General features: G+C 41.7%; 43 protein-coding genes, 2 tRNA genes and 4 pseudogenes (1 of these 49 cut by a window edge). 30 read left to right on the top strand and 19 right to left on the bottom strand.

Translation table 11 applies throughout. The annotated features are described in order from the left end of the window. Window positions 1-535: the 3' end of a type VI secretion system ATPase TssH gene (gene tssH, locus Xets_RS11100; protein ID WP_099132281.1), read on the top strand. The gene continues 2102 nt to the left of window position 1, outside the view; only the last 535 of its 2637 coding nucleotides appear in the window; the start codon falls outside the window, past its left edge; the stop codon is at window positions 533-535. Between the two features lie 23 nt (window positions 536-558). Continuing rightward, window positions 559-1473, top strand: a complete 915-nt coding sequence (locus Xets_RS11105; protein WP_187651668.1) for a protein kinase — start codon at window positions 559-561, stop codon at window positions 1471-1473. Here the strand turns inward: Xets_RS11105 and rimJ are convergent. Next, window positions 1468-2055 carry a ribosomal protein S5-alanine N-acetyltransferase gene (gene rimJ, locus Xets_RS11110; RefSeq protein ID WP_187651669.1) on the bottom strand — a complete coding sequence of 196 codons (588 nt, stop codon included), beginning with the start codon at window positions 2053-2055 and terminating at the stop codon, window positions 1468-1470. The genes Xets_RS11105 and rimJ overlap by 6 nt on opposite strands. 175 nt (window positions 2056-2230) lie before the next feature. On the opposite strand from rimJ, the pseudogene Xets_RS11115 reads away from it, so the two are divergent. Continuing rightward, a pseudogene (locus tag Xets_RS11115) lies at window positions 2231-2949 on the top strand (MFS transporter); the annotation flags it as partial. Between the two features lie 34 nt (window positions 2950-2983). On the opposite strand, the gene Xets_RS11120 reads toward Xets_RS11115, so the two are convergent. After that, window positions 2984-3313 carry a type II toxin-antitoxin system RelE/ParE family toxin gene (locus Xets_RS11120; RefSeq protein WP_099132284.1) on the bottom strand — a complete coding sequence of 110 codons (330 nt, stop codon included), beginning with the start codon at window positions 3311-3313 and terminating at the stop codon, window positions 2984-2986. Next, complete coding sequence (locus Xets_RS11125) at window positions 3288-3518, bottom strand: hypothetical protein (RefSeq protein WP_099132285.1); 231 nt, start codon at window positions 3516-3518, stop codon at window positions 3288-3290. Before Xets_RS11125 ends, Xets_RS11120 begins: the two co-directional genes overlap by 26 nt. A 244-nt stretch (window positions 3519-3762) precedes the next feature. Here Xets_RS11125 and Xets_RS11130 point away from each other — a divergent pair. Both Xets_RS11130 and Xets_RS11135 read left to right on the top strand, forming a co-directional pair. After that, window positions 3763-4149 (top strand): annotated as a pseudogene (locus Xets_RS11130) (MFS transporter); the annotation flags it as partial. Between the two features lie 68 nt (window positions 4150-4217). Then, window positions 4218-4781 carry a lipoprotein gene (locus Xets_RS11135; protein ID WP_187651670.1) on the top strand — a complete coding sequence of 188 codons (564 nt, stop codon included), beginning with the start codon at window positions 4218-4220 and terminating at the stop codon, window positions 4779-4781. Between the two features lie 94 nt (window positions 4782-4875). Here Xets_RS11135 and Xets_RS11140 read toward each other — a convergent pair whose 3' ends face one another. Beyond that, a complete protein-coding gene (locus tag Xets_RS11140) occupies window positions 4876-5418 on the bottom strand; it encodes a molecular chaperone (protein WP_187651671.1) in 543 nt (180 codons plus the stop codon). A gap of 84 nt (window positions 5419-5502) precedes the next feature. Continuing rightward, the gene (gene ghrA, locus Xets_RS11145; protein ID WP_187651672.1) at window positions 5503-6450 is read right to left on the bottom strand and encodes a glyoxylate/hydroxypyruvate reductase GhrA; all 948 of its coding nucleotides are present in this window, start codon (window positions 6448-6450) and stop codon (window positions 5503-5505) included. 317 nt (window positions 6451-6767) lie between these two features. Here ghrA and Xets_RS11150 point away from each other — a divergent pair. Both Xets_RS11150 and Xets_RS11155 read left to right on the top strand, forming a co-directional pair. Next, a tRNA-Ser gene (locus Xets_RS11150) sits at window positions 6768-6857 on the top strand. Window positions 6858-6986: 129 nt separating this feature from the next. Next, a tRNA-Ser gene (locus Xets_RS11155) sits at window positions 6987-7076 on the top strand. Between the two features lie 88 nt (window positions 7077-7164). Here the strand turns inward: Xets_RS11155 and Xets_RS11160 are convergent. After that, window positions 7165-7293: pseudogene (locus Xets_RS11160) on the bottom strand (NAD(P)H-quinone oxidoreductase); the annotation flags it as partial. A gap of 292 nt (window positions 7294-7585) precedes the next feature. On the opposite strand from Xets_RS11160, the gene Xets_RS11165 reads away from it, so the two are divergent. Then, the gene (locus Xets_RS11165) at window positions 7586-7765 is read left to right on the top strand and encodes a hypothetical protein (RefSeq protein WP_143707519.1); all 180 of its coding nucleotides are present in this window, start codon (window positions 7586-7588) and stop codon (window positions 7763-7765) included. A gap of 348 nt (window positions 7766-8113) precedes the next feature. On the opposite strand, the gene Xets_RS11170 is transcribed toward Xets_RS11165, so the two are convergent. Beyond that, the gene (locus tag Xets_RS11170) at window positions 8114-8617 is read right to left on the bottom strand and encodes a DUF6622 family protein (protein WP_099132290.1); all 504 of its coding nucleotides are present in this window, start codon (window positions 8615-8617) and stop codon (window positions 8114-8116) included. Between the two features lie 285 nt (window positions 8618-8902). Between Xets_RS11170 and Xets_RS11175 the strand changes: the two genes are divergently transcribed. Next, complete coding sequence (locus tag Xets_RS11175) at window positions 8903-9499, top strand: hypothetical protein (RefSeq protein WP_187651673.1); 597 nt, start codon at window positions 8903-8905, stop codon at window positions 9497-9499. A 71-nt stretch (window positions 9500-9570) separates the two neighbouring features. Here the strand turns inward: Xets_RS11175 and Xets_RS11180 are convergent, their stop codons facing one another. After that, window positions 9571-10344, bottom strand: coding sequence for an alpha/beta fold hydrolase (locus tag Xets_RS11180; protein ID WP_099132292.1), 774 nt, complete (start codon window positions 10342-10344; stop codon window positions 9571-9573). A 259-nt stretch (window positions 10345-10603) separates the two neighbouring features. Next, window positions 10604-11281 (bottom strand): YafY family protein, encoded by a 678-nt coding sequence (locus Xets_RS11185; protein WP_099132294.1) that lies wholly within the window; start codon window positions 11279-11281, stop codon window positions 10604-10606. Between the two features lie 260 nt (window positions 11282-11541). Between Xets_RS11185 and dauA the strand changes: the two genes are divergently transcribed. Further along, window positions 11542-13230 carry a C4-dicarboxylic acid transporter DauA gene (dauA, locus tag Xets_RS11190; RefSeq protein ID WP_187651674.1) on the top strand — a complete coding sequence of 563 codons (1689 nt, stop codon included), beginning with the start codon at window positions 11542-11544 and terminating at the stop codon, window positions 13228-13230. Window positions 13231-13363: 133 nt separating this feature from the next. After that, window positions 13364-14275 (top strand): aspartyl protease family protein, encoded by a 912-nt coding sequence (locus Xets_RS11195; protein WP_244208719.1) that lies wholly within the window; start codon window positions 13364-13366, stop codon window positions 14273-14275. 66 nt (window positions 14276-14341) lie between these two features. Here Xets_RS11195 and kdsA read toward each other — a convergent pair whose 3' ends face one another. From kdsA to hemA, 5 genes are all read right to left on the bottom strand, one after another. Beyond that, window positions 14342-15196 carry a 3-deoxy-8-phosphooctulonate synthase gene (kdsA, locus tag Xets_RS11200; RefSeq protein WP_187651675.1) on the bottom strand — a complete coding sequence of 285 codons (855 nt, stop codon included), beginning with the start codon at window positions 15194-15196 and terminating at the stop codon, window positions 14342-14344. 87 nt (window positions 15197-15283) lie between these two features. Further along, window positions 15284-16093: an invasion regulator SirB1 gene (gene sirB1 / locus Xets_RS11205; RefSeq protein ID WP_099132297.1), complete on the bottom strand. Its 810-nt coding sequence runs from the start codon at window positions 16091-16093 to the stop codon at window positions 15284-15286. Then, complete coding sequence (prmC, locus tag Xets_RS11210; RefSeq protein WP_099132298.1) at window positions 16077-16937, bottom strand: peptide chain release factor N(5)-glutamine methyltransferase; 861 nt, start codon at window positions 16935-16937, stop codon at window positions 16077-16079. Before prmC ends, sirB1 begins: the two co-directional genes overlap by 17 nt. Further along, complete coding sequence (gene prfA / locus Xets_RS11215) at window positions 16937-18019, bottom strand: peptide chain release factor 1 (protein WP_099132299.1); 1083 nt, start codon at window positions 18017-18019, stop codon at window positions 16937-16939. Before prfA ends, prmC begins: the two co-directional genes overlap by 1 nt. A gap of 35 nt (window positions 18020-18054) precedes the next feature. Continuing rightward, window positions 18055-19317 (bottom strand): glutamyl-tRNA reductase, encoded by a 1263-nt coding sequence (hemA, locus tag Xets_RS11220; RefSeq protein ID WP_099132300.1) that lies wholly within the window; start codon window positions 19315-19317, stop codon window positions 18055-18057. 314 nt (window positions 19318-19631) lie between these two features. Here hemA and lolB point away from each other — a divergent pair, with 314 nt between their 5' ends. The 5 genes from lolB to Xets_RS11245 all read left to right on the top strand — a co-directional run bounded on the left by lolB (window position 19632) and on the right by Xets_RS11245 (window position 27230). Then, complete coding sequence (gene lolB / locus Xets_RS11225) at window positions 19632-20249, top strand: lipoprotein insertase outer membrane protein LolB (protein WP_099132301.1); 618 nt, start codon at window positions 19632-19634, stop codon at window positions 20247-20249. Continuing rightward, window positions 20249-21151 (top strand): 4-(cytidine 5'-diphospho)-2-C-methyl-D-erythritol kinase, encoded by a 903-nt coding sequence (gene ispE / locus Xets_RS11230; protein ID WP_099132302.1) that lies wholly within the window; start codon window positions 20249-20251, stop codon window positions 21149-21151. The genes lolB and ispE overlap by 1 nt, the downstream gene beginning before the upstream one ends. A 59-nt stretch (window positions 21152-21210) precedes the next feature. Next, entirely contained in the window at window positions 21211-22158 is a 948-nt protein-coding gene (gene prs / locus Xets_RS11235; RefSeq protein ID WP_187651682.1) for a ribose-phosphate diphosphokinase, read from the top strand. A gap of 773 nt (window positions 22159-22931) precedes the next feature. Continuing rightward, on the top strand, window positions 22932-24989 hold the full coding sequence (locus Xets_RS11240; protein ID WP_187651676.1) for an autotransporter outer membrane beta-barrel domain-containing protein: 2058 nt from the start codon (window positions 22932-22934) through the stop codon (window positions 24987-24989). 258 nt (window positions 24990-25247) lie between these two features. Then, window positions 25248-27230 carry an autotransporter outer membrane beta-barrel domain-containing protein gene (locus Xets_RS11245; protein WP_187651677.1) on the top strand — a complete coding sequence of 661 codons (1983 nt, stop codon included), beginning with the start codon at window positions 25248-25250 and terminating at the stop codon, window positions 27228-27230. 62 nt (window positions 27231-27292) lie between these two features. Here the strand turns inward: Xets_RS11245 and ychH are convergent, their stop codons facing one another. After that, window positions 27293-27568, bottom strand: a complete 276-nt coding sequence (gene ychH, locus Xets_RS11250; protein ID WP_099132305.1) for a stress-induced protein YchH — start codon at window positions 27566-27568, stop codon at window positions 27293-27295. Window positions 27569-27830: 262 nt separating this feature from the next. Between ychH and pth the strand changes: the two genes are divergently transcribed. From pth to Xets_RS11275, 5 genes are all read left to right on the top strand, one after another. After that, the gene (pth, locus tag Xets_RS11255) at window positions 27831-28421 is read left to right on the top strand and encodes an aminoacyl-tRNA hydrolase (RefSeq protein WP_099132306.1); all 591 of its coding nucleotides are present in this window, start codon (window positions 27831-27833) and stop codon (window positions 28419-28421) included. A 110-nt stretch (window positions 28422-28531) separates the two neighbouring features. Then, window positions 28532-29623: a redox-regulated ATPase YchF gene (gene ychF / locus Xets_RS11260; protein ID WP_099132307.1), complete on the top strand. Its 1092-nt coding sequence runs from the start codon at window positions 28532-28534 to the stop codon at window positions 29621-29623. A gap of 268 nt (window positions 29624-29891) precedes the next feature. Continuing rightward, on the top strand, window positions 29892-30866 hold the full coding sequence (locus Xets_RS11265; protein WP_099132308.1) for an AraC family transcriptional regulator: 975 nt from the start codon (window positions 29892-29894) through the stop codon (window positions 30864-30866). Window positions 30867-30940: 74 nt separating this feature from the next. Next, window positions 30941-31519: an NAD(P)H-dependent oxidoreductase gene (locus Xets_RS11270; RefSeq protein ID WP_099132309.1), complete on the top strand. Its 579-nt coding sequence runs from the start codon at window positions 30941-30943 to the stop codon at window positions 31517-31519. Window positions 31520-32015: 496 nt separating this feature from the next. Next, window positions 32016-32198, top strand: coding sequence for a hypothetical protein (locus tag Xets_RS11275; protein WP_143707520.1), 183 nt, complete (start codon window positions 32016-32018; stop codon window positions 32196-32198). A 232-nt stretch (window positions 32199-32430) separates the two neighbouring features. On the opposite strand, the gene Xets_RS11280 is transcribed toward Xets_RS11275, so the two are convergent. Beyond that, window positions 32431-33261, bottom strand: a complete 831-nt coding sequence (locus Xets_RS11280; protein WP_099132310.1) for an alpha/beta fold hydrolase — start codon at window positions 33259-33261, stop codon at window positions 32431-32433. A gap of 377 nt (window positions 33262-33638) precedes the next feature. On the opposite strand from Xets_RS11280, the gene Xets_RS11285 reads away from it, so the two are divergent. Genes Xets_RS11285 through lhgO form a run of 3 tightly spaced genes read left to right on the top strand, consistent with a single transcriptional unit; the run spans window position 33639 to window position 37885 of the window. Next, window positions 33639-34673 carry a TAXI family TRAP transporter solute-binding subunit gene (locus tag Xets_RS11285; RefSeq protein WP_099132321.1) on the top strand — a complete coding sequence of 345 codons (1035 nt, stop codon included), beginning with the start codon at window positions 33639-33641 and terminating at the stop codon, window positions 34671-34673. Window positions 34674-34731: 58 nt separating this feature from the next. After that, window positions 34732-36702 (top strand): TRAP transporter permease, encoded by a 1971-nt coding sequence (locus Xets_RS11290; RefSeq protein WP_187651678.1) that lies wholly within the window; start codon window positions 34732-34734, stop codon window positions 36700-36702. Beyond that, window positions 36695-37885, top strand: a complete 1191-nt coding sequence (lhgO, locus tag Xets_RS11295) for an L-2-hydroxyglutarate oxidase (RefSeq protein WP_187651679.1) — start codon at window positions 36695-36697, stop codon at window positions 37883-37885. Before Xets_RS11290 ends, lhgO begins: the two co-directional genes overlap by 8 nt. A gap of 70 nt (window positions 37886-37955) precedes the next feature. Here lhgO and Xets_RS11300 read toward each other — a convergent pair whose 3' ends face one another. After that, window positions 37956-38897 carry an omptin family outer membrane protease gene (locus tag Xets_RS11300; protein ID WP_099133751.1) on the bottom strand — a complete coding sequence of 314 codons (942 nt, stop codon included), beginning with the start codon at window positions 38895-38897 and terminating at the stop codon, window positions 37956-37958. A gap of 302 nt (window positions 38898-39199) precedes the next feature. After that, window positions 39200-39769 (bottom strand): HutD family protein, encoded by a 570-nt coding sequence (locus Xets_RS11305; protein ID WP_099133736.1) that lies wholly within the window; start codon window positions 39767-39769, stop codon window positions 39200-39202. A 291-nt stretch (window positions 39770-40060) separates the two neighbouring features. Here Xets_RS11305 and Xets_RS24665 point away from each other — a divergent pair. The 6 genes and pseudogenes from Xets_RS24665 to efeB form a co-directional block, all read left to right on the top strand. Continuing rightward, window positions 40061-40217, top strand: a pseudogene (locus Xets_RS24665) (IS630 family transposase); the annotation flags it as partial. A gap of 124 nt (window positions 40218-40341) precedes the next feature. Beyond that, on the top strand, window positions 40342-40896 hold the full coding sequence (locus tag Xets_RS11310; RefSeq protein WP_099133737.1) for an iron transporter: 555 nt from the start codon (window positions 40342-40344) through the stop codon (window positions 40894-40896). 90 nt (window positions 40897-40986) lie between these two features. Next, complete coding sequence (locus Xets_RS11315) at window positions 40987-41313, top strand: cupredoxin domain-containing protein (protein ID WP_274540010.1); 327 nt, start codon at window positions 40987-40989, stop codon at window positions 41311-41313. Window positions 41314-41335: 22 nt separating this feature from the next. After that, the gene (locus tag Xets_RS11320) at window positions 41336-42175 is read left to right on the top strand and encodes an FTR1 family protein (protein ID WP_187651680.1); all 840 of its coding nucleotides are present in this window, start codon (window positions 41336-41338) and stop codon (window positions 42173-42175) included. Next, window positions 42165-43064: an EfeM/EfeO family lipoprotein gene (locus tag Xets_RS11325; RefSeq protein ID WP_099133740.1), complete on the top strand. Its 900-nt coding sequence runs from the start codon at window positions 42165-42167 to the stop codon at window positions 43062-43064. The genes Xets_RS11320 and Xets_RS11325 overlap by 11 nt, the downstream gene beginning before the upstream one ends. After that, on the top strand, window positions 43061-44353 hold the full coding sequence (gene efeB / locus Xets_RS11330) for an iron uptake transporter deferrochelatase/peroxidase subunit (RefSeq protein WP_099133741.1): 1293 nt from the start codon (window positions 43061-43063) through the stop codon (window positions 44351-44353). The genes Xets_RS11325 and efeB overlap by 4 nt, the downstream gene beginning before the upstream one ends. A 55-nt stretch (window positions 44354-44408) precedes the next feature. On the opposite strand, the gene Xets_RS11335 is transcribed toward efeB, so the two are convergent. Then, the gene (locus tag Xets_RS11335) at window positions 44409-45818 is read right to left on the bottom strand and encodes a PLP-dependent aminotransferase family protein (RefSeq protein WP_099133742.1); all 1410 of its coding nucleotides are present in this window, start codon (window positions 45816-45818) and stop codon (window positions 44409-44411) included. Window positions 45819-45969: the final 151 nt, after the last annotated feature.

A 45969-nucleotide genomic window follows, 5' to 3' on the forward strand; every position in this document is an offset into this window, starting at 1 on the left:
AATTTTCTTCCAGGTCTTCGACAAGGGTTGGATGGAAGATGGCGAAGGGCGCCACATCGACTTTCGGAATACTATTATTATCCTGACATCCAATGTCGGGGCTGATTTGATCAGTTCATTGTGCATCCAACAGGACACCTTACCGGAACCAGAAAAACTCAGTACGGCATTGCGTAAGCCATTATTAAATGTGTTTCCTGCCGCCCTGTTGGGGCGATTACTGGTGATTCCTTACTCCCCATTAAGTAATGAAGTGATGATAAATATTGTGCACTTACAATTGGAGAGGATTAAAAAACGTCTGTTGGAAAATCACGGAATTACAGCAACATTCGATGATGTCATGGTCGAGCATATCGTCAGTAGGTGTACAGAAATTGAGTCAGGTGGACGCATGGTTGATGCTATTCTGACAAATACCCTGCTACCGCAAATCAGCCAGCAACTGCTTTCCGCCAGTGCGCATGATGAACAATATCATCAGCTTCGGGTTTCTCTTGAGCAAGGTGAATTTCAATGTCAATTCATGGATTAAGCAGATAACAAGGGATTACCCATTTGCAGAATTTTCACAGGACACATATCGGTGGTAACATTGGCTTTACACCCCCTCTTCCAATCGGATACTGCCTCAATGAATTTGAAATCGAAGAAGTCATTGGCAAAAGCCGCGGCAGTATTGTGTATCGTGTTTGGGATCACCATCTCAAGCAATCTATTGCTATCAAAGAATATACCCCTCACTCTTTTGCTATACGCCGGCAAGATATGAAACTCAACTTACGAGGAAAAAAGTTAGAAAAACGATTTTATGCTGGGTTGCAAAATTTTATCCGTGAAGCCCACTTGATGTCCTGTTTCGAACATCCCTGTCTCCCCCGCTTTCTGCGCTTTTGGCAACAAAACTGTACCGCATATATAGCCGCTTCCTTTTACAAGGGAATGACATTAAATAAATTGAGGATAAAACACCCACATTTCATCAATGAAAATTGGCTTGGCCAGATACTGTTTCCCTTGTTGAATGCACTTGATTCTCTCCATCAAAGAAATTATTTACATTACGATATTTCCTTGGACAATATTTTGATCCAAGAGAGTCAATCACCGATATTGCTGGATTTAGGATCTACCCGCCAAACAACAACATGCTTGTCTGATGATACAGAGATAACCATTCGATCCGGCTTTACTCCCATTGAGCAATACACTAGCAATGAAGAAAACCAACATGGACCTTGGACAGATCTCTATGCGTTGGGGGCAGTACTCTATACTTTGATTGTGGGTAACCCCCCTCCGGTCAGCATCGTGCGCAATCTTGAAGATAATTATCAGCCTCTGGTCAAGCTGCGTCCAGCGGGATATTCCTTACCGTTTCTGCATGCCATTGACTCTGTCCTGACAATAAAACCCTCAAGACGGCCACTGTCTATATCCGAATTCATTGCTATTTTTTCAACAAGTTTATAAATTCAAATTACCCCAAGAATCATCAATCAGTGATGTCAGCACATGATCCTGCCAAACTCCGTCAATCATTAAATAGTTCCTGGCATAACCTTCTCGTTCAAAACCTAACTTCTTAAGTAAATTTCCACTGCGATGATTATGTGGCATGTAATTAGCCATAATGCGGTGCATTTTTTGGTGGCGTTGCATATAACGGATTGTCGGTTGCAAGGCTTCATACATTAACCCTTGACCTTGCCATTTTTCGCCCAAAGAATAACCAAGGTAACAGGAATAAAACGCTCCCCGTACAACATTAGTGAAATTAGCAATCCCCATCACTTCATTTTCATTAGGATCTAATAACAAGAAATTAAATGCCGATCCCTGCCGCTGTAATTCCGCAATATAATTCAGCCTATTTGTCCATCCAGAAGGTTGATAAAAACTACCATCTCTTGTCGGTTCCCATGGCTTAAGAAAATCTATATTTTCTGCATAATATTCAGCTAGTCTATAGGTATCCCGTTCATACACCACACGAACAACCATTCTATTCGTAATAAAGCGAATCTTGGGAGATGTAGAACGATAACCAAACATGTTTTCTCCTGATATTTACCTTGGAAAATTTATTAAGTAATTTAGCGTTTACGGCATTTTTAATCACCATCTGACGATAAAAAAATATCATCTATATCCCTCTACCTTAATACTCAAATTAAGTCCAAAATAACAAAGTATTCACATTTATCTTTTCATATTTCAATGGTGCAAAATGTCATTAGTTTCACAAGCGCGTAGCTTGGGTAAATATTTTCTTTTATTTGATAATCTGTTAGATGTTTTAGGATTTTTTGTTGTTTTTCCCCTAATTTCTATTCGTTTCGTCGAACAACTTGGCTGGGCTGCCGTTATTGTTGGTTTTGCACTCGGTCTGCGTCAACTGGTACAACAAGGGCTGGGTATCTTTGGTGGTGCTATAGCGGATAGGTTCGGTGCCAAGCCCATGATACGGGTATGTTACTTCGGGCTATGGGTTTTGCCTTGATGGTCATGGCATTTGAGCCTTGGATCTTACTCCTTTCCTGCATCTTATCTGGATTGGGCGGGACATTGTTCGATCCTCCAAGGGCTGCATTGGTCATAAAATTAACCCGCCCTCATGAACGTAACCGTTTCTATTCGCTTTTATTGATGCAAGATAGTGCAGGTGCCGTCATTGGTGCACTGATAGGAAGCTGGTTGCTGCAATATAATTTCAATATTGTCTGCTGGATTGGTGCAACAATTTTTGTACTGGCCGCTCACTTTAACGCTTTGTTTCTGCCGGCATACCGTATCTCAACAATTCGTACACCAATCAAGGAAGGTATGGGGCGTGTGATTAGAGATCGGCGGTTTTTTTTTTACGTACTGACATTAACCGGTTATTTTGTCCTATCAGTACAAGTTATGTTGATGTTTCCGATCATAATCCATGAAATTTCCGGTACAGCTACCTAATACCGCGAGTGCGAGGCCTTATGTGTTATTTAATAAACTTTAAATCGTCTTTCCTGTGTCGCTTTTGTTCCTGATAGAAATTTTTATGAGAACCAAAATTCAACAGGTATAGTTCTATTTTTTCTTCAACCCAATGATATCCCAACAATGTTAGCTGGTTATTTAACTGAAATTTGTGAACACGAAGAAAACTTAAATCGCCTTTCTTCTGTTCGCCAATCTCGGGGTCGTCGATAATTTTCTCTATCTCATCTTCCACTACTGCAAGAAGATTTTCAGGTAATTTAGATAACGCTTTAGAGAAACGCCTTGTTTCATAAACATCAATCTTAGGACTTTTTTGTCCTTCTGACATAACGCGACACCTTACTATTGTCGACTTCGCTTTTCGCTAGTAACGAATCAAGGATAAAGGAGTATGGCAAATCTGGGTTATCTTCGGCGATGCGACCTATTTTTGCCCAATGCTCGATTTGCTTTGGCACACTCCTGCTTGACGCTTCTGCGTGGATTTTTACATCACTCACGAAGTCATCATCTAAACGGATACTAATAGCCATCTGCGTATTCTCTCTGCGGGATTTGTATTACATGCGATGTGAGACGCATACGCCTTCGGAAGCGCACTTATAATATGCGCCATTTTGTCAAATAATGCAATCTTTTGTCGCGTTAAATGATTGTATGGTTGCGCGATATGCCAGAACCACTTGAATTTGTTCCGTTATGGGAATTCCCATATCGAATGAATATCAATTAGTTAGGATTGCAGATACGAAAAAGGCCAAGATTTACTTAGCTTAGGAACAACGCCTAATGGCAGGTCTGTTTTTAATGAGTCTTTGCATGTTCCCAATAGGTTGGGTCAATCAACTGCACCTCATATTTGGCCTGATTTGTCTGTTCTATCTGGGCATGGTAACAGCAGAGCCGGCACGTGAAACCCTGAGTGCTTCACTGGCTGATCCACGGGCACGCGGTAGTTACATGGGATTCAGCCGACTGGGGCTGGCATTAGGAGGCGCGTTGGGCTATACCGGCGGAGAGTGGCTCTATGATGCAGGCCACGCCTTGAATATACCGCAATTACCGTGGCTCCTGCTGGGATTGGTGGGCTTAGTTACCATTTATGCCCTGCACCATCAGTTCAACCAGAAGAAAATTGAACCTATCATTATTAGCAAGCATTAATCATATGATGAGCTAATTAAGTAATAATTAGTGTAAGATCTGCTCATTGAAAACAAAAGGAGACAACAATGAGAAGATTTTTCTTAGGGGTAATCTTGCTACTGGCAGGATTAATCAGCGGCTGTGATCAATTCAAGGAAGTCAGTATTAACGAAGGTTTGCTGAATGATTATTTATTAAAAAGAGTTCATTATCAAAAGCAAATTAGCCTGCCCGCGGCGACCAAAGCCAATATCACACTAGGAGATTTGACCAGTCAGATCGGCCGCCAAGATCTAGAAAAAATTGAATTATCGACTCTGGCAAAAGTTCAATTAGTGACCTTACTGGGAACGGTTCATGCTGATATGAAACTGACTATTAGGGCTAAGCCGATATTTGATGCGGAAAAAGGCGCTATTTTCATTAAGGGATTGGAAATCGTAGACTACCAAACCACACCAGAAAAAGTCGCCACGCCAATTAAAACGTTACTCCCTTATTTGAATGTGTCTTTAAGTGAGTTTTTTGATGCACACCCGGTTTATGTTTTAAATCCAGAAAAAAGCAAGTCTGAAGCTGCTGCTTTAAAATTAGCCAAAGGCTTGGAAATTCAACCCGGTAAATTGGTTATTGATTTGGTTGATAAATAATTTTCATTATCGATAAAATAGTAAGGGCGGGTTATTTAATAACCCGCCCTTACTTATTATCGCTATTTACCGATTGGCTTATCTATATGAGTTGTCACTCTACTTCCAGCTCTTCACGTAACGCTTGCAATGCCTCTCGAGTAATAATCACCAACGTCCGATAAAAACCGCTGGTCGCATGGGCTTCAACTTTACCAAGAAATTGCCCACACCAAGGCAACAAATATTCATCAAACAACTTAATCTGGGCCTGGACTTCATCCTCTGCGGCCTGATCTTCCAGCCATGATGCAGCCAACAATAAGGAGCCAAATTGATCAGCAGGGATATCAGTCAAAGGCATGCCTCGCTCCACCAAAAACTGGCGTACTTCACTTTCATCTTTATCAGTATAATCAGAGCGGCAGACTGCAACACCCGCAGACGCTCCAGTAAACAAGGCATGATAATCGGCTTCAACCACCGATAACTCACTGTTTTTCTGTAACCTATCCAATAACTCATCCTGATCCAAAGGCCACAATGGTTTCAATTTTCCCTCAGCAATCATGGTGATTACAGGTTGCAAAACAGGATCTTTTGGTGCCCGGTTAAACAATGTTCCCAATATGCGGCAGACAACAGAAAATTCGTTCATGGTTTAATTCACCCCCAATAACTTACCTAAATAATAAATATTTGTTATTGTCCCTAATCGTCTGCCTTGCTGTAAAGCGACTTATTAATAACCAAGGGTCATATCAACAAGGCCAATGGGTGATTCACCTTTTTCCATTCGTCGAATATTGTCACAAATCATATCCATAGCTTCATCAGGAATAGTCTTAGCCGCGATATGTGGAGTGATATTAATGCGTGGATGAGTCCAGAAAGGATGCAAATTTGATAGTGGTTCTTCAACAAATACATCAAGGGTCGCACCAGCCACATAACCTTTATCAATGGCTGTCAGCAAATCTTGCTCTACCAATTGAGCGCCTCGTGCAATATTGATCACATATGAGCCAGATTTTAACTGCCTGAATAATGAAAGATTTAAGAGACCACGAGTCTCTGGCGTATCCGGCAGGATATTAATCAATACCTTACATTCAGAAAGAAAGTCATCTAATTGTGCTGTCCCATAAAAATTCTCAACCTGATCAATTTGTTTTGGCGTTCGGCTCCAACAACGAACGTTGAAATCAAATTCTTTCAATTTTTCAATAACGCTACGCCCCAAAACGCCTGCCCCCAAGACACCAATAACAAACTCTTTTCGATTATGGGAAGGCATGGGATTCCAAAGACGCTGTGCTTGATATTGTTTATATTCATCCATGCGGCGGAAATAATATAAAACTGAGGAAACCGCATATTCCTGCATTTGCTGTGCCATGCCCGTATCTTCAAGACGTATTAGCGGTATTCCCTTAGGCAATGTCCCCGGATTTTCTAATTCTTGTTGAAGAATGGCATCCACTCCAGCCCCAAGTGAAAATATCCCTTTGATATCCTGGCGGTTAGCTAACATTTCATAGGGAGATAACCAAACTAAAGCATAATCAGCAGGGGCGTTATCACCACTAATCCATTGCCGGACGTTAGCCTCAGGTAATCTAGCGTGTATTCCCTGAATCCATTTATCGCAATTAAAATTGGGGGAAGAGTGAAAGAAAATGATGTTCATAAAATCTCATTCCTTTTTGTTTTTCTAATAGGGTTAACTTATTGCCGAAAAGGTTGCAAGCCTCCAATTAGGAAGGTGGGAATGAAAATATTGATAATGTTATCTGGTTAACAAATTTGCCATGATTCGTTGCAACAAAAAAAGCACTTTTATTCCCGTAATTGACTACCAGCCACACAAATTGTTTTTTATTTGTCTAATCGGTCAAAAAGCCTGAAAAAATCGCCATAAGCCTGTTGACGCCTGCCCTGCTTTTCCCTATAGTAGCGCCCCGTTGCAGCGACGAACTCAAGAGAAATCACTGCAATATAAAATATGGTGAGGTGTCCGAGAGGCTGAAGGAGCACGCCTGGAAAGTGTGTATACGTGAAAACGTATCGAGGGTTCGAATCCCTCCCTCACCGCCATATTCTATGAAAGAGTCTGAACAGAATGGTCAGGCTTTTTTAATGCCCGACAAATTAACCATAAATAGTTGGGTTCATTAGTAATACGATTACAATAGTGCATTCTTATTGAATGCAACAAAAAAATTCGGTGAGGTGTCCGAGAGGCTGAAGGAGCACGCCTGGAAAGTGTGTATACGTGAAAACGTATCGAGGGTTCGAATCCCTCCCTCACCGCCATATTCTATGAAATAGCCTGAATATCAATTCAGGCTATTTTTCATCCAAAATACCCAATAAAACCGCCTATACCACCAGCATAGTGTAGAATCACATAAGCACCAAATGCTTTTGCCAGTAAAGTGGCAACAGTGCCAATACCCGAAGTGCCACCGTGGACTAAAACCGTTTCACCCGCTTTCAACTTGCCACGTTGGAATAGATTCACCCATACCGAATCTGCCGGAATCTGGATACGGACATCCAAACGACAGCGTTCGGGCAGATGGGTGTGCTGACGGTGGAACATGCGAATCGTGATGCCACCATCCCGTGGGCGTTAGGTACGTGATGGGAACGAGGTAAGAGCATGGGTTATTCCTTTAACCACTCAAGGGAATTGGTAAAAAATATTCACTTTAATTTCAGATGTTAATTAATTGTTAAGCATTATTCGCTTGTTATTGGGTGAAAATGGGTTTACTAGGTTAATTGGTCTTTGTTGTAGTCAACAAAATAAGGTGAATAAAATGAAAAAATACGCGCTTCTTTGCCTGTTGGCGGGTTCGGCTATTCTACCACTGCAAACTTATGCCGACACTCCCGTTATTTCCCCGAGTGATCCTTTATATCTTATTTGCGTACTAATACCTACGTTGCCGTGGTGCGATGTTGTGCCCATTATTCCTCCGGCAACCCTGCCAAATTAACTAATGTAACATACTAAAATAAATCGAGTAGGACGGTAAAATTCTCGCCGTCCTCACGTAATGACACTGCATTTAGTCCTGCCACCCCAGTATCATTTGCTCTGGGGTGGCAATGTGTTGTTCTCCATCCAAATAACCCCCTCTGGCTTTTGGTCATGCCTCCAATAGTTAGATAGTTATGATATACCTCCTCTTGATTTTTTTCTTGGGGATTGCCATTAATTGTGAGATCGCAGCCATGAATCAGTAATTGCCATATCATCTTCCTCAAAAATAATACAGCTTTTAATGTAGTTTATGTACGCACTCGTGTACATCTTTTTCATAACTGCATATAGCTGTTAATGACTAATTAATATTAGTCTTATAGTGAATAAATAAATTAAGCGTTCCTCCCCAAAAGACACCGCCCGATAGACCACAGATAAAACCAAACAGTAAATTAAAACTGAAAGAATATAACAAATTAGAGTTAATACTCATCATGGCAGAAATAATAAATTTTACTATAAAAACAGTAAGAATCAGACTCAAAGTCAAAGGAGTTCCTGAACGAATGATTGAGCCATCTTCATGACCCTTTCTTAATCTTGGTTGACTACGCCATAAGCCCCATCCGATACCCCCACCCACCAAAATACCTACAATAAGCGCCAGGAATGCCGAATCTGGAAATGTCGTTTCATTTAATACACTATAAACAGCCCATATTAAAAACAAAACTGGCATAAAAAACAGTCGATCAATACGCATTTCTCTGTCATATAATGCATTGATACCCCGTTTAATCAGAAAAATAAATAAAATCCAAACCCAGATAGGAGTACCTTTAATAATGGCTAAAATTGACATATTACTCACCCTTCTTACATTGAGCATTAAGCCCTTTACATTTTAAATAAAATAGTCCATCCTTCATATTTATTCATCATTAAGCTGTCAATTCTTAATATGATATGGACAGAGTCGTTATGTCAGTATCAGTTACTGATAACATGCAGGGATAAAAGTAACAAATCAAAATAATACCAAAAGTAAACAAATTGCACTTTAATTTACATTCTCAGTAACCTTATGAAAAACAAAAATCACTCAATAACAACCTCCCATTTTTAACCACAATATAGGGGATAAGCGGTGACATTTTTAGGAATAGTCAATAGTAAAGAATATAAGGAATGGAAGCACCCAACACCTTTTCTCCCTTACTTTCATTTTCATGAAATCCATGAATCAGAATCTATAAAGATACCAGCGAAAGAAATAATCCAAGCTGTAAAAGACTTTGAAATGACCGATGATTTATTTATTAAAACTTTGTCCAAAATCAGAAATATGCCAACTTATTTAATTAATAAATTAGGAAGAAAAAACAATAACCAAGAATTTGGCTTAAAAACCTTTACCCCACTTAATGAAAATAGCCATGAAATATCAATGGGATTAACTGGCAGGTTTTGGCAAATGGATTTAGGTATCATACACCAAGCTGATCTGGAATCATTTATTAACTTTGATGATCATAAATCAGCCAAATTGGTGCTGCGCTTTTTAGTCAGGGAACATCTTAATGACTATCATTCACTAGTGACCGAAACATTCATTTTTTGCCCCAATGATAATGTCAAGAAAAAATTTACTTTTTACTGGTTTATAATTAGGCCAGCCAGTGGGTTTATCCGAAAAAGAGCGCTATCTGTAATAATTAAAAAGTTAAAAAATAAACATACCTGAGACACAATTAATTTTCTTATTAAGGAAATGTAATCACAGTTCTCAGGCATGATAAATTTACACATCTGATATTAATGCGACAAAAATTCCTTCAAAAATGGCATCAATAACTCAGGCTTTTCTTCATGAGGAGAATGACCAGTAAAAGGAATATTTAATAAGTAAGAATGGGTGACTTGATCAACTAACTCAGTTAAGTAAGTGCGTGACACTAAGCTATCCTTATCCCCCCGCACTGCCATTAATTCACAAGTGATCTTACGGATAGATTGATTTGGATAGCCGTCGTCACTAGCATCAAGCCACATAGTAACAACACTGCTTATCAGTTTGTTGAAATCTGCTTTCGGATTCAATCTATAGTAGTTATCATAGCTGCCCGGCAACATCGCCTTCCAGCTTTCCGCTGTAATTTGTTTAAATATATCTCGTGCCGGATCATTTCCTTTTAAGATCCAATGAGCACCTATCGCCACCATTTTATCAATTGAAACGATCCCAGCAGCAGCCAATCGTAACGCAACAATACCTCCGTCACTATGACCAATAATACTGCATTTCTCTAACCTTAAATGGTTGGCTATCGCTTCTACATCTTGTTGGAGACGTTTATACGATAGGCTTTTTTGTCCCAAAGTCGATTTTCCCTGCCCTCGGCTATCTATGCCAATCAGTTGATAAGACTTTCCAAGATCGCCTACCAATCGATTAAACGTTTCAATGGTACTTAAACCACCATGTAAAAAAATGAGTGGGTAACCATTGGCATTACCTTGGATCTCATAATAGATATGGGCACCGTCAACTTCTAAATAACTACCATCTTGATGATTAAAACCAAACATAGAACATTATCTCCTTTATGCTTCTTTACCTGCAGTAAATGCTATAGGTTTAACAACAGAAACGAGTTTTGCTGTCTCGGTTTTTTCAACCACAGCTTTTAGTCTTGAGGAACCAAATATGAGATGGCTTTGCATTTACCGATGTAGAAAAGGTTAGGGTTAACATAAAAAGACTCCAACAGCCAGATAGCGGGTTCAGTACATTAAGAGCCCTCAAGATAACAAACCCGTGTGACAGTTTTTGTCAGTAGTTAATGCACTATTTTTCCATTTCCCGCCATTCTTTAAGTAAAGACTGTCTTGAACGGGGATAACACTGTTGTTCTATCTTCAAATGGCTCATTCTATCCGATCTGAAATGGCGAAATGTTTTTCTTAATTCACACCAACCAATAACAATACTGATATTCTCAAAATATCCCAATGCAAATGGCCATATTGTTCTTGTCGATTGATTGTTTTTGAGATCTAAATAAGTGAAAGTGATTTTATGCCGATGACTGATCGCTTGCCGTATTTGCGGGATATCAATGGAAGGTTCAATTTTCGTAGTAGCTGGCCCAATTAATAATGAATTTGTCTCAAGATATTGTTTGAGTTCTGTTGGGATAACCGCTGCAATTTTATTGATCGCACTGTTTGCAGATGTTTTTAATTGTGAATCAGCGCGTTTTGCCACCCAACTAGCCCCTAATACCAAGGCTTCCATCTCATTTTGCGTTAACATCAACGGTGGTAAAACAAATCCCGGCTGTAAGACATAGCCTATACCCGCTTCTCCCTCGATACTTGCACCTTGAGCCTGTAAGGTCGCAATATCCCGATAGAGAGTCCTTAAGCTAATGTTCAACTTCTGCGCCAATACCTTGCCCTGCACGGGAAAATGATAACTGCGTAATATTTCCATCAAAGTTAACAAACGTTGTGTCCTAGACAATTTATCATATCCTTAATGTTAACCAATTGATTCATCCAAACTGCATTATCATTATTCCATAATTGCTTTTAAACTGTATAACAGCAGCAAATCTGTTACTAGCACCAATTCTGGGCATTGCGATGACTCACTCAAGGTAAAATTAGACGAGTTGGTTAACTTTTTGACATGTAACACTTTTCTGATCTGACAAAAGCGATATGCTGGTATTACTTCTTTCAGTTCATCATCTGCTATCTTATTTTTTGGTTCTTAATTAAATGAATACTCGTAAAGTTAGGGGAATACGTCCATTTAGTGCGCTTATTGACGCTTGTTGGAAAGAAACTTACTCTTTTCACCGTTTTATCAAAGACATGATTGCTGGGATCACCGTGGGAATAATTGCTATCCCACTGGCAATGGCTCTGGCAATCGGCAGTGGTGTTGCACCACAATACGGCCTGTATACTGCGGCCATTGCCGGTATTATTATTGCTGTGACCGGAGGATCACGTTATAGCGTTTCCGGCCCAACAGCAGCTTTTGTGGTGATACTCTATCCTGTATCACAGCAATTTGGCCTCAGTGGCTTGCTTATCGCCACGCTTATGTCAGGCATTATTTTGCTTATCATGGGATTAGCGCGATTTGGCCGACTGATTGAGTACATTCCACTGTCTGTTACGCTTGGGTTCACTTCTGGTATTGCTATTACTATCGCTACCATGCAAGTGCAAAATTTTTTCGGCCTGAAACTAGACCATGTGCCGGAAAATTATATTAATAAGGTAATTGCCCTCTCCCAAGCGTTTCCTTCATTACAACTCAGCGATACCCTCATCGGTTTAACAACCTTGCTGGTATTGATTTTCTGGCCAAAACTAGGGTTAAAGTTACCCGGTCACTTACCGGCGTTAATGGCAGGTACGGGTATCATGGGGATCATGCATTTGTTAGGCCATGATGTGGCAACAATTGGTTCATCATTTAGCTATACGCTGGAAGATGGTACACAGGGCCAAGGTATTCCCCCTATTCTTCCCCAATTTATCCTGCCGTGGCAATTGCCTGATACTCACTCTCTTGATATTAGCTGGAATACAGTATCAGCATTACTGCCCGCAGCATTTTCTATGGCAATGTTAGGGGCAATTGAATCCCTGTTATGTGCCGTTATTCTGGATGGTATGACCGGAAAAAAACATCATTCCAACAGTGAATTGATCGGCCAAGGAATGGGTAATATTGTCGCCCCCTTCTTTGGTGGGATCACGGCAACTGCGGCTATCGCCCGTTCAGCCGCCAATGTGCGGGCAGGTGCAACCTCACCAATTTCTGCTATCGTTCACTCCCTGCTGGTATTATTGGCACTGCTGGTTCTTGCCCCAATGCTTTCTTATTTACCGCTGGCCGCTATGTCAGCCATTTTGCTGATTGTAGCTTGGAATATGAGCGAAGCCCATAAGGTCATAGACCTCATTCGCCGTGCCCCCAAAGACGATATCATTGTCATGTTGCTGTGTATGTTATTAACCGTTCTGTTTGATATGGTGGTGGCAATCACAATAGGCATTGTGTTGGCTTCACTACTGTTTATGCGCAAAATTGCCAATATGACCCGAATCAGCATTTCTTCTGCAACAAATCATGATACAGGTTTGTTGGTTGTGCGAATTAATGGTCCTCTGTTTTTTGCAGCTGCGGAGCGCATTTTTACTGAACTGAAAAAACAAGGAACCGATTATCACACCATTATTATGCAGTGGGATGCTGTTCCGGTTCTGGATGCAGGTGGGCTACATGCTTTTCAAGGATTTGTTCGGGAGATGGGAAAAGAGAAACATCTCGTTGTGTGCGATATATCCTTCCAGCCCTTGAAAACGTTGGCACGAGCCAAAGTCGAACCAATTAAAGGGCAATTGAGCTTTTATGCCACTTTATCCAAAGCACTGAAAGAAATAGATTAACCTAAATCTCCAAATAAGAATATTAGGTGCATTTTTTGGTCTAATATTCTTATCGTTATTGCAAAATTCACAATAAGCTTATTTTTCCCCCTAAAATTTGACTTAAATATGAACGCAGATATGGAGAATTTTCATGCTTTTTTCACTCAATAAACATCTTATGGCAACAGCATTTATCGTTTTTTCTTCCGTTACGTCATTGTTTGTCACAGATTCCATGGCTGCTGAAGAAGTCATACATATAGATTTTCAATTTGATAAATTCTCTCTGCCGGTAGCAACTCTCGAAATTGATGGAAAAAAGCAAAATTTAATGCTCGATACAGGTGCATCTCAAGCCCTCCATTTAACTAAAGAGTTTATGTCGGAAATCTCAGGCTTAGTGATAGATCCTGAAAAAGCACGCTCTACTGACATTACAGGCAAAGTTTTTTTTAATGATAAATTTCACATTCCACAACTTTCGATAAACGGAATGATATTTAAGGATATTACCGGAGTTTCGCTAACACCATGGGGAGTGACCTTGTTAGGTCAAGAAAAAAAGCTTCCTACTTCGATGGTAATGGGCCCTAACTTATTCAAAGATAAAGTTGTTCTTATCGATTACAAAAACCAGAAATTGTCAGTTTCTGATCATTTGCAAGCGTTGGACGTCAATGTGACTGATGGTTGGAGTGAATTACCGTTGAGACTCACTCAAGAAGGCATTGTTGTCAAAGTTTCACAAAACGCCAAGAATTACAACATGATCCTGGATACTGGTGCATCAGCTTCCGTTTTTTGGCAACAAAGGTTGCAATCACCTCCAGTTATCCTTCCCTGCGGGGCTTTGAGAGAAGATCTGGACAAAGAAGAATGCATTGTATCGACGTTTCAACTTGATGAGAAAAATGCTAAAAAAATAAAACTGAATTCACTACTGATTGATGGAGATTTTAATCATTTAAATGCGGATGGACTAATTGGAAATAACTTCTTCAATCAATATGCAGTATTAATTGACTTTCCTGGTAAGAGATTATTTATTAAAGATAATGCGTAAAAAATCAGCGGTTACAGGGCAAAATGTCTGTAACCGCATTATCAAAAAACCAAACAGATCCCGTGATTATTTGCTGGTATCCAACTCTGGGAAATTTTTCACCACATCATCAATGGCTTTTATCTGCATCAGGAATGGCTCCAGTTTTGCCAACGGCAATGCTGATGGGCCATCACATTTTGCATTTTCTGGATCAGGATGGGCTTCAAGGAACAAACCGGCAATTCCTACCGCCATACCAGCACGTGCCAACTCTGACACTTGCGCACGGCGACCGCCGGAAGCTGTACCAAAAGGATCACGGAATTGCAATGAGTGAGTGACATCAAAAATCACCGGTGAACCATGAGTCGCCTGTTTCATGACACCAAAGCCCAACATATCGACGACCAGATTGTCGTAACCAAAATTACTGCCACGGTCACACAGTATTACCTGATCGTTACCGCCTTCTTTAAATTTTTCAACGATATTTCCCATCTGCCCTGGGCTAACAAACTGAGGTTTTTTGACATTAATAACTGCGCCAGTTTTTGCCATCGCTTCAACCAGATCAGTCTGGCGGGCAAGGAAAGCGGGAAGCTGGATGACATCAACCACATCTGCAACAGGTTGGGCTTGCGCGGGTTCATGTATATCAGTGATGATCTTCACGCCAAAAGTCTGCTTCAGCTCTTGAAAGATTCTCATTCCCTCTTCCAAACCAGGCCCGCGATAGGAATGGATCGAAGAACGGTTAGCCTTATCAAAAGACGCCTTAAAAACATAAGGAATGCCCAGTTTTTGCGTTACAGTCACATAGTGTTCACAAATACGCATGGCCAAATCCCGTGACTCAAGGACATTCATACCGCCAAACAGTACAAAAGGCAGATCATTTGCGACCTTGATGTCACCAATATTAACCACTTTCTGTTGCATGTTTATACCTTCTCTTGTTAAGGACAAATAAATTTGCTGTATCCATAAAATAAATAAGAAGCAGAGAAATGCCGCTTTATAACGCCTTTAATGGAGGATGAGCGCTCTCTGATCAATAGAGTTAATCTGCATTTTTATCATTTCTGAGATCGGGTCCTCAGGGCAATGCTCCACGAAATAACTCAAATCTGAAACAGCAATGTGATTACAATCGAGCTGCGCATAAATCAGCCCTCGGTCGCGGATTTCATACGGATCTTCGGGATCGAACATCAGCACGACTTCGCTGGCTTTTAACGCCAACTCCATCTTTTTCTCTTCCATTAAGGAAATTTTGATAATATCGGTAACTTTTCGCACAATGCTGTTATTATCGGCTTCCTGTAAGTCCTTATTTTCCAAACGAACCATCGGGCCAATATTACCTTTCAACCAGACATCAAGGATATGTTCGTTGAGCGTATCGCCATTCATCGGGTTAATAAACCATGTCGGCTCATCAGCCAAATCAACCCGCAAGATTAACTGTGTCGGGAATATAACAGGCTGTACGGGCAATGCCAGCGTCTGGGCAATATGGGCAAATATCGTCCCCAATGTTACGGGAGCGCCTTGGCGTGAACGCAATACATTATCCAACCACAAGGTATCAGATAAACAATACACCCCATTCGCTCCACCAAATTTCCATTCTCGATAAAAAAGCGTCAACAGTGCTTGTAATTTTGCTTTGGTGTCAGTAATAAAGGAAAGTTTTTGTCGCGCTTCTTCAACCAATGCCGTTAACTGCTCAGTCACCATTGTGTGGTGGAAATCAGGACGAATGGCCCGTGTTACCAGAATAATACCATCTATCAGGGAAGCATTATTGAATTCATAATTAACTATGGTTTTCATCTTTATTCCATCGACCTACCGTGATACGTTCGTTACCACCATAATCCTGAAAAGTTGCTATCTGTTGATAACCTTTTTCCAAAAATAGGTTTCTGACAACGATTCCCTGTTTCCAGCCATGTTCCAATAATAGCCATCCATTTGGTAACAGGAAGTGGCGAGCCTGCTCTATAATTGTCTGCAAATCTGCTATGCCATTTTGTGCAGCGATCAATGCAGTGGCTGGTTCAAACCTGACATCTCCTTCGCGCAAATGAGGGTCAAGCTCATCAATATATGGAGGATTACTGACAATCATATCAAATTGTTTTTCACCAACCGCAGAAAACCACTCACTTTGCAGAAAATTCACATTGTGAACAGACAATTTTTCCGCGTTTCTCGCAGCATTATGTTTTGCTAATGCTACTGCATCAGGATTGATATCCACCCCAGTGACATAGCAATCATGCCGCTCACTTGCCAGCGCCAATGCAATTGCCCCTGTTCCCGTGCCGAGATCCAAGATCTGTGCCGATGATTCAGGCAATAGTTCCAAAGCTTTTTCAACCAAGCATTCCGTATCAGGACGTGGGATTAAAGTTGCTGGTGATACAGTCAGGGGCAACGACCAAAATTCACGCTCCCCCACAATATAAGCAATCGGCTCTCCCTGAATACGACGGGCCAACAAAGCATTAAGCTGGTTAACTGCTTCTGGAGAAATCGATGTTTCATTGAATGCAATTAAATAAGTACGGGAACGCCCTGTTACGTGTTGCAACAGGATTTCTGCATCACGCTTAGGGCTATCACTTTCAGTCAACTGCATAGCTGCATGCCGGAGCCAATGTTGATAATTCATCAATCCTGCTCTGATAATGCGGATAATTGGTCTGCTTGATATTCAGTAATGATAGGTTGGATAAGCATGTCCAGTTTACCTTCCATGACTTCCTCAAGACGGTATAACGTTAGGTTGATACGGTGATCAGTAACCCGTCCCTGTGGGAAGTTATAGGTGCGGTTGCGATCTGAACGGTCACCGGTGCCGAGCAAATTGCGGCGTTCAGAGGCTTCGGCTTCCTGACGCTTTTGCATCTCAGCGGCACGAATACGCGCCGCAAGCACAGACATCGCTTTTGCTTTGTTCTTGTGCTGGGAACGCTCATCCTGACACTCCACAACAATCCCCGTTGGCAGGTGGGTAATGCGAATTGCGGAGTCAGTGGTATTGACGTGCTGTCCGCCCGCGCCGGAAGAGCGATAAGTATCAATTTTCAGATCGCCTGGATTGATCTCCGGTAATTCCGCTTCCGGGATTTCTGGCAGGATAGCCACTGTACAAGCAGAAGTATGAATACGCCCCTGGGATTCTGTTTCCGGCACACGCTGAACACGATGACCACCAGACTCAAATTTCAGGTGACCATAAACTTGCTCACCAGAAATTTTGGCAATTACTTCTTTATATCCGCCATGTTCACCTTCATTGGCACTCATGATCTCAACTTTCCAGCGACGGGATTCTGCATAACGGCTATACATACGGAATAAATCTCCGGCGAATATCGCAGCTTCATCACCGCCCGTTCCAGCACGAACTTCAAGGAAACAGTTGCGCTCGTCATCCGGATCTTTCGGTAATAACAGCATTTGCAGTTGCTGTTCCAGCTCTTCATTACGAATTTTTGCGTTTTTGAGTTCTTCCTGCGCCATTTCCCGCATTTCGGGATCATCAAGCATCATCTCAGCTGTTTCAATATCATCCTGAACGCTTTTCCAGACTTTAAAACAGTTAGTCACATCGGTCAGTTGAGCATATTCCTTTGATAACGCGCGAAAACGCTCTTGATCAGCGATAACCTCAGCATCACCGAGGTGAGCCAAAACTTCTTCATGGCGTTCTTGCAATGCTTCCAATTTAGCGACAATAGAAGGCTTCATTCGTAATATCAGACCTTATTTAGAATAGGGTTAGGTTAGTTATGATCCAGCCCAAGGCTGTCCCGTAATAGATTCAGGCGTTCCAAATCGCCATCGCTGGCAGCCTGTTGGAGAGATTTAGTCGGTGTATGGATCAGACGATTCGTCAACTGGTAGGTCAATTGGTTAATGATCTGTTCAGCATCAGCGCCTTGCCTTATGGACATCAATGCTTTTGCCGTCATTTCAGCCCTAATTTTCTCTGCCTGTTCTCGATATTCGCGAATTGTATTAACAGCGCCTTGAGAACGCAACCAATCCATGAAATGGCTGCTTTCTTGTTGCACAATCCCTTCCGCAACAACTGCCGCTGCTTTACGTTGGGCAAGATTTTGCTGAATGATAGCCTGTAAATCATCTACGCTGTACAGATAAACATCACTCAATTTTTCCACATCTGGTTCAATATCGCGAGGAACAGCAATGTCAATCAGCAACATGGGTTGGTTACGACGTAATTTCAACGCCCTTTCGACCATACCTTTACCAATGATCGGCAATGGACTGGCGGTGGAGCTAATGACAATATCCGCTTCAGCCAATCGGGTATCGATATCCGGCAGGGAAATAACTTCTGCATTGACTTCACTGGCAAGCATTTGTGCCCGCTCTTTTGTCCGGTTGGCGATCATCATGCGATTCACACCATGCTCTTTTAGGTGACGGGCAACCAGTTCAATCGTTTCCCCTGCTCCCACCAACAGGATATTCAGTTGGGAAAGGGATTCGAAAATTTGCCGTGCAAGTGTACAGGCAGCAAATGCTACAGAAACGGCATTGGCGCCAATTTCTGTTTCTGTTCTGATCCGTTTAGCCACCGAGAAAGATTTTTGGAATAAGCGTTCCAGTTCACTCGACAGAGATTGATAATTTTGCGACTCAGCGAAAGCCTTTTTCACCTGCCCCAAAATCTGCGGTTCCCCCAATACAAGGGAATCCAGACCGCTTGCAACTCGCATTAAATGCCTGACGGCCGCATTGTCTAAATGCCAGTAGAGGCTGCCGGTCAAATCATCAGGGTCAAGCTGATGATATCTGCATAGCCAATGAATTAGCTGTTCTTCAAAATTACCCTGCAGTTCAACACTGAGGTAAAGCTCTGTACGGTTACAGGTGGACAGCACAACGCCGCCTCGCACCAGTGGTTGTTGGAGCAAGTCATCAAGCGCTAATCCTATTGTGTCAGGAGAAAAAGACACCCGCTCACGTAAAGAAACAGGCGCTGTTTTATGGTTGATACCGAGTGCTAATAAAGTCATCTTAACTGCATTGAGTTATCATAGGGGGCAAGATCATGATGATATCGATAATTATTCTCATAAACTCACACCCTTCATAAGGACTCTCATTGGTCGAGCATTCTACTTGATGCATCAGTGCAATAAAAGTCAATCAGACGGTTCTGCGATAATTTTATTCGAGAATTCTCAGCAAACTTTCGTTAAATTACCCTCTATGATTATAGACTTGAATAGCACGCTTTAAGTTGTCATATAGATATTGCCATATTTATAACCGACAGAGTTTTATAATCGACAGAATACTAAGCTTTCTTACCACCAAGGGTTACCGTATGAAAATGTCTGCTTTTTTTCGCTTACTTCCCCTCTCCGGTGTTTTACTGACTGCCTGTACACTCACGCAACCCCCTATGGGCACGGGATCAGCGGATACACCACAATGGCACACCCGTGAACAGCAACTGCAAAAACTAGGGCATTACCAAACCCGAGGTTCTTTCGCTTACCTGGCAAATGAAAAAAAAGTCTACGCCCGATTTTTCTGGCAACAATATTCACCTGACAATTATAAGTTACTGTTACTCAATCCATTGGGTACAACAGAATTGGAATTATTCGTCGAACCGAATATGATTCAGATCACTGACAATAATGGTAAAAAATATCTCAGTGATAAACCCGAATTTTTAATTTACCAACTGACCAATATGAATATTCCTCTGGATAATCTAAGAAGCTGGATTATCGGTTTGCCTGGTAATGCCAAAAATTTTCAGTTGGATGCAAATTACCTGCTTAAATCCGTAAGTGACAAAAAAAATGGTGAGATTTGGCGCGTAAATTATCAAGGATACGATACATCGATCACGCCAGCCTTACCCACTCGACTGGAGCTTACGCAAGGAAGCAACCGCATAAAATTAAAGATGGATAATTGGACGATTCAATAATGACTTTAACCTGGCCTTCTCCGGCAAAATTGAATTTATTTTTGTATATCACAGGACAACGGCCTGATGGCTATCATGAACTGCAAACACTGTTCCAATTTTTAGATTATGGTGATGAGATCACCATCGCACCACGTCAAGATAATCAAATCCACTTACTGACTCCGGTTGCAGGCGTAGCCCATGATGACAATTTGATTGTGCGGGCAGCCCGATTATTGCAGAACCATCTATTACAAAAACGCGCATTACAGAATCACAATGTGACTCAATCCGGCAACGAACATTTGGGAGCCGATATCCGCATTAATAAATGCCTGCCAATGGGCGGAGGTCTCGGAGGCGGCTCTTCCAATGCAGCAACGGTATTAATTGCCCTCAATCACCATTGGCAAGCCAATCTGTCCGATGATGAACTGGCACAGCTTGGCGTATGCCTTGGGGCAGACGTTCCTGTCTTTGTCAAAGGCCATGCCGCTTTTGCCGAAGGTATTGGGGAAAAACTCCAGCCTGCTTCACCGAAAGAAAAATGGTTTTTGGTTGCCCACCCTGGAATTGAAATATCAACACCAACAATTTTCACCGATCCTGAATTAAAAAGAAATTCTCCGATTCGCACTCTACCCGCATTATTACAGGCATCATTTGCAAATGATTGTGAACCAATCGCAAGAAAACGTTTTCGTGAGGTTGAACAGCTTCTTTTATGGCTGTTAGAATACGCACCGTCACGCCTGACCGGAACTGGTGCATGTGTTTTCGGCGAGTTCGAATCAGAAGCATCGGCCCGTAAGGTGTTAAATCAAGCCCCAGAGTGGATGCAGGGCTTTGTTGCGCGTGGCGTCAACATTTCTCCATTGCATACATTCCGCTCTGGGATACCCATGTTATTGAACCAATGAGCAATATTTGTTTGATTGGTCAACAATATCTCTCTGGACGCAAGCCTGAGGTTTTTCTCGTGCCCGATATGAAGCTTTTTGCTGGTAATGCCACACCTGAACTAGCACAACGTGTTGCCAACCGCCTGTACACTAACCTGGGAGACGCTGCTGTCGGTCGTTTCAGCGACGGTGAAGTCAGTGTTCAAATCAATGAAAATGTCCGCGGTGGTGATGTTTTCATCATCCAGTCCACTTGTGCACCAACCAACGACAACCTGATGGAATTAGTTGTGATGGTCGATGCGCTACGTCGTGCTTCTGCTGGTCGTATTACCGCTGTTATTCCTTACTTCGGTTATGCTCGTCAGGATCGCCGTGTCCGTTCGGCACGTGTGCCTATCACTGCAAAAGTTGTTGCTGATTTTCTGTCCAGCGTTGGTGTAGACCGTGTTCTCACTGTTGACCTACACGCCGAGCAGATCCAAGGTTTCTTTGATGTTCCAGTTGATAATGTATTTGGTAGCCCAATTCTTCTGGAAGATATGCTCCAGAAAGAGCTGGAAAACCCGATTGTTGTCTCTCCAGATATCGGTGGTGTTGTTCGCGCCCGTGCGATTGCCAAGCTGCTGAACGATACGGATATGGCTATCATTGATAAACGTCGCCCACGTGCAAACGTTTCTCAAGTGATGCATATTATTGGTGATGTTGCTGGCCGTGATTGCGTTCTGGTAGATGATATGATCGATACAGGTGGCACACTGTGCAAAGCGGCTGAGGCATTGAAAGAGCGTGGAGCGAAGCGGGTGTTTGCTTATGCAACCCACCCTATTTTCTCTGGCAATGCAGTGGAAAATATCAAAAACTCAGTGATCGATGAATTTGTGGTCTGTGACACAATTCCTCTGTCTGATGAGATTAAGGTGTTGAACAAAGTTCGCACTTTGACACTGTCTGGCATGCTTGCTGAAGCTATTCGCCGTATCAGCAATGAAGAGTCAATCTCTGCGATGTTTGAGCATTAATGTTTAAGTTTTGCGTCAATATTAAGCGCTAACTTATTCAAGTGATTAAATAAATCATTGCTTGAAAAACCCCGTTGCTGTATTTGCAGCAGCGGGGTTTTCTGTTTGTTTGATATACTTAGCTAATATTTTCAATTTGAATTAATAATTATTATGAATAGTTTTCATTTGAAAATAATTAAATTTATCAAATAGTTATACTATTATAATAAATTTCACTCAATAAAATAAAACGATTAAATTGACATAAAAATTAATGTTAATATCCCACAAACATTTCAATCCATCTGGTACGTCCAGTTCCAAATATTCTAACAATACTGGTGTCATTGAATAGTTGCTGCTAACCTGTCGCACGCTTAATAGCGGTGATTTTATTTCCTTACATCACATAACAATATCGGAAAACAGGTATTATTTTTTCTATAAAAAATAAATTATCCTAATAAGTAAGCTATCAATATCCAGGGATGAAAGGGATAATTTTCGACTGATTATTTTATATACATCCTTAAGAGCTGAACTTTTTAAGATCACATTATCTATAAAAAATGCAAAGTCATATGGAAGTTCAATAACAAGGAACCATACTTAATTGTAGACAGCCGTTATCAATAAGTTAGCTGTCCTATATGGGTTTATTTCAATATTAAACATATCGACTTCTCTAACTCTACTGAGGAAGAGTTGTAGGACTTTTTTGTTCAAAAAAAAGACCTTACAAAGGCGAGAGGCTGATTAATAACAAAAACTACTTTTTAAGGAGAGTGCCAATGAAAAAGGCATTTTTATTTACACCTGCACTGTTAGCGCTTTCAATCAATGCTATTTCTAATGCTCATGCTTATGATCGAGTGTATGTCTTTGGAGATAGCTTGAGTGATGGTGGAAATAACGGAATATATATGCCAGATGGAAAAATAAATCAGCTATATCATCAGTATTTTTCCCTACAGGCTATAGGCGTAAATTCAGCTCCATCCAAGGATGGTGGAACTAATTATGCCCAAGGTGGTGCTACAGCTCTAAAACAATACAGTAAATACGGCTTTAATACGCAAGAACAGGTAAATAGATATCTTAATGCCCATAATGGCAAAGTTGATCCTAACGGCATCTATATTCACTGGGTAGGTGGTAACGATCTTGCCAAAGCTTTGGAAGACGCCTCAAAAGAAACAGATCCACTACAAGGTCAAAAAATTGCCGCTGGTATTGTCATCACCAGCGCTACCGCAGCTGCAAATCAAATCAATCAACTTATCGAAAAAGGTGCTGGATTAGTTATTGCTCCAACCGTTCCTGATGTGAGCACTACTCCTAGATTTTTAGAAACATTACTTAGTCAAGTTATAATTCGCCAAGCCTTAGAATCCAAAGGTATTAAAGATCCTAAAGTTTATGATAATCTACCTGAAGACCAAAAAAAACCCATCGAACAAAAAATCAATGACACTTTGAAATCTGTTCGTGATGGCATTAATGCATATCCTACTCCTAATAGCGATTATCGCCGTCAACTTATTGAAGGTACACTGAAAAAAATTATAGAAAAATCATCTTCAGATAAAGAAACAAAAGAAGAAATAGAAGCAAAATATGAAAAACTTCTCGCTGCCTACAATAAGACAAGTGAAGATGCATCAAAACTCACTGATACATACAATGAGCTACTCGACAAACTAATTAGCAAAGGAAACGGCAATATTTTGCGTGCCAATATCAATGGATTGCTGCATGAAGTGATCGCCAATCCTCTGATTTATGGCATTCAAAATACATTAGGTTATTCTTGCGAGCAAGGTAAAGACGCTAATAAATGTTCCTCCAACGACTCAGGGTTTACCAAAGACAAAGAATTTTTATTCTCTGATTCTTTCCACCCAACACCGTTGGGACAGAAGATCATGGGCCAATATATTACCTCTATTTATAATGCCCCATCACAGGTAATGACCCTAAACCAAGTCAACCGTACGCCAATTAAAAGTGCCCTATCTTCCCTTGATGGTCACCTGCAACAACTGCGTAACGGCGGCAATGAACAAGGCAAAGTCGGCGTCTTTGGCGGCTATACTGGCAACCGAGATAAAACCTTTACACTGGGTAGCGATTATCAGCTAATAGATAACCTGCTGTTGGGTGCAATGTACTCTAACTATAAAGAGGAACGCTCACCCATTGCTGATTTTTCTTATGGAGGCCGTGGTCATGTTCTGACAGCGTATACATTGTGGAACTATTATAATAACGGTTGGTTAAGTGGCGATGTCCATTATTCACGCACCAATTATGATAGCCTGACCCGTACTATCCAGCTTGGTGAAGCCACCCGCAGAGAAACTGGCTCAACCACAGGTAAACAATGGGGAGCGCGCATTACCGCAGGCTGGGATATTCCTGTTACTCACTATCTGACCACCAGCCCAATCATCCAATATGTCTGGGATAAAGGTGAAGTTGATGGTTACCGTGAATCCGGCAACAATAATACTTCCATGCATTTTGGTGATCAAGACTACACGTCTAAAGTGGGCACCCTGGGCTGGCGGGTAGATACTAAACTAGGCCGTTTCAATCCTTATGCCTCCGTTCAGTTTAATCACCAATTTGGTGATACAAGCTACAAACTGAGCGGTGCCATTAACTCCACCAAAACTTCTTTTGTGCAGGAAAGTGGCAAGCAGAACACCAATTGGCGTCAATATACTGTCGGCGTGAACGCAAACCTGAGCAATAACCTACGCGGTTTTGCTTCTGTAACCCGTAATGACGGCAATACCCAAGATCCTAGCTACAATTTCAGTTTGGGTATCAACGCTAGTTTCTAAAACACCCGTCTGTAAGAGAGCATTTACTCAGGAACGCAAGGCAAAATTACTGCCTTGCGTTTTTATTTAATCATCATTCAGCATTAATATACGCACGTTAACATTGTGTTTAATTTTCGTATATGCAGATAGAAGTAGTATCGAACTGAAATAATCAGAGAATCAGCCATTAACCGAAGAGAGATGAGCAAATACCCTTTTAAATCAAGGTGTTTTGGCTGGCGTGAAAATAATGCGCTGTTTTTTCAGGAGATCTACATGAAAAAAACACTCTTTTTAGTATCAGCCACGACTGTACTATTAGTTAACCTCATGACAAATTCTTATGCCTACAACGATGTGTATGTTTTTGGAGATAGTTTGAGTGATAGTGGGAATATCGGCAGATTTACAACAGATGGTAAGGACACTGAACTCTATGATGAATATATAGCCCAAAACCTCACTGGCAAAAAATTGACACCCTCTAAAGAAAACGGAACCAATTATGCATATGGAGGCGCAGCAGCTAACGATTCTGGGAATCGTCTCTGGGATCATTTTGTTCACTCAACACAAAAACAACTCGATGACTATTTGCAAGCACACTCTGGACGGGCCGATCCGAATGGAGTGTACATACATTGGGTAGGAGGTAATGATGTAAAGGACGCTCTGGAAGATTTAGAGAAAGGCGATGAAAAAGCAGCGCAACATCGTATCAATAATAGTTCTGCATCCGCAGCATCGCAGATCAATCAACTCATTAAGGCTGGCGCGGGGTTAATTATTGTACCTAATGTTCCCGATATTGGTACAACCCCAAAAATTATGGAAGCAGTACTTAAAGGCGCTTTAAAAAAAAGCAAAGTACCCGATGACAAAATCGCCCAAATTCTGAAACAAGCTCATGAGGCCATCAACAAATACCCTACACCCAATGTGGAAATCAGAAATAAAATTATCCAGGGAGTTTTTAAAAAGATTGCTGAAGGTGCTTCTCCCCAAGATCCAGACGCAGCGAAAGAAATTTATCGCCAATTGCTTGCTGCTTATGATAATACCAACAAAATTGCTTCCCAATTTTCCGACGAATATAACCAAAATGAAGAGAATCAACTCAGTAACGGCAATATTCTGCGTGCCGATGTCAATCATCTCTTAAGGGAAGTTATTGAGAATCCAACCATCTATGGTATTGCTAATACCCTTGGTTATGCCTGTCCACAAGGTACAAGGGCTAATGAGTGTTCTTCTTCCGAGCCTGGCTTTGATAAAAGCCAACCCTACTTATTTTCCGATGACCTCCATCCAACCCCTTACGCACACAAAGTCATCGGTCAGTACATTATGTCGATCTACAACGCCCCTTTACAAGTGATGGCGTTGAACCACATCAACCGTACCCCAACCATAACCGCGCTAAGCTCACTTGACGGTCACCTGCAACAGCTTCGCAATGATCATCAGGCCAAAGGTAAAGTTGGCGTATTCGGTGGTTATACAGACAATCACAATAATACCCTTACATTGGGTAGCGATTATCAACTGACGGATAATTTGCTATTAGGGGCAACAATTTCACGTTATAAAGATGAACAAAATGCAACCCCTAATTTCAACTATGCTGCTACTGGTCATGTCATAGCAGCTTACATACTATGGAACTACTATGGCAGCGGATGGCTGAACGGCGATGTCCATTATTCACGTACCAATTACGACAATCTGTCACGCTCCATCCAGCTTGGTCAAGCCACTCGCAGGGAATCAGGTTCAACGATGGGTAAACAGTGGGGTTGGCGGATTACAGCAGGCTGGGATATCCCAATCACTCGTTATCTAACCACCAGCCCAATCATCCAATACGCCTGGGACAAGGGGGATATTGATGGTTATCGTGAAACAGGTAACAACAGCACCTCTATGCATTTTGCAGATCAAAATTATCATTCCAAAGTTGGCTCGGTGGGCTGGCGAGTAGATACTAAACTAGGCCGTTTTAATCCTTATGCCTCTATTCTGTTCCATCATCAATTCGATGATGAACGCTATACTCTTCGCAGCGCGATCAATGCGACCAAAACAAGTTTCGTCCAACAGGGAGAGAAACAGAATAGAGATCATGTCCAATATACAGTCGGTGTTAATGCCAATCTGACCAATAACTTTCGCGCATTTGCCGCCGTCTCACATGAAAAAAATGATAATGAACCGAATCATGACTACTATTTCAACCTCGGTTTCAATGTCAGCTTTTAATAGACTGAACATTTAACAAATGAAGGATAAGGCGGTAATTGTTACCGCCTTATCCAAAATAATCACGAATGTCGCTGTTTTTTACGGCAATAACGTTCATCGTAATTTTTCAGCCACCAATATTTATCAGTAACCTGTTCCCGACCGCCAATACTGGCGCCTACCAGCCAAATAAATGCCCCAACAAACAATCCCATTAATGAGAGGCTTGTCAAAAACTCCGAAAGACCAAAATTAAAGATATGGCTAAGCAATACATAAGCTAAGCTAATAAACATTGCCGCCATTCCTGCTCCCATGAGAATATTGCCAAAAATAAAAGCCTTTTTACGTCTCATAACCAACCTCCAATACTTTTTGTGAACGCTAATTTGCAAATACAACGAACGCAAAAGCACGAAAGTAGATATCTTCTTCAAAATTAATTATAGACTTATCATATGAAAGGTTATTGCGGTGGCGATCACAAGCTGTACAAATTTAAGCCTAATTTTTTACATTCCATCAGAATAATCTTTGTTAAATGAGTTTTGTACTCAAGCCTTGAGATAGGTAAACTAATCTCCTTTTTGTTCTATTGCCAATAAGCGAAATTAAACCGTGAGTAACATAAAATTAATCGTTGGCCTGGCAAACCCTGGAGCCGAATATGCACAGACCAGACATAATGCAGGGGCATGGTTTGTCGATTTGTTAGCACAACGCTATAACCAATCCCTGAAAGAAGAGAGTAAATTTTTTGGCTATACCGCCCGTATCAACGTTAATGGGCAGGATATTCGTTTACTGGTACCTACCACTTTCATGAACCTTAGCGGTAAATCTGTCCTTGCCCTTGCTGGATTTTATCGTATTCAGCCGGATGAAATCTTGGTTGCACATGACGAGCTGGATCTACCGCCTGGTGTGGCAAAAATGAAACTGGGTGGCAGCAATGGCGGTCATAATGGCCTAAAAGACATTCAGAATAAACTCGGTAATAATCCTAACTTCCACCGTCTGCGTATCGGTATTGGTCATCCAGGCGATAAAAACAAAGTCGTCGGTTTTGTCCTTGGCAAGCCTCCTGCCAGCGAACAAAAACTGATTGACGATGCCATAGATGAAGCATTGCGTTGTACTAACATCCTCATCAAAGATGGCATGAACAAGGCAATTAATCGCCTGCATGCATTTAAAGCCAGCGCTTAACTGGGAGTACATGGCGCATCGGGCTATTGCGTGTATAATAGCGCCATTTTGTAAACTCACCGACAAGCCTACTGCTTGTTGGTTTATAAGTGATTTAAGGTGATAAATATATGGGATTCAAATGCGGTATCGTTGGCCTGCCTAACGTTGGGAAATCTACATTATTCAATGCGCTGACCAAAGCAGGTATCGAAGCAGCAAACTTCCCGTTCTGCACTATCGAGCCAAACACAGGTGTTGTGCCGATGCCAGATCCACGTCTCGAACAGTTGGCTGAGATTGTTAAACCACAACGCACCCTGCCAACCACTATGGAATTTGTAGATATTGCTGGTCTGGTAAAAGGTGCTTCAAAAGGTGAAGGCTTAGGCAACCAATTCCTGACCAACATCCGTGAAACAGAAGCGATCGGTCATGTAGTACGTTGCTTTGAAAACGACAACATTGTCCACGTTTCTGGTCAGGTTGATCCTGCCTCTGATATTGAAGTTATCAATACAGAACTGGCTCTGTCGGATCTGGATACCTGTGAACGCGCTATCCATCGTATACAAAAGAAAGCCAAAGGTGGTGATAAGGACGCTAAAGCAGAGCTGGAAGTCTTAGAAAAATGCCTTCCACACCTTGAACAAGCAGGTATGCTACGCGCTTTAAATCTGAGTGCGGAAGAAAAAGCGATTATTCGCTATCTGAGCTTTCTGACCTTAAAACCAACCATGTACATTGCCAACGTCAATGAAGATGGTTTCGAAAATAATCCACACCTTGATACCGTTCGCGCCATTGCTGAAAAAGAAGGTTCCGTTGTTGTTCCCGTTTGTGCAGCGATTGAAGCCGATATCGCAGAGTTGGAAGATGCTGACCGCGAAGAATTTATGGCAGAATTAGGTCTGGAAGAGCCAGGCTTGAATCGTGTAATTCGCGCTGGTTACCAGTTGCTGAACCTGCAAACCTACTTTACTGCGGGCGTGAAAGAAGTTCGTGCCTGGACGATCCCAGTGGGTGCAACCGCCCCACAAGCAGCGGGTAAAATTCATACTGATTTTGAAAAGGGCTTTATCCGTGCTCAAACTATTTCGTTTGAGGACTTTATCACTTACAAAGGTGAACAAGGCGCGAAAGAAGCGGGCAAAATGCGCGCAGAAGGGAAAGATTATATCGTTAAAGATGGCGATGTGATGAATTTCTTGTTTAACGTCTAATCATTTTTCTTATCTTACAACATTTCAGGCTGTCCTATTAAAACGGGTTAAATCTTTAAAATCCACGCCATTGCGTGGATTTCCTGTTTTTATAATGTCACAAAGAATTATGATGGCTTTGGTTACCACTATAACAATTTAAATATCCTCCACAATTCTTGCCTAATCCTCCAATACCCCCTGTGACTGATACAAAATTTTTCCTTCTAGGGATATGCTATATAACACACTAATAATCATGGCTTTTATATAGGTAAGGAAATAGAAAATGGGGGCATCGAATCAACAACCCGATAAAACAGAAATTGAAATCCAGTTACAACAATTGGCTGGCAAAGTGGCCAAGTTAACGCGCCCCAATACACACGCCGTAAAAACAGTAATTCCTCAATTAACGCTCTGCCATTTGGAACAGCCAACCGATCCGATTGGTTGGTTGTATGATCCCAGTATTATGGTTATTGCCCAGGGGACAAAACGGGTAACGATTGGTGATCGTTCATATTGTTGCGATCCCCAACAAATCTTAGTGACTTCGACAAATATCCCCACCATTACCCAGACTTGTACCGCATCTAAGGAAAAACCCTTTTTTGCCTTGATGTTACAACTTGATATTCAGAAAGCGTCAAAATTAATGGTTGAAAATAAGGTCACGATAAAGCATCAAATTCAGGATACATGTGGATTAGCCGTGACTTCTGCTACAACGGATCTGCTGGTCTGTTTTAATCGTCTATTGGATATATTAAACACACCGGAAGATATTCCCGTTCTCTTTCCCCTAATACATAAAGAAATCATCTATCGGCTACTGAAAAGTGAATTGGGAGGACGTTTACAACAAATGGCTACCCAGGAAAGCCCAAGCCACCAAATCAGCCATACGATCCAATGGCTAAAAGAACACTTTGCTGATCCGGTTAAAGTCGAACAACTTGCCAAAATCGCCAAAATGAGTCTTTCTTCTTTTCATCATCACTTTAAGGCTGTCACTTCTATGAGTCCATTACAATACCAAAAATGGCTGCGTTTACACGAAGCAAGGCGCATATTATTGACCCAACACCACAATGTGACAACAACTGCATTTCAGGTTGGCTATGAAAGCACTTCCCAATTCAATCGTGAATATAGCCGTCTTTTTGGTGAATCTCCCTGCCGAGATATGAAACGGTTTCGGATCACCCATCAGGAGAAGAAAATAGATATTGCCGGAGCATTGGGCAACAATTGCCAATAAATAGGCATACATTCAATCAAAACCAGTCCTAAGATAATCCTCAGTTTATCAATGGAATAAAACAGAGGGTTATTATGGGCCATATTTTAGTTATCAATTCAGCAAAAATTTTTGACGAATCGAAAGGAGGGCTAAATAATGCCTTAACCGAAGTTATCAAAGATCACCTGACAGAGATAGGTCATAAAGTTCAGGTAACGCATGTAGATAAAGGTTATGACATCACCGCAGAGATTAATAAATTTCTTTGGGCGGATCGTATTATTTACCAAATGCCGGGTTGGTGGATGGAAGCACCGTGGATTTTAAAGAAATATGTCGATGAGGTTTTCCAGGCTGGCCGCGGTGCCTTGTTTAAGAATGATGGGCGAACCCGTCATGACCCTGCCAAAAAATACGGTTCAGGTGGCCTGATACAAGGCAAGGCTTATATGTTTTCGGTAACCTGGAATGCGCCACTGGAATCATTTGAAGATCCCAATCAATTTTTTGAAGGAAAAGGTATTGACAGTGTTTACTACCCTTTCCACAAGGCAAACCAGTTTTTAGGTATGTCTCCAATACCAACATTTGCTTGTTATGATGTGATAAAAAACCCACAAATTTCTCAAGACATTCAACGATTAAAAAAACATTTATCAGCATTTTTCTAGCTAAGGCGAGTGGAGAGCTATTTAATCAATTGCAAATACTCATCTAGAAAACAAAGATCGTACATATCCACTTGCATATTCTTCGTCTTTTAAGTTGCCTCTTTGTTGGCTGCGACGCAACTTGAAATTCATTGGGTATATACCAAGTGGATTGTTATTCCTTCAAAAATCATTTAATCAAAATAAAAAATAACACCATCAATTATCACACATGAAATAAAACATTCCATTAACGTTATTGAAAAAATAAATTCATTCAAAATACTTTTTTATCTCTTTTACGAACATTTTTTCTATAAAAGAATAAAAAAACAAATTGTTAAAAAATCGTAAACAAAATATCAATGCAATAAAAAAATCAATAGCAAAAAGCACAGAACACTTGTAAAAATGAGCATGTTGACGTTAATACTAATTCTAACGTCAACTCCATTTCTACATAATTTATCGTTATGCTTTTATTGATGTTAATCCCTAACTCTATGAGGTATAGATCATGAAAAGAAAATTAGCTGCTTGTATGCTTTCATTACTCGTAGGAACAATCATCACAACTAACGCAAATGCGTTCTTATGTAAGACACTTAATGCTGATTTACGGGCAACATGCGAAGCTGCATGTAATTTAATCCCTGATGGTGGTACCGGCCTTTCAATCGCTAAGCAATTCTGCTTGTAACTATAACTTAGTATAACACTGTACAAAAAAGATATTCTTATCTTTATTTAATCATATTCTAGCCTGAATTTTACTATGACAGTAAAAACTGAAGTTAGAATAGAGAAAACAGTGAAGGTATAACACCTTAAAATATAATGGTGGGAGCGCTTTTAAGTGTTTTATTAAATAAACATGTAATAAAAGACTCCCACTATTATTTATCATAATCAATTGGTTATTACATCTGATTTCATTGGAGATTTTTAAGAAATTCGACCAAAATAGGATTAAACAATTCCGGTGCTTCCCAGAACGGTGCGTGACCAAGGCCAGCTAAATTAACTATTTTCCTTTTCCAAAGATTTCGGTAATTGAGACCATTAATATAATCAAAATTAATATAGGGATCATCTGCTCCATTAACAATCGCTAACGGTGTTTGACTGGTTTCAGCCAATAATTTTTGATCTGTTGCTTGAGGGGAAAGAAAAGCCTCAAACATATACTGCCGTGCCAATCCATCTGTTCTTATCACTGCTTCAATAATAAAAGGCTCATGAGGCGCATTAACACCATAGGTATCAGAGACAAAATTTTTGATATCTTCCTCAGTAAATTCCGCCTTGCCGGCAAGCCCCAAACCAGGACGAAAACCAAGAGCCACGTTATCTGCACCGACTGATACCGGTGGAGCACCGCAAATCATTAAGCCAATCATCTTAGGGAACAACGCCAACATTTCCAACCCAATATGACCTCCTAATGACCAACCAAATACTACCACTCTGTTAATGCCTATTTTTTCTAGTACCTCAATGACCGTATGTGCATAACCAGGCATTGAATATGCCTGACGTGATTCACTGGCATTTGATGATGAACCATGCCCTGGCAAATCTAACGCCAAAACCCGATACTTCCCTTTTAACTGATTAATTTGATGACGAAATATTTCTTTACAACTTGAATTACCATGAATGAAAAGAACAGGTAACCCACTCCCGCCAGTATCTATTACTGAAATACCTGCATAACGGGTCTGAATATTATAGTAATTAATACCATTCTGTGTAGTAGTCATTATTCTCTCTCCTCAAGTAATAGGGATGAGTTTAAGGAAGCGATTAAATTAGCCTTATTACAAATCATCAGTATTGAATCATCATAAAACGATAGAGATTTTGACTGAATTAAACCCTCCTGAAAGTTATTATGAGATTTATTTATAAAATCTGATTTTTTTATCCTCTGCAAGATTATGCAGTGCGCTTCCCCCACTTAAAATCTATCAGTAACTTCATATTTTTCGTTTGTTTTTTTAAGACACACAAAACACCTATCACAAATTTTCAACATAAAACTCCGAACCAGGTAAGTAATGTTGTATACAAGTGAATGCAAACATTTAACATTTATTACACAACATCATCTGGTAATCACATTATGACTATAAAAAATATGGCTTCCTTAAAAGTAAAGCGCCTATTGACAGCTACTGTTGCCATTGCTCTGGTCATCATGGCCATGACAGGAAAAATAGAAAATGCCCATAAACGTTTTCTCTCCGTTGCTACGGCTTCCACAGGCGGAACTTATTATCCAATGGGAGTCGGTCTGGCCAATGTCTGGAGTAACCATCTGAAACAAGAAAATATTCAGGTGACGGGACAATCTTCAGCCGGTTCGATTGAAAATATTGATCTGCTCCAAAAAAATGAAGCCCAACTGGCTATTTTACAGAGTTTGCTCGCCGTCGAAGCCTATCAAGGTGTCCGAAATTTCAAAAACCGCCCTTATCGGGATTTGCGTTCTATCTCCGTTCTTTGGCCAAATGTTGAACATTTTGTTCTAGTCGACGATAAAGTCAAAGATGGCACGCTAAACGATATTGCCGGAACACGTTTTTCTGTTGGACCACAAGCGAGTGGAACCGAACAATCTACCCTGATTATTCTGCAAGGTGTCAACCTCAGCAAACAAGAGATTCACCCAGAATATCTTGGTTATGGTGATACCGTTTCAGCTATGCGGGACGGTCGTCTTGATGGTGGCGCCTTACCTGCGGGTGTACCCGCTTCAGCAGTCACAGATATGTATGCCAGTGGTGTTCCTGCTCGCATTCTAAATGTGACAGGTGAACAATTGAAAAAGATTAACGCTATTGCCAACTCATGGTTTCGCTTTATCATAAAACCAGAAACTTATCCACGCCAAAAACAGCCTATCCAAACGATCGCACAACCCAATATTCTGATGACAACCCGCAAAATAGATGAAAAAACCATCTATCAATTAACAAAAGTGATGTTTGAAAATCAAAAGGAAGTCCACCAGATCCATAGCTCCGCAAAATACATTCTGCCTGAAAACGCATTGAAGGGTGTTTCCGTACCATTACATCTTGGGGCATATCGATATTATCGCGAAATTGGCCTGGATATTCCTGACTATCTTATGCCTCCAGAACTTAAATCGACAGACAAACCCCAATGATTTTTGACCGGAAATCATAAAGCTCAACTTAATTTTCCCATCATGTTATGGAGTCACCATGAATACTGATAATGTAATACCATCCACAATAGAGCTGGATAAAGAAGCAGGATCAGGCAGCCGTCAATTAAGCGGTTTCTATTCGAAGCTCACGATGATACTTGCCATCGCTATTTCCCTTTATGCTATCTATTCCAATGCGTTATCCAATACGCAGGAATTTTATCGTAATGCAACATTTCTCACTGGCATTCTGGTGTTAGGCTTTATTCTGTTTCCGATTTCCAAACGTTATTCAACAGCCAAATTTAATTATTGGGATTACCTATTTATTCTGCTTACATTGGTGAGTTATGGGTATTTTTATTTTACTTACACTGACTTGCATGTTGTACGTAACAGCATTCCCAATACCACAGATTATGTGATGTCCGTCATTGGCATCGCTGTACTCTTTGAGGCAGCAAGGCGTACAACAGGCTATTTCATACCGGGGTTATCTCTTTTTGCCATCATCTATGCTTTATTCGGCAACTATTTCATGAGTATCTTCGGTCATGCCGGATTTTCACTTGAGCGTCTGCTATTCCGCTTATTTATGACCAGTGAAGGAATTTTCGGCATTACCCTATCCACGGCATCAACGGCAATTATTGTTTTTATCCTGTTTGGTGCATTCTTAAGTGTCAGCGGTGCAACGGCATTATTCAATGACCTTGCCATGGCAATGGCCGGACGTCGTCGTGGTGGCCCAGCCCAAGTTGCGGTCATCTCCTCTGCCCTGACGGGTTCACTGAGTGGCAGTGCTGTTGCCAACGTTGCTACAACCGGAACCTTCACTATTCCCCTGATGAAAAACATCGGCCTGTCTCCCCGTTTTGCCGGTGCTGTCGAAGCGGCGGCATCAACAGGAGGCATGATCATGCCGCCGATTATGGGAGCAGCCGCATTTATCATGGCCGGTTTTTTGGGCATTTCTTACACCACTATTGTGATTGCAGCCATTATTCCGGCACTGCTCTATTACGCAGCCCTGATTATTGCCATTGATCTGGAAGCCAAAAAACAAGGATTGAAAGGCGTCAGCAGGGAAAATATTCCCAAAGTCAAAGCGGTACTCAAATCCCGTGGGCTACTATTATTGCCACTCTTTATCGTGATTGGCACTTTATTGACCGGAAAGACGCCGATTTATGCCGGTTTTCTCGGTATTATCGCGATTATTATCGCAAGTTGGATCACACCAGATACTTCCGTGCGCATGACTCCCAGGAAAATCGCCGCTGCCCTGAATGAAGCTGCCCGTGGAGCTATTCAGGTCACTGTCGCCTGTGCGGCCATTGGCGTTATTATCTGTGTTGTTACCATGACAGGCATTGGATCAACCCTCGCTTTTAATATCGTATCCCTGACCAACAATACCCTGTGGATGATCCTGCTGGTTGTTATGGTAGTTTGTATTGTCCTCAGTATGGGGCTGCCTTCAACTGCCTTATATATTGTTGTTGCTGTGACGGTGTCACCTATATTAATTAAAGCAGGTGTTTTACCATTAGCTGCTCACTTCTTTGTTTTTTGGTTTGGTGCACTTTCCAATATTACCCCACCGGTCGCACTCGCCAGTTACACAGCTGCCAGCATTGCCCGTGCTGATCCAATACAGACTTCATGGAATGCGGTCTATCTGGCTTTGCCAGGTTTTATCATTCCCTTTATTTTGGTGTACAACCCAGCATTATTGATACAGGGTGATGACTTAAACGTCCTATCCATTAGTTATATGATCCTGACTGCACTGATTGGCATCTATTCACTTTCTGTTGCCAGTGCTAATTTCTGGATGTACAAAACCCATTGGTTAGAGAGAATTCTCTTCGCTATTGCCGCGATCCTGTTAATCAAACCGGGAATGATCACAGATCTGGCCGGAATAATATTGATTATCGTGGCAGGAACCCTGCATTTCTTACGCAATAAATTGGAACGTGTAAAAAATAAGAATAATGAGGAACACCCTAAAAATGTATGACGTGATTGTTATTGGTGCAGGATTGGTTGGGCTTGGCACCGCTAATGCCTTACAAGAACAGCATCCGCACTTGCGCTTGCTGATATTAGATAAAGAAAATGGCGTGGCTGCACATCAAAGCGGTCACAATAGTAACGTTGTGCATTCCGGCATTTATTACACTCCTGGCAGTTTAAAAGCACAACTGGCGAAACAAGGAAACCGTACAATATATGAATTTTGTCAACAGCATGGATTATATTACGACCGCTGCGGTAAGGTGATTGTCGCCACACAACTCAAGGAGCTTCCCCTGCTGGAAAATATCTACCAGCGAGGATTGAAAAACGGCCTTGAAGTCAGCCTCCTCTCACAAACCCAACTGAAAGAGCGCGAGCCTTATGTCAACGGCCTTGAGGCAATATTAGTGCCCGATGCAGGGATCGTGAATTACCCGGAAATAGCGGCTAAACTGGCGGAAATCATTCAGGCCAGGGGTGGTAATATTTATTATCAACAGCAAATCCAAGGTATTCATGAATACAGTGATTATGTTGAGGTACAAACTCAGCAAACCAGCTATCAGGCTAAATGGCTGGTGAATTGTGCCGGATTGCATAGTGACAGAATTGCCAAGTTAGCAGGCTATAAGACAGGTATGAAGATCGTTCCTTTCCGCGGTGAATATTATGTTCTGGACAACAGCAAAAATTATCTGGTTAATCACCTGATTTATCCCGTACCTAACCCTGATTTTCCTTTCCTCGGCGTTCATTTTACGCGAATGCACAATAGCAAACGAGATGTTGGCCCGAACGCAGTATTGGCATTTAAGCGTGAAGGATATAGCAAAACAGATTTCAATCTACGGGATTTAGCCGAGGTACTGACTTACAAAGGATTTTGGAAAATCGCCACACGTTATTTCTGTGAAGGTATGGCAGAAATACGACGTTCCTTTTCTCGCCAGCTTTTTACCGAAAATGCCCGGCAGCTTATTCCTGATTTGCAACCGGAAGATATCACTCCAGGGCCAGCCGGCGTGCGCGCCCAAGCACTTACCGCCGATGGCAAATTGGTGGATGATTTTCACTTTGTGAAAGGTCGTCGTTCACTGCATGTTTGCAATGCACCGTCACCGGCAGCCACAGCTTCTATGGAGATTGGCAGGGAAATTGTGAGGCAATATTTTACTGAACTGTGAGGAATTGGTATGGCTTAAACTGACAGATACCGAAAAAGCGGTAACTGTCAGTGATACGATTATAAGAAAATTAAAAATGGTACTGTAATCCAAGATCGATACTGTAGTTTCGGTTTTCAATTCCGATAGAATTGTCACCTAAATCTTTGGTGTTGCCAGCATCATAATCGATAAGCCTCGTTTGACCTTTACCTTCGCGATATTTATTCCAGATAAACGCCGTATACACCTTCGTATTTTGAGTCAAATAATAACCAGCATCAATGCTGGCACCAATGTAACGTACCTTATCAGATCGCTGAGGAAGGGTTAAACGACGCATATAGTGCTCGTCGTTGCCCCAGGCTTTTACCCACGGACTATATTTTAGTAAAAGGTTAAATTCAAAATCCTGATAACGATACTGTCCAGCTAATCCAATATAGGGTAGGCTATATTTTTGTTTATAGCCAACTCCGGCCATCCCGGCAGGAAATTCGCCGATATTAGCACCATTATCATAGATATAATGACCACCATAAGCCGTCCAACTGAAACGTGTTTCCTGGTAACCTAATACCGCCCCTAATTTGTAATTCGATTGTTTAATTAACCAACCTGCGGCATTTAAATCAAACTCATTAGCATCGTTTAGGGAAGTATTTGAGCTGGATGACCAATGAGTCCAATGATTCTGGTTTACATCCAACCAATCGTAGTCAACCATTTTGCTATCACGTGACGATAATCTGACCCAACCACCCGCATTCACAGTTAGCCTGTCAAGGGGATCCCAGGAAACTTTGCCTCTGGCAATCAGAACATCGCCAATTTTCCAATTCAATTGACTGCTTTTGTATTTTGGATCTTTGGAATATCCATAGAGATGCTCGTTAGATTCTCCTTTTAGCCAACCAAGCCCAAGCGAAAAAGATACACTGCCATCGTACCAATCCAATTGTGATAGAGCAGGTGCTGCCATGATCCCAAAAGAAAAAGTCAACAATGGAGTAGCTATCAAGATTTTTTTCATCATTATTAATAACCTTATCAGAGTGTAAATTGAATTTTCATAATTTCTGTTACCCTGATAGCTATCCACAACTAGAAGAGATAATTTATTTAACTATCAATAACAGAAATAATAATATCTTTGGTATATTACTTTTATCGTTATATGCTTATAGTTTAAGATTATACTCTTTTAGCTATTTTTCATTTTTTAGGTAAATTTTTTTAACTAAAAATTAAATTCATTGGATTTAGTTGCATAAAACTCAACGGCCTGCTACAAAGCAGGCCATTAATTATATTAATTTTCAATGATTATCCTATTCACCCAATCGGACGCAAATCAACCCACAATAGCTGGCTATCCGCAATCAACGGCTTAATTACCCCTTCTCGTATATCCGGTAACCACCATGCGCCTTGACCAAAAGCAAGCTGGACACAATTCGCTCCTGTCATTTCCCAACGTCCTTTTAAAACATAAAGTACACCACTGTGTGATGTTGGCAGTAAACGTTCATCAGAAATAACTGAAATCTCAGAAGCCCAACATGAACGGCGAGTCATGATATTGAAACACTGAACAGGACCATCCAATAATTCCGCATGGGCCAAAATATCACCCGAAAAGTTAAATGGCGTCATCTTTTTCACCAATTCGTGCTCCAAAAAGCCCGGACTGGTCAAGCGGACTCCCTTTCCTTTTAATAAAACGATTGAGCATTCAATATCAGGGAATTGCCCTAATATTCCACTTTGATGGACAGTCGTAAAACAGGCTCGCCAGGCGAAATCATCAGACACAGGCCAGCAAACAATATCCCTGGTTTCGCCCTCCCCTCCAGACCATTGTACTCTTGGCAATGTCGCATAATCGAAGCATTTCATTTTCATGCCACTCCCTCACCACTTTTAAATTTTGTTTACAATGCTAAAAGATAACCAGTGTCAACTTGTTAACAGGAACATTGGCAAATAATTTCCCCTACGACAATATTGAGATAGTTGAAATGTGATTGATTACCCGCATTCTCTTAAGAGCATGTTTACGCTCCCTTAATAAGTTGTACAACATTGAGGTGAGAAAAAAATATCCAAGTAATCTGAGCCGGGAATCGTTCGAGCAAATAAACAAATCGCAAATAATACCCTCCCTAACGTATTCACTTATTTTAGCGCCGTCCTAAAACCCTCTCTGCGGCACGCTCTTCTGTCAATCACTGGATTGAGTGGTTTACATTCTCCGCAAGATTTTGGTTATATTGGCTCACGCCGGGAACTTGAACTTATTACTCATAAAATCAATGAATTATTAAACATATCACTCTCACAAAATTCACTCATGTCATTAAAAAATCTAGGATAAATAACAATTTTTCTTGAATAGTAAATGTGATAATGATTATCATTATTATCAATAACTATTTGCACAATAACTATTTGCACAATAACAACGAGGTATCAAAATGCGTATCGGGATGAGTGTCGCGGCAACGTTACTGGGAGTGGTATCAACATCGGCTATGGCGTTGGAATATCCTCTGGGGAAACCGGTTATCAAAAATGGCATGGAGATTCAAGGGGTTTACTTGCAACCGATCACCATGTCGATGGAAGGCAAACATAAAATGCACCATCTGGCGGCTGAAAAATCCGATATTCATTTGGAAGCGGATATTCACGCAGTCGAAGAGAATCCAAATGGTTTTGCCGAAGGGGATTGGATCCCATACCTGAAAGTCGATTATAAGGTTACTAAATTAGATGAGCCGAAAAAAACACAATCCGGCACATTTATGGCAATGGTCGCTAGCGATGGTCCTCACTATGGTGAAAATTTAAAACTGAATGGTTATGGAAAATACCGGGTGGAATATCGTATTTCTCCACCAAGTATGAATGATGAGGTTACATTCGGACGTCATATCGATAAAGAAACTGGTGTAGCAGCATGGTTTGAACCCTTTGATGTTTCGTGGGACTTCGATTACGCCGGAACAGGTCGCAAAGGCAGTTATTAAGTTATTGAAAACAGCGAGCAAGAATAAAGCGCTCGCTGTTATTAGACATTGGACGTCACGCTCTCGTCGAGGTTTATCTTGAAATCGTTCATTTTCACTCTGTGCATCTCGGTCGTGTCGTTGATTTATGCGCCCATGACGATTGCCGCTGAAAAATTTACTCTTGAACTTGAAATGAATAACGGTGAGTTAACTCCACCGATATTAAGTGTGCCTGCGAAAACGCCCGTTCGGATCAAAATTCGCAATACCGGTACGGAGCCTGTTGAATTTGAAAGCACGCAATTGCGTAAAGAAAAAGTCTTGGCGCCCGGAGCAAACTCAGTGGTGGTCATTGCACCGCTTAAACCGGGAAAATATACATTTTTTGATGATTTTCATCTCGCGCACCCCGCCGGTGAGATAATAGCTGAGTAATCATTTGGTTGCAGGATATGGTATGGGACAAGTTCTTTTTGTGGTATGGCGCGAAAGCTTTGAGGCGCTACTCGTGGTCAGCATTATTTATGCGTGGATCAAACAACACCCTGATGCTGAGACAGGACGCCGTTATTTATGGGGCGGTGTCGCGCTTGGGGGAGCATTATCCCTCTTTTTAGCCCTGTTAATTTACGGCGTATTTAACGTGCTCGATGACAGCGGACAAACCTATTTTATGATTGGGATGGCGCTCTTTGCCTGTGTCCTTATCGTACAAATGGTGTATTGGATGAGCCAGCACAGCGCCTCACTCAAATCGGGTATTGAACACGAAATGGTTCGTAGCGCAAAACACCACTCTTGGTGGGGCGCATTGGTTATCGTCGCAATCGCGATTGCCCGTGAAGGTAGTGAAATCGTTGTTTTTCTCTCCAGTGTCGTGATGGGGCTAACGCGAGATTCCATGTGGTCGTTTACGGGGGAAGTGGTATTAGGCATCGTGATAGCCGCACTGACATTGTATCTGTTCTCACTTAGCTATCAGAAAATTGCGTGGAAATGGTTTTTCCGTATCACTAGTATCATACTGCTTTTCTTAGCCTGTTCATTGCTTCTCAAAGGCGTGGAAGAGATTTCCAATGTGCTGTTAGAACACGATATTGAGCTGAATGATTTTCTTATCTATCCATTATGGGATACCAGCAATTGGTTAGATGACTCAGGGTTGATAGGGAATTTTATGGCTACCCTGTTTGGGTATCGGGCGCAACCTATTGGGATAAGTGTGCTGACGTTTGCCGTTTATTGGATCGTTGTAATTGCGTTATTCCGTCGTCAGGGGCGTCGTCATGCTGCGTAATATGTTGAGAATGACTGTTTCGCTATTACTGTTATTGAGTTTAGGTGCGGAAGCGGAAAAGTATCGCGCGGGGCTTCCAAACACAGGTAATGAAATCGTTATTGCCAAAGGGGATATTCCTACGCCGACGCAATATCAACCGATGATTGCGGTCTATATGAAAATGATGGGCGTACAAGTGGCGGCCATCGAAGCGCAGTTGATAACATTACAACGTGCATTAAACGCAGGAAATTGGCAAGCGGCACAGCAAGCGTATATTCAGGCTCATTATGATTATGAGACGATCCGCGCGGTGGTTGTCGTTTTTGGTCATGCAGATCGTGTGATTAACCCCCATGCCAGTTATTTTCTTAAACAGGAGCGCGATCCAAAATTTATTGGTTTTCATCGTGTTGAATACGCACTGTTTTCAACCAACGATAAATCGGATGCTTTGGCAGCAACGCAAGCGCTACTGCATAATGTACAAGATTTAAAACAACGTGTAGCGGTGGAAACGCTTCCGATAGCAAAGTTAGTGCAATCCGCAGATGACAGCATCGAGCTTATTTTAGAGACAAAACTCGGTGGTGATGAAAACCGTTACAGCCGCAGCGACTTAGCGGATATTGCAGCAAATTTGCAAGGTGCTCGCTGGATAGTTAACGGGTTGGTGCCATTTTTATCCCCTGAAATAGTAACATCGCTCAATACGCAATTTGATGCGCTTGATTCCGTGATGGCAAATTATCGCTCTGCACAAAAGCAATATTTTCGTTATGAGCAACTCTCTCCTCAGGATAAACATACGCTTTACGCCCAACTGACACAGTTAGCGGAAACGTTGTCTGGACTGCGGGCAGCATTGAAGATAGATGTGTATTATAAATACCGGAACGAACCATGAAACACAAAAAAAACACGCTCCCCAGTGAGAATGAATCGATTTCGCTGAGTAAACGTATGACATTGAAATGGCTGGGAGCAGGCAGTGTTCTGTTATCCAGTGGGGCACTGAGTTTACCAACAATGGCGACACCGGAAACAAAAACATGTGACAACCTCAGCCGCACACACGCCATTCCTTATTTAGGAAAACATCAGGCAGGCGTGATTACACCAGAACAAAAAGAAGCGATTTTTTTGTCGCTGAATTTAACAGTTTCCACCCTTGATGAGGTTGAAGACATTTTTAAGCGCTTAACGCAATGCATTGCTCGATTAACGCAAAACCGTCAGGCGGAAAAAACCACGAATGACCGTATGCCGCCAGCAGAATCTGGGATCCTTGGTCGTTATTTAACGGCGGATGATTTAACCATAACGGTTTCACTCGGTCATTCGCTCTTTGATAACCGCTTTGGATTAACCTCGCTAAAGCCGAAAAAATTTGTTGCGATGACCGAGTTCCCAAATGACCACTTAGAAGCGTCATGGTGTGGCGGTGATCTCTTACTGCAATTGTGCGCCAATAGCCGAGAAACTGTGATTTATGCATTACGTGACGTTTTGCGTCAGTTATCGGGAAAGGTTGCACCGCTTTGGAAGATAGATGGTTTTTTACCTGCTCGTGATATTGAATGCAAAACAACGCCCATTAATTTGTTTGGATTTAAAGATGGCACCGGCAATGCCGATGCGAAAGACGATGACTTAATGGACTCCCTCGTCTGGATTACGCAAAAAGAACCCGCTTGGATAGAAAATGGCAGTTATCAAGCCGTTCGTCTTATCCGATTTGCATTGGAGTTTTGGGATAGAACACCGCTTGAAGATCAAGAAAATGATTTTGGACGACATAAAGCTAGCGGTGCGCCGATGGGAAAACAGCATGAGCACGACGACCCCGAGTTTAATCGTGATCCACATGGTGATCGGGTATTATTTGACTCCCATATGCGTCGAGCGGAACCTCGAACAACCGAACGACATGTTTCCAAATTACGTCGGCGCAGTTACAGTTACTCTCTTGGGTTAACATCAACAGGGCAACTCGATATGGGGCTGATTTTTGTTTCATTCCAAAATGACCTGAAGAAAGGCTTTATTGATACCCAAAAACGGTTAAATGGTGAACCCTTAGAGCGTTACATTAAACCTTTCGGCGGTGGTTACTATCTGGTTTTACCGGGTATATCATCCACATATGACTATCTTGGCGAGAGTTTGATCCGAGCCGCTCGCGCCCTCACTTAATTTATGACAGGTAGGCATGGGCATCTTTCCACTCCCCAGCGTTGTGGTATGGCCGCTACAAGAGCATATGACACATATTCCCCAACTCTTTCATTGCCAAAGCCTGAGTTTCATTCCAGGCAAATGACGTATTCAAGCGAAAGGCATGATCAAACTGGGCGCTCGTGGAAAACATGCTACCTGGTGCGATACTGATATTCTTTGCCAATGCCTGTTGATAGAGTCGGTTGGCATTAAAAGGGGGTTCAAACTCCAGCCAGAGAAAATAACCACCACGTGCACTGTTTACTTTCACAGATTGGGGAAAGTATTCACTGATTGCCCATAACATCCGATTTTGCCGTTGTTCCAACTGCCGCCTCAATCGACGCAGATGATTGTCATACCCTCCCTGCGCCAAATAGTCCGCAATCGCCAACTGGGTTGGCGTGCTGGCGGATACCGTGCTCATCATCTGTAATTGCTGAATTTTCTTCGCATGTTTACCTGCGGCAACCCAACCTACCCGATAACCAGGAGCAAGACATTTTGAAAATGATGAACAGTGCATGAAATTATTTTCGGTATCCCATGCTTTTATCGGTGCCGGAGGCTCCTGCTCGAAATACAATTCACCATATACATCATCTTCAATCAGGGCGATTTGGTTTTGGTTCAAAATCTCTACCAATCGCTGTTTATTTTCAGGGGGCATTGTGCTGCACAGTGGGTTTTGAAAACGCGACATCAGCCAGCAAGCTTTTATTGGATATTTCTTCACAACTTCTTCTAAAGTTTCCAAAACAATACCCGTATGAGGATCTGTCTTAATGGCTATGGCTTTCAAACGTAACCGCTCTATCGCTTGCAGCGCCCCATAAAAAGCGGGCGATTCAATCACCACCCAATCCCCCGGTGAAGTAACGGATTGCAAACTGAAACTTAACGATTCCATTGCCCCGGCAGTAATAACAATTTCCTCAGGAGAAACATGGATACCGTGGGAAGCATAGCGGCGGGATAGATTACGTCGTAACTTTTCATTACCTGGAGGCAAATTTGCCAGCGAACTGTGTGGCACGAAACGGCGGGCGACTGAAGCCAGTATTTTTGACAATTTGGGTTCGACTAATAAAGAAGGATCGGGAAATGCCGAACCGAAAGGAATAATTTGCGGATCTTTGCATGCCTGCAAGACATCAAATATGGAGGCACTGATCTCCACATTTTCACTTAAGTTGAGTCCCTTCCCTCCTTTTGCCGCCGCAAAGGGTTTCAGCCGAGTGGCAACATAATACCCTGATTGTGGACGCGCCACGATCCAACCCTGACTTTCCAGCAACTGGTAGGCTTGTAGCACCGTCATCAAGCTCAAACCCGACGATTTCACCGATTCCCGCAATGAGGGTAACCTATCACCCACTTGCCAAATATCGTCTTCTATTTGTTGGCGGATCATGCCCGCCAATTGTTCGTAACGCGTCATATGCTTGGCCTTTGTCTAAACTGTTATAACGCGATGCTCGACTTTAACATCTTATAACGTTGGCTTGTTGAAGCCAGTCGCGTTGACTTTTACCTTGTTTAAAATTGGCAAAAATACCCAACGTGTGAGAAAGAAGTTTTCTAGCAATTCG

The sequence above is a fragment of the Xenorhabdus sp. TS4 genome, assembly GCF_014467265.1.
Classification (GTDB): Bacteria; Pseudomonadota; Gammaproteobacteria; order Enterobacterales; family Enterobacteriaceae; genus Xenorhabdus; species Xenorhabdus ehlersii.

What these genes read in the sequence shown, in the direction of transcription:
- rimJ (WP_187651669.1), bottom strand. Translation starts at nt 2,055, where the DNA reads ATGTTTGGTTATCGTTCTACATCTCCCAAGATTCGCTTTATTACGAAT.
- Xets_RS11120 (WP_099132284.1), bottom strand. Translation starts at nt 3,313, where the DNA reads ATGTCAGAAGGACAAAAAAGTCCTAAGATTGATGTTTATGAAACAAGG.
- Xets_RS11125 (WP_099132285.1), bottom strand. Translation starts at nt 3,518, where the DNA reads ATGGCTATTAGTATCCGTTTAGATGATGACTTCGTGAGTGATGTAAAA.
- Xets_RS11135 (WP_187651670.1), top strand. Translation starts at nt 4,218, where the DNA reads ATGAGAAGATTTTTCTTAGGGGTAATCTTGCTACTGGCAGGATTAATC.
- Xets_RS11140 (WP_187651671.1), bottom strand. Translation starts at nt 5,418, where the DNA reads ATGAACGAATTTTCTGTTGTCTGCCGCATATTGGGAACATTGTTTAAC.
- ghrA (WP_187651672.1), bottom strand. Translation starts at nt 6,450, where the DNA reads ATGAACATCATTTTCTTTCACTCTTCCCCCAATTTTAATTGCGATAAA.
- Xets_RS11165 (WP_143707519.1), top strand. Translation starts at nt 7,586, where the DNA reads ATGAAAAAATACGCGCTTCTTTGCCTGTTGGCGGGTTCGGCTATTCTA.
- Xets_RS11170 (WP_099132290.1), bottom strand. Translation starts at nt 8,617, where the DNA reads ATGTCAATTTTAGCCATTATTAAAGGTACTCCTATCTGGGTTTGGATT.
- Xets_RS11180 (WP_099132292.1), bottom strand. Translation starts at nt 10,344, where the DNA reads ATGTTTGGTTTTAATCATCAAGATGGTAGTTATTTAGAAGTTGACGGT.
- dauA (WP_187651674.1), top strand. Translation starts at nt 11,542, where the DNA reads ATGAATACTCGTAAAGTTAGGGGAATACGTCCATTTAGTGCGCTTATT.
- Xets_RS11195 (WP_244208719.1), top strand. Translation starts at nt 13,364, where the DNA reads ATGCTTTTTTCACTCAATAAACATCTTATGGCAACAGCATTTATCGTT.
- kdsA (WP_187651675.1), bottom strand. Translation starts at nt 15,196, where the DNA reads ATGCAACAGAAAGTGGTTAATATTGGTGACATCAAGGTCGCAAATGAT.
- sirB1 (WP_099132297.1), bottom strand. Translation starts at nt 16,093, where the DNA reads ATGAAAACCATAGTTAATTATGAATTCAATAATGCTTCCCTGATAGAT.
- prmC (WP_099132298.1), bottom strand. Translation starts at nt 16,937, where the DNA reads ATGAATTATCAACATTGGCTCCGGCATGCAGCTATGCAGTTGACTGAA.
- prfA (WP_099132299.1), bottom strand. Translation starts at nt 18,019, where the DNA reads ATGAAGCCTTCTATTGTCGCTAAATTGGAAGCATTGCAAGAACGCCAT.
- hemA (WP_099132300.1), bottom strand. Translation starts at nt 19,317, where the DNA reads ATGACTTTATTAGCACTCGGTATCAACCATAAAACAGCGCCTGTTTCT.
- lolB (WP_099132301.1), top strand. Translation starts at nt 19,632, where the DNA reads ATGAAAATGTCTGCTTTTTTTCGCTTACTTCCCCTCTCCGGTGTTTTA.
- ispE (WP_099132302.1), top strand. Translation starts at nt 20,249, where the DNA reads ATGACTTTAACCTGGCCTTCTCCGGCAAAATTGAATTTATTTTTGTAT.
- Xets_RS11240 (WP_187651676.1), top strand. Translation starts at nt 22,932, where the DNA reads ATGAAAAAGGCATTTTTATTTACACCTGCACTGTTAGCGCTTTCAATC.
- Xets_RS11245 (WP_187651677.1), top strand. Translation starts at nt 25,248, where the DNA reads ATGAAAAAAACACTCTTTTTAGTATCAGCCACGACTGTACTATTAGTT.
- ychH (WP_099132305.1), bottom strand. Translation starts at nt 27,568, where the DNA reads ATGAGACGTAAAAAGGCTTTTATTTTTGGCAATATTCTCATGGGAGCA.
- ychF (WP_099132307.1), top strand. Translation starts at nt 28,532, where the DNA reads ATGGGATTCAAATGCGGTATCGTTGGCCTGCCTAACGTTGGGAAATCT.
- Xets_RS11265 (WP_099132308.1), top strand. Translation starts at nt 29,892, where the DNA reads ATGGGGGCATCGAATCAACAACCCGATAAAACAGAAATTGAAATCCAG.
- Xets_RS11270 (WP_099132309.1), top strand. Translation starts at nt 30,941, where the DNA reads ATGGGCCATATTTTAGTTATCAATTCAGCAAAAATTTTTGACGAATCG.
- Xets_RS11275 (WP_143707520.1), top strand. Translation starts at nt 32,016, where the DNA reads ATGAAAAGAAAATTAGCTGCTTGTATGCTTTCATTACTCGTAGGAACA.
- Xets_RS11280 (WP_099132310.1), bottom strand. Translation starts at nt 33,261, where the DNA reads ATGACTACTACACAGAATGGTATTAATTACTATAATATTCAGACCCGT.
- Xets_RS11285 (WP_099132321.1), top strand. Translation starts at nt 33,639, where the DNA reads ATGGCTTCCTTAAAAGTAAAGCGCCTATTGACAGCTACTGTTGCCATT.
- Xets_RS11290 (WP_187651678.1), top strand. Translation starts at nt 34,732, where the DNA reads ATGAATACTGATAATGTAATACCATCCACAATAGAGCTGGATAAAGAA.
- lhgO (WP_187651679.1), top strand. Translation starts at nt 36,695, where the DNA reads ATGTATGACGTGATTGTTATTGGTGCAGGATTGGTTGGGCTTGGCACC.
- Xets_RS11300 (WP_099133751.1), bottom strand. Translation starts at nt 38,897, where the DNA reads ATGAAAAAAATCTTGATAGCTACTCCATTGTTGACTTTTTCTTTTGGG.
- Xets_RS11305 (WP_099133736.1), bottom strand. Translation starts at nt 39,769, where the DNA reads ATGAAAATGAAATGCTTCGATTATGCGACATTGCCAAGAGTACAATGG.
- Xets_RS11310 (WP_099133737.1), top strand. Translation starts at nt 40,342, where the DNA reads ATGCGTATCGGGATGAGTGTCGCGGCAACGTTACTGGGAGTGGTATCA.
- Xets_RS11320 (WP_187651680.1), top strand. Translation starts at nt 41,336, where the DNA reads ATGGGACAAGTTCTTTTTGTGGTATGGCGCGAAAGCTTTGAGGCGCTA.
- Xets_RS11325 (WP_099133740.1), top strand. Translation starts at nt 42,165, where the DNA reads ATGCTGCGTAATATGTTGAGAATGACTGTTTCGCTATTACTGTTATTG.
- efeB (WP_099133741.1), top strand. Translation starts at nt 43,061, where the DNA reads ATGAAACACAAAAAAAACACGCTCCCCAGTGAGAATGAATCGATTTCG.
- Xets_RS11335 (WP_099133742.1), bottom strand. Translation starts at nt 45,818, where the DNA reads ATGACGCGTTACGAACAATTGGCGGGCATGATCCGCCAACAAATAGAA.